Here is a 57,129-nt window from a genome sequence, read left to right as displayed (position 1 = left end):
TGTTCGGGTGATGCAGCGCCATCTGATAGGCCCGCGCCCAGGGCAGGAGTTGTACCCCCTTGCTGTCGAGCGAAAGCTTGCTCCTGTCGACCATCCGTTGCAGGAGATCCACCGACAGACCCGTTACCAGACCGTCTCTGTCCCGATAGTTGTAAGGAGGAAGCTCCTCTGTTACCGCCTGAATGTTGACCCCCGCGGCGCTGCCCAGCCAGCACCACAACAATAACCAGCGAAAATGCCACATGATTGACCTCTCTGCCTGTTTCCCTTGCTTCAGTATGGCGGCAGTGGGCAACCCTGCGTATACAGGCTGGCCAGCAAGATCACAGGATTTGTCACAGTTCCGGTCAACGCCGGGGCAGAAACAGAAAAACCGGCAGAAGGTTGCCGGTTTTTCAATGGCTGACAGGGCTTAGATTACAACGGCGGTACCGCTGATGCTGACCATCAGCATACTGCCGTTCTGCCCCACCACCTCGTAGTCGATATCGATACCGACCACGGCGTTGGCGCCCAGCGCCTGCGCGCGCTCTTTCAGTTCATCGAAGGCAATCTCGCGGGCGCGGGCCAGCTCTTTTTCGTAGGCACCGGCGCGGCCACCAATGATATCGCGGATACCGGCAAACAGATCCTTGAAGATATTGGCGCCGAGAATGGCTTCACCCACGACGATGCCGCGGTATTCACGAATGGTTTTGCCTTCCAGCGTGGGGGTAGTTGAGAGGATCATCTTGCGCTCCTGAGGTGAAAATGGGTTTCAGACTACCCCAAACTTCTACCGGACAACATCCCCCGCCCCCTAATAGCCAGTTGCACGATGATGGTTGCCGTTGCAGGCGACCATGCCGCCATTTGGCTCGCGCTCATCGCCGGAACCTGGGCCCGAACGATAAAAAAAGGAGAGGCCAGGCCTCTCCTTTTCGTGTGCTGATGGCAGCTTAGTGCAGCTTCAGGGTCGGGCGCAGTACCCGGTTGATGCGGCCCACCAGCATGATGAGACCCGTCTTGATGTAGCCGTGCAGAGCGACCTGGTGCATCCGGTACAGCGAGATGTAAACCATGCGTGCTATGTAGCCTTCTACCATCATGGAGCCGCGCATCAGGTTGCCCATCAAGCTGCCCACTGTGGAGAAGCGGCTCAACGAGACCAGGGAACCGTGATCGTGATAGAGGTAAGGTTTCATCTCGCCGCCTTCCAGCTTGGCCAGGATATTCTTGCATGCCTGGGTCGCCATCTGGTGGGCGGACTGGGCGCGTGGCGGCACGAATTTGCCATCCGGCTGCGGGCAGGCGGCGCAGTCACCGATGACGAAGATGTTCTCGTCACGGCTGGTTTGCAGTGTCTCTTTCACTACCAGCTGGTTGATGCGGTTGGTTTCAAGGCCGGCGATATCCTTCATGAAATCCGGCGCCTTGATACCGGCAGCCCACACCATGAGATCAGCTTCGATGAGCTCCCCATCCTTGGTGTGCAGCCCATCGCTGGTGGCTTCGGTGATCATGGTGGCGGTACGCACATCCACCCCCAGTTTGACCAGTTCCTGATGAGCCGCGCCACTGATGCGCTCCGGCAGCGCGGGCAGTATGCGGGGGCCCGCTTCCACCAGAGTCACCTTCAGGCTCTCTGTGGTGAGGTTCTTGAAACCGTAGGCATAGAGCTGCTCCACAGCGTTATAGAGCTCGGCAGAGAGCTCGACGCCAGTGGCACCACCGCCGACGATGGCGATCTTCACCTTGTCACCTGGCTGGTATTCAGTGGCGAACTGCAGGAAGCGGTTCATCATGCTGTTGTGGAAACGGTGTGCCTGGGAAGGGCTGTCCAGGAAGATGCAGTGATCCTTGATGCCCTTGGTGTTGAAGTCGTTGGAAACGGAACCGATCGCCATCACCAGGATGTCGTACGGCACCTCCCGCTCATGCACCACTATGTCGCCATTCTCATCGACGATCTTCCCCAGCACGATGCGTTTTTCGTCGCGCTTGATGTCAGTCAGGCTGCCCAGCTGGAAATCGAAACCGTGGTTTTTGGCATGGGACTGGTAGCTCAGGGCATCGATACCCGCATCCATGGAGCCGGTGGCCACTTCGTGCAGCAGGGGTTTCCACAGGTGGGTACGGTTACGGTCGACCAGGGTGATCTTGGCCTTGTTCTTCTTGCCCAGTTTGCGACCCAGGCTGGTAGCCAGCTCCAGACCGCCAGCTCCACCGCCGACGACAACAATATTGGTCATGGTTAATTACCTCGGTTCCATTAAAGCGAAGGGAGCCATCGGCTCCCTTGATAGTTGAATCCATGACGTGACAATCGATCAGGCTTCTTTGAAAGCCTTCATCTGTTGCAGGTGATGAGAGATATTTTTGAACTTGTGAGTCTCTCGCTCATCCCACACGATGTTGTAATAATTCTTCAATTCACGCTCAATGTCGCCATTATCGCGGATTTCATCCTGAACGGAAAGGATGCAGAGGCAATTTCCTGAATTTTTACTACGAAATTCAGACACACATTTGGTGCCTATATCCTCGTACTCTTCCGGTCTGTCTATCTTGCCCTGCATGGTGATCTCGGGGTGCAGATTGGGGTTGAAGATCACCTGTTTGATGCCGCACAGGAAGCCGATCCGCTCGCTCCAGTAACCTCCCAGCCCCACCCCGCAGATGAGAGGCTTGGGGTCTGTGCTCATGTCGAGCTGCTTTTTCACTTCCTTGAGCAGGTGGCTCATGTCATGACGGGGATGAACCGTGCTGTAGTGCACGAAACGCACATCATCATCGATAAACTGCAACTGCAGCACTTTTTCATGATTGCCGAGGCTGGTGGCATCAAAGCCATGCAGATAGATGATCATGGACAAGACCTCAAAAACTGTGTCGGTTCTATCGAAACTACCCCAGCGGCGGGGCCTTGCGCCACCAAAACATCCCACTTTCTTGCTTTGGATCACGCCTCCAGTTGCGGATGAAACCAGATTAAGTCAATCAGATACCTCACCTGCTCCGTTCGGCAATGAAAGTGGGCACCCGCTGTGGCGAAGGGATCACCTGGCTAGCGAGGCAAGTGGCTGTGTCATGGGACAGCAAACGATTGCCTACCAAGGTTGTTCAGTACCACAAGGCCGCCCTCTTTATCAGCCATGATCAGCCTCACGCCCTGCACAGCATCATCTGTGGGAAACCATGAAAAAGCCGCCGGGCAGACACACTGCCCGGCGGCTTTTTACGCGGCAAAGACCCCTAGCAGCAGGTCTGCTCGAAGCGATCCACCGCCGCCGCCACCAGCACCATGCTGCCCTGCCAGAAGGCAGCTTCGCGGATATCCTGACCCAGGTGTTTTGCCACCAGATCTTCGGCGCTCATGCGGCCGGTATCCCGCAACAGGGCGCGATAAGCCTCGGCCACATTCGTTTCCCCTGCGGCCTGACGGCTCATCAACTGCTGATAGACTCCCAGGCTGAACAGATAGCCAAACAGGTAGGGGTAGTTGTAAAAACCAAGTCCGGCGATGGAAAAATGCGCCTTGGCCGCCCAGAACAGAGGGTGATAGCGCACCAGACTCCCCTCATACCAGCGGCCCCAGGCTTCGTCCGTCATCGTCTTGAGCCGCTGTGCCGACACATAGCCCTGCCCGCGGGCGGTCACCAGCGCATGCTCGAAGTCGAAGCGGGCCGGAATGTTGACCAGGAAGGTGGCGGCGCCGTCCGCCTCGGCCCAGGCGATGGCCTGCTGCTGCTCCGGGGTCTGCGCCTGTTCGAACAGGGCGCTGCGCACCAGGGTTTCGGCAAAGATGGAGGCGGTCTCCGCCAGCGTCATGGGGTAGCTGCGCTGGCTCATGGGCAGATCGCGAATGAGCCAGTTGTGCCAAGCGTGACCCAGCTCGTGAGCGAGCGTGATGACATTGTCCATGGTGCCGGCATAGGTGATAAAGACTCTCGGCTCCACCGGATCGGCAAACTTGGTGCAGTAGGCACCGGTACGCCGGTTCGGGGTGGGCGCCGCATCAATCCAGCCCTTCTCGGCCATCATGCGGGCAAACTCCCCCATCTCGGGATCGAAACGGGCAAAGGCCGCGGCTATGATCTCGATCGCCTCTTCAAACGGGATCTCGCGACTGCTGGCCGCCGGGGGCGGTGCAAACAAGTCCTCCGGCCCCAGATCGTCTATGCCGAGCCGGGCGGCCATCAGCCCCAGCGCCCGCTGGCCCAGACCCCGGGCGTTATACGTCTCGGCCATGAGGGTATCCAGGGTGGCCCGCTCTATATGGCTCTGGTGGCAGGAGAGATCCAGCGCATCGAGGGCTCGCACCTTGCCACGCTGGCGCGCCAGCTCCAGCCGCCAGCCGTTGAGGGCATTGAGGATGGCGGCCACCGTCTCCTGCTCCCCTTCCCAGCCGGCACTGATGGCATCAAAGGCCTCGCGGCGCAGTGCCCGTACAGGGCTGGAGAGCAGATTGCTTGCCTCGGCCAGCCCCATCTCGCGACCGTCGATAACGAGGCGGATCTTGCCCACCAGATCGTTATAGAGGTTGCCCCAGGCGTGCAGGCCATCGGTACCAAGGCCGATCACCAGCTGCTCCGCCTCCACCGGCAGGCGCTGATCCTGCAGCCGGCGCTCATGGCGCAGCCGGTACGCCTCTTCTCCGAGCAAGGGATCCTGCATCAGCCGCTCAAACTCGGGCTCGGGCAGTCCCAGCATCAGGTCTTCGACCGGCGCCAGTGCCTTGAACAGGTCGGCATTGAGGGCCCTCGCGCGGGAGGCCAGCTGCTTGGCGAGCGGATCGCAGGCATCCTGACTGCCCTTTGATGCCGCCAGCACGGCGACGTTCCAGCCGATATTGCGGATCCGCTGGGCCCGCAGGCGCACTTCCCGCAAAAAATCGGGCAAGGCGTCGGTATTGCCCAATACCTGCTCAAGACCGTCGATAAAACCGGCAAGCCCGGCGAGGTTGGCACGGGCCAGGCTCATGTCCGCTTCCAGCTCGGGGCAGTCGAGGGCGGGATAGATATGCTGGTTGTGCCACTGCTGTGGGTAGACTCTTTGTTGCATCAAACGCTCGTCATCAATATCAAGGGGCAGAGGCTGCCCTGGGTGAAATGCGCATGGCCGGGCCGCTGCGGGCCCGCCACGAAAGAAACAGGGGCCGCCGGGGCACCCCCGAACAGCCGGTCTGATCAGCCAATGCGATAGACGGGCCAGCCCGTCACACCAGTCGCTCGAGGCGGTCGACCGCCTCCTCCACATAGCGCAGGCTCTCCTGCCAGAAGGCGGGTTCGCGAATGTCGACCCCCAGGTGTTTCTCCACCAGATCCTCGGCGCTCATGCGGCCCGTGTCGGTGAGCAGCGCGCGATAGGCGTGGACAAAATCGCCCCCGGCCCGCTCCTTCTGGGCATAGAGCCCCAGGCTGAACAGATAGCCGAACAGGTAGGGATAGTTGTAAAACCCGAGCTCGGTGATGGAGAAGTGGCCCTTGCTGGCCCAGAACAGCTCGTCGTACTGGCTGAGGGTGTCACCATAGCACTGCTGCTGCGCGGATTTCATCATCTGCCGCAGCTGGCTTGCCCCCACATAGCCTTGCTCCCGCGCCGCCACCAGGGCCCGCTCGAAGGTGAAGCGGGCCGGAACGTCGAGCAGCAGGCTGGCGGCGCGCTCCCCGTCCAGCCAGGCGATGGCCCTGCGCTGCTCCATGTTGTCGGTGGCGGCCAACAGGGCATCACGCACCAAGGCCTCGGCAAACAGGGAGGCGGTCTCGGCCAGCGTCTTGGGGTAGTCGCGCTGCTCCAGCGGCAAGTCCCGCAACAGCCAGCTGTGCCAGGCGTGCCCGAGCTCGTGGGCCAGGGTGATGAGGTTGTCCATGGTGCCCTCGAAAGTGAGAAACACCCGAGGCTCGGGAGGATGGGCATATTCGGTACTGTAGGCACCGCTGCGCCGGTTTGCGCTGGGGGCTGCATCAATCCAGCCCTTCTCGGCCATCATGCGGGCAAAGGCCCCCATTTCAGGGTCAAACCCGGCGAAGGCATCGGCCACCAGGGTCAGTGCCTGCTCGAAGCTGAGCAGGGCCGAGGGCGCGGCGGGCGCAGGGGCATAGAGATCCCAGGGGGCAAAATCGGTGATCTGCCGGGCGCTGGCCATGGCGCGCAGGGCTCGCCGTCCCAGCGCTTTGTGGGCGTCAGCCTCGGCCATCAGGTTATCCAGGGTGGCGCGCTCGATATGGCTCTGATGGCAGGAGACATCCAGCGCATCGAGCCGACGCGTCTTACCACGCTGGGCGGTGAGTTCGTTGCGCCAGCCGTTGATGGCGTTGAGGATGGCGGCTACCGTCTCCTGCTCTGCCTGCCAGGCGGCCTGGATGCCGTGCCAGGCGCTGGCACGGCGCGCCCGATCCGGGTGAGCCAGCAAGTTATCCGCCTGGGCCAGTCCCATGGGCTCTCCGTCCACCACGGGCCTGAGTCGGCCCACCAGACTGTCGTAGAGATCCCCCCAGCCTTGCAGTCCATCCACCGAGAGCCCCTCGATCAGCTGCTCGCTCTCGAGCGACAGCCGTTGATCCTGCAGGCGGCGATCATGACGGATGAGGTAGGCAAGCTCGAACAGCTCGGCATCCTGCAGCAAGGCTCGAACCTGCCCCTCGGGGGCGCTTGCCCAGAACAGGGTCACCGGCTTGCTGAGCTGGGCCAGGGTAGCCTGCAACTGCTGACCACGGGAGAGCAGCACCTTGGCCGCTTCGTCGCAACCATTGCGACTGAGCCGGTTGTAGGCATAGGTCTGGCTGTTCCACACCAACCGGTTCACGTCGGTCCAGCAGGCTCTGATGGCCCGCAGCAGGTGGCGCAAGCCATTGACGTCAGTGGTTTGAGGAAGCTCGTCCAGCAATTGACTCAAGGTCGTCAGCGTATGGCGGGCCTGATGAAAATCGGCGTCGACCGCCGGGCAGTCGGGGGCGGCATAGATGTGATCATCCAGCCATTCGGGTGGGTTCATAATGGTCCTTGTTTGTTTGCATCCATGTCATGTGACCCTGCCTCTATGGGCGGGTGCCAGTTCGGATAGTACGAAGGGGGCCGGCACTTGCCTAGCCCCCATCCGAGTCAACAAACAGGACAAACAATCATCTGTGCGACGGCCTCTGTCGGCCGGGCACCGAGAGTGGACAAACCGCCGTTATCTGGCGGGTTTGAGTTTGCTCACCAGTGTCATCGCCAGCACCAGCAGCAGGCCTGCCACCACACCGGCCACGGCGTTGAGCAGGGTTGGCGTGATGGCGGCCAGCACTGTACCCACTGTTGGCAAGGTGGCAAGTGCCCCGGCCGCCCCTTCTATCAGGTGATGGGCGAAGGGCCAACCGTGCACCAGTATGCCGCCCCCTACCATGAACATGGCGATGGTCCCCACCAGCGCCAGCAGATGCATCAAACGGGGCGCCGTCACCAGCAGCCCCTGCCCGACTGCGCGGCGCAAGGCGCTGCCGTCGGACTTTTGCAGCAGGTGCAGACCTATGTCGTCGAGTTTGACGATAAGTCCCACCAGACCATAGACCCCCACCGTCATCAAAAGCGCTATGCCTGCCACCACGGAGATCTGCAAACCCAGGCTGCTGCCTTGCACAGTGCCGAGCGCGATCACGATGATCTCGGCGGAGAGGATAAAGTCGGTGCGAATGGCCCCCTTCACCTTCTGCTGTTCAAAGGCCACCAGATCGTCGGGAACAACCTGGCTGCTCGGCTCACCTTCTGCTGCATCGTGTGGCAACAACTTGTGGGCCAGCTTCTCCGCCCCCTCAAAGCAGAGATAGGCGCCCCCCAGCATCAGCAAGGGGGTAATGAGCCAGGGCACCAGGGCACTGATGGCGATGGCGGCAGGCACCAGGATCAGCTTGTTGCGAAACGATCCCTTGGCCACCGCCCACACCACAGGCAGCTCCCGCTCTGCCCGCACACCGGAAACCTGCTCGGCATTGAGGGCAAGGTCGTCCCCCAGCACGCCGGCCGTCTTCTTGGCCGCAACCTTGGTCATCAGCGCCACGTCATCGAGCACGCTGGCAATATCATCGAGCAGGGCCAACAAACTGGTTCCGGCCATATCAGGCATTCCTCATATCAGTGGAAAAATCCCCTCGGGCACGCAGGCCATCTCGCCGGGCAGGCGCCACAGGCGAATGCCGACCAGAGGGGGTTCCTCATTTCGGGTAAAAGATGGCACAGTGTAACGAGAAGCCGCCATTTCGGCAGCTACCACATCAGGGTCAATTGGCCTTGTTTTCCTCCCAGACCCTCTGATCCAAGGAGTTCCCATGCAACCCTGGCAGCCTCTGCTCGATTTCTGGTTTGGCGATGATGCCGACGATGCAACCCGTGCCGCGCGGCAAGCCTCACTCTGGTGGGGAAAAAGCCGCGAAACCGATGCGCTGATAGCCAGCCGCTTTGGCGAACTGGCCGAGGCAGCGGCCGCTGGCAGCCTGGCCCAATGGGCCGAGGTACCCGTCGGTCGGTTGGCACTGATCCTGCTGCTGGACCAGCTGCCGCGCAATGTACATCGCGGCACACCCGGCGCCTTTGCCCGGGATCCCCATGCTCGCGACCTCTGCCTGAAAGGATTGTCTATTGGAGCAGACAGGGCGCTCTCCCCGCTGGCACGGGTCTTTTTCTACCTGCCGCTGGAGCACGCCGAGTCTCGCGAGCAGCAAGCCAGGAGCGTAACCCTGTTCGAGGCACTGGCGGCCGAACAGTCCGCAACCCCGGCCCAAGCTACCTTCGAAGGGTTTGCCGACTTTGCCCGCCGCCATCAGGTGATCATCGAACGCTTCGGCCGCTTCCCCCATCGCAATGCCATACTGGGTCGCGCAGATACGCCACAAGAGGCCGATTTTTTGCAGCAACCCGGCTCGGGTTTTTAGTCCATGAAAACCACGTCATAGAGAAATGGCTCACCAAGCCGGGATGCCATGCGCCAAGATCCATTGCTCCCTGCGCCCGATGCACAAAATCCGAAACCAGCCCGGTTGGTTCCGGATTTTTTATCTGCATCGAACCAACGCTCGTCTCCTCCACTGATAGCAGGGATGCCCACACTGGGCATGCCTGCACCACGCCTCTGCCAATAAAAAAACCGGCCAAGTGGCCGGTTTTTGATGCGCTGCAGCGTGGGTGACGGGGTTTAACCCAGTCGTACACGGGCGTTGCGGAACATCCTCATCCAGGCGCCATCCTCGCCCCAGTTGTCCGGGTGCCAGGAGTTGGCCACGGTGCGGAACACCCTCTCCGGGTGCGGCATCATGATGGTGGCCCGGCCATCCGTGGTGGTCACGGCGGTAATGCCATCCGGCGAACCGTTCGGGTTGGCCGGGTATTGCTCGGTCACCTGACCACGGTTGTCGACAAAACGCAGACCCACCAGACCACTGGCTTGCAACGCGCTCAAGTGAGCGGCATCGCGCACCTCCACCCGCCCTTCCCCGTGGGAGACGGCAATGGGCATCACTGAGCCCGCCATGCCAGCGAAGAAGGCGGATGGAGAGTCCTGCACCTCCACCAGGCTGAAGCGCGCCTCGAAGCGCTCGGAGCGGTTGCGCACAAAGCGCGGCCACAGATCGGCCCCCGGGATCAGGGTGCGCAGATTGGACATCATCTGGCAGCCGTTGCACACGCCCAGCGAGAGGGTATCGCCACGCTCGAAGAAGCGCTGGAACTGCTCACGGGCATTGTCGTTGAACAGGATGGACTTGGCCCAGCCCTCACCCGCCCCCAGTACGTCGCCGTAGGAGAAGCCGCCACAAGCCACCAGGGTCTGGAACTCTTCCAGCTTGATCCGGCCAGAGAGAATGTCGCTCATATGGACGTCGACAGCGGCAAAGCCGGCACGATCAAACGCAGCCGCCATCTCCACATGGGAGTTGACCCCCTGCTCGCGCAGCACCGCCAGACGGGGGGAGACCCCCTTGGCGATATAGGGTGCGGCCACATCCTCGGATGGGTTGTAGGTCAGCTTGGCCTGCAGACCCGGGTCGGTGGCATCCTGACGAGCAGCATGTTCCTGATCCGCGCACTCGGGGTTGTCGCGCAGACGCTGCATCTGCCAGCTGGTCTCACCCCAGAGGGTGCGCAGGGCGGTGCGGCTGGCACGATACACTTCTGTACCCGCGCGCTGCAGTGTGATGAGGTCCCCCTCGCGCACTGTGCCCAGCACATGGGAGCAGGCTGCCAGGCCGTGACCGGCCAGCAGTGTCATCACGGCTTCCTTGTCGTCACGACGTACCTGAATGACGGCGCCCAGCTCCTCGTTGAACAGCGCAGGCAACAGCTCGCCACCGATGCGGTCCAGCTGGATGTCGAGGCCGCAGTGACCGGCGAAGGCCATCTCGGTCAGGGTGACAAACAGGCCGCCGTCGGAGCGGTCGTGGTAGGCGATCAGCTTGCGATCGGCCACCAGCGCCTGAATGGCGTTGAAGAAGCCTTTCAGTTGCACCGGATTGTCGAGATCCGGCGCCTTGTCACCCAGCTGACGGTAGACCTGAGCCAGGGCCGAGGCGCCGAGGCGCTGCTTGCCGTTGCCAAGGTCAATCAGGATAAGGTCGGTCTCACCCAGATCGGTACGCAGCTGCGGCGTCACAGTATTGCGAACATCTTCCACCCGGGCAAAGGCGGTGATGAGCAGGGAGAGCGGCGAGGTGACGCTTTGCTCCTTGCCATCCTGCTGCCAGCGGGTCTTCATGGACATGGAGTCCTTGCCCACCGGTATGGTGATGCCAAGGGCCGGGCAGAGCTCTTCACCCACCGCTTTCACCGCCTCATAGAGACCGGCATCTTCCCCCGGATGACCGGCAGCGGCCATCCAGTTGGCGGAGAGCTTGACCCGCTTGAGCGATCCAATGTGAGTCGGCGCCAGGTTGGTCAGGGCTTCCGCTACCGCCATGCGGGCGGATGCGGCGTGGGAGAGCAGCGCCACCGGGGTGCGCTCGCCCATGGACATGGCTTCGCCGTGGTAGCTGTCGTAGGTCGCCGCAGTAACGGCACAATCGGCTACCGGGATCTGCCAGGGGCCGACCATCTGATCGCGGTTGACCAGACCGGTCACGCTGCGATCGCCTATGGTGATGAGGAAGGACTTCTCCGCCACTGTGGGCAGACGCAGTACCCGCTCGGCCGCATCGTTCAGCGTGATGCCGTCCAGTTGCAGCGGCTTGCCCTGAGCTGGCAGGGTAGTGACATCGCGGTGCATCTTGGGCGCCTTGCCGAGCAGCACGTCCAGCGGCAAATCGATAGGCTGGTTGTCAAAGTGGCTGTCAGAGAGGGTGAGATGCTTCTCTTCGGTGGCGGTACCGATCACGGCATAAGACGCACGCTCACGCTCGCACAGTGCCTTGAACAGGGGCAGCTTGTCCTGCGCCACCGCCAGCACGTAACGCTCCTGGGATTCGTTGCACCAGATCTCCAGCGGGCTCATGCCCGGCTCGTCGCTCTGGATGGCGCGCAAATCGAAACGGCCACCGCGCTCACCGTCATTGACCAGCTCCGGCATGGCGTTGGAGAGACCACCCGCCCCCACGTCGTGGATGAAGACGATGGGGTTGGCATCGCCCAGCTGCCAGCAGCGGTCGATTACTTCCTGACAACGACGCTCCATCTCGGGGTTGTCGCGCTGCACCGAGGCAAAGTCGAGATCTTCGGCTGACTGACCGGAAGCCATGGAGGAGGCTGCGCCGCCACCCAGACCGATGTTCATGGCCGGACCACCCAGCACTATCAGGGCCGCCCCGACCGGGATCTCCCCTTTCTGGACATGATCGGTGCGGATGTTGCCGATGCCGCCTGCCAGCATGATGGGCTTGTGGTAGCCACGCACCTCGACGCCGTTGTGGCTCGGCACCTCCTCTTCGAAGGTACGGAAGTAACCGAGAATAGCCGGGCGACCGAATTCATTGTTGAAGGCGGCGCCGCCGAGCGGCCCCTCCTGCATGATGTCAAAGGCACTGACGATGCGGCTCGGCTTGCCGAAATCCTGCTCCCAGGGCTGTTCGAAACCGGGAATGCGCAGGTTGGAGACGGTAAAGCCCACCAGACCCGCCTTGGGCTTGGCACCACGACCGGTTGCACCCTCGTCGCGGATCTCGCCGCCGGAGCCGGTAGCCGCCCCCGGGAAGGGGGAAATGGCGGTCGGGTGGTTGTGAGTTTCCACCTTCATCAGTATGTCGACCTGCTCCTGATGATACTGGTACTCACCACTGGCAGGGCTCGGGAAGAAGCGGCCCCCCTGGCTCCCTTCCATCACGGCGGCGTTGTCTTTATAGGCAGACAGGACATGATCCGGCGTCTGCTCGAAGGTGTTCTTGATCATCTTGAACAGCGACTTGGGCTGCTGCTCGCCGTCTATGGTCCAGTCGGCGTTGAAAATCTTGTGACGACAGTGCTCCGAGTTCGCCTGGGCGAACATATAGAGCTCGATGTCGTTGGGGTTGCGACCCAGCTTGGTGAAATTCTCCACCAGGTAGTCAATTTCGTCATCGGCCAAGGCCAGACCCAGCGCCACGTTGGCCTCGGCCAGCGCCTGGCGACCACCACCCAGTACATCCACCTGGGTGAAGGGACGCGGCGCCTGGTGGGCAAACAGGGCGCTCGCCTCTTCCATGTCGCCGAACACCACTTCCATCATGCGATCGTGCAGCAGGGCTGCGACCTCATTGCGCTGGGCTGCGCTCAATTCACCCTTGGTCTGCACGTAATAGGCAATGCCGCGCTCCAGCCGCTTGACCTGGGTCAGGCCGCAGTTATGGGCGATGTCGCTTGCTTTGGAAGACCAGGGGGAGATAGTGCCGGGACGGGGGGTAACGAGAAACAGCTGACCGCTGGGGGTGTGTTCAGGAATGGTCGGGCCATAGCACAGGAGCTGGCCCAAGGTCGCTCGCTCGGGCGGCGACAGGGGGGCCGACAACTCGGCAAAATGCACGTATTCCGCGTAAACGCTCTCTATCTCTACTCCGCTCTCTACTCCACTCGCCTTTGCCATCTGTGCAAAGCGTTGCAACAGTTTTTGGATACGAAACTCAGACAGTGCAGGCGCACCTCGCAAGATTTCCATATGACCTTTCTCACCAAGTTTTAAAGTGTGGGGGGATTTGAGACGCGCGTATTATAGGGATCTGGCTCACGCCGGACAAACGTTTTTCTTGATTTACCGAGTGTGACTCGGTGCACACTCTCTGGTATAAAGGTCCCTCTTTTCTGACAAATGCCGATTTTTTCAACAAGGGTACTCACCTACTTGCGCTGCATTTTTCGACTGTTTATCGGGCTGATGTTGCTGCTGACCCTGGTCGGCTGCGACTTCTACACCCCCTCCAGCCAGCTGGAACAGATCCGCCAACGGGGCGAGATCCGGGTTGGCACCATCTATGGCTCCACCTCTTATTACCAGCGTGACGACCTCGCCCAGGGGTTCGATTACGAGCTGGCGAAGAGCTATGCCGACTGGTTGGGGGTCAAGCTCACCATAGTCCCCGTCTACTCCATCGCCGAACTGGTCGAGCTGCTTGAGAAAGGCAAGCTGGATCTCGCCGCCGCCGCCATCGTCGTTACCCCGGAGCGGCGTGCCCTGTTTCGCTTCGGCCCCGGTTTTTATCAGGTCTCCCCCAAGCTGGTGTATCGCTATGGCTCGCCCAAGCCAAAGGACATTGGTGATCTGAAAGGTTCCATAGTGGTACCGGCAGGCTCCACCGGTGAGGATCTGCTCAGGGAGTTGGCCAAGGAGTACCCCGGGCTGAAATGGAGTACCAACCGGGACGCTGACGTGGAAGAGCTGCTCAAGCAGGTGGCCGACGGCAAGATTGACTATACGGTAGTGCAGGACACAGTGCTGGCCCGCACCCAGCGCTACTACCCCGAGCTCACCGAGGGGCTGACGCTCTCCAAGAACCAGACGGTGGCCTGGGCCATGACCAAGCTGCCCGACGACAGCCTCTACGCCAGCATCATCGACTTCTTCGGCCAGCGCTTCATGGATGGCGCCATCGCCAAGCTTGACGAGAAGTACTTCGGCCATGTGCAGAACTTCGACTTCGTCGACACCCGCACCTTTTTGCAGCGGGCCAAGAGCCTGCTGCCCAAGTATCAGGATCTGTTCAAGACTCATGCCCGCATGGTGGACTGGCGTCTGCTGGCGGCCATCAGCTATCAGGAGTCCCACTGGGACCCGCAGGCCCGCTCCTACACAGGGGTGCGCGGCATGATGATGCTGACCGAGCCCACCGCCAAGGCGATGGGGGTCAAAGACAGAACTCATCCGGCGGAGAGCATCGAGGGTGGCGCCCGCTATCTGCAGCATATGATGGAGAAGGTACCCGCCTCCGTGCCCGCCGATGAGAAGGTGTGGTTTGCCCTCACCGCCTACAACATCGGCTATGGCCACATGATGGACGCCCGTCGTCTGACCAAGGAGCTGGGCAAGAATCCCGATGCCTGGAGCGATGTGAAAGAGGTGCTGCCTCTGCTGCAGCAGGCACGCTGGCACCGCAAGGTCCGCTACGGCTATGCCCGTGGCGGTGAGGCGCGCAACTACGTCAACAACGTGCGCCAGTACTACCAGAGCCTGCTCTGGCTCGACAACGAACAGCAAAAAGCACACAGACGTGAAGAGCTGGATGAGGACGACAGCAGCGAGCCACAAAGCACAGAGCGCCCCACCGTCATCGCCGAAGTGGTCAAGCAGATCACACTGCGTTGAGCCCTTGTTGACAAATTTGTTTTCCGGGTGAGTTCTCTGTTACCATCCAGACAGACCGGAGCCTGTCCGAAATTGTTTTTATCGCTTTATTTCATCAAGTTAACTACTGGTAGACAGCATTTTCGGATAGGCTCCATTCGTAGTACCAAATGGCCACCCAATGGGAGGAGACCAAGATGCGAGCTCGCAGAAGAACCACTCTGGTCAGAAAAGCCAAGAGCGCCTGGAGCCCCAGACGCAAACTCAAGCTCAATGACATCAAACGCAAGATTTGGCGCAGAAACCGCTCCTATACCTTGCTGATAGCAGAACACACAGCATAAACCCGGCATTTGCCGGGTTTTTTTATTCTCTTATGGTTGCGCGGCCGGGGTCGCCTCAAAGATCACCGACCGCTTCGATACCAGGCAGTTGCAGTGATTGCAGAAGTAATCCACAGCGCCGCACGCCTTGAGCCGCTCCAGCTCCTGCTGGCAGCCAGGACACAAAGCCCGGACTCGATAACGGGCCTGACACTGGCTACAACTCACCTCGCGGCTACAGCTGTCCAGCGCTGTGTTGCAGGCCGGGCAAATCAGGGAATTCATACTCAACTCCTCTCAAAGTGGATCTGCTGTGGGCCGACCCACAGCAGATCCCTCTCGCCTCTTCCCAAGAAAAAACGGCTGCCGGTGAGGGCAGCCGCTGGGCCTTATTTCTTGGTTTTGGCCTTGAGCAGGCGCTTGCGTTGACGCTCCTGGCTCAGGGTCATGGTGTTCTTCCGACCCTCGAACGGGTTGGCAGACTCCTGGAACTCGACCCGGATCGGGGAGCCCATGATCTTGAGCGACTTGCGGAAGTAGTTGATGAGATACCGCTTGTACGAATCCGGCAGGTCATTCAACTGGTTGCCGTGGATCACGATACGGGGCGGGTTGTAACCACCGGCGTGGGCATATTTGAGCTTGACGCGGCGACCGTTCACCATGGGCGGCTGGTGATCTTCCTGCGCCATCTGCATGATGCGGGTCAGCATGGCGGTGCTGGTACGGCGGGTGGCGGACTGGTACGCCTCCTGAATGGATTCGAACAAGTGGCCGACACCGCTGCCGTGCAGGGCTGAGATGAAGTGAACACGGGCGAAATCGATGAAGCCCAGGCGTCTGTCCAGCTCGTTCTTGACGTCCTCTTTCACCTTCTGATCCAGACCGTCCCACTTGTTCACCACCAGCACCACTGAGCGGCCTGAGTGGAGCACGAAGCCGAGGATGCTCAAGTCCTGATCCGTGATGGTCTCCTGGGCATCGATCACCAGCAGGCAGACGTTGGCATCTTCAATGGCTTTGAGGGTCTTGATGACGGAGAACTTCTCCACCGTCTCGTGCACCTTGCCACGACGACGCACACCGGCGGTGTCGATGATGACGTACTTCTGCTCGTCACGCTCCATCGGAACATAGACGGAGTCGCGGGTGGTGCCCGGCATGTCATAGACGATGACGCGGTCTTCACCCAGCATGCGGTTGGTCAGGGTCGATTTGCCGACGTTGGGGCGACCGACGATGGCGAACTTGATGGGCAAGTCAGCGAACGGGGTCTCCTTGGTATCTTCCCTGGTATCAAGATCACCGGCGGCTACCATGCGCAGCAGGGCTTCTTCGTCGAAGTCCTCCTCTTCTTCATCCTGCGCATCTTCTTCGGCAGCGGCGTCGACCAGGGTTTCCAGGTGGGGAGCCAGGGCCAGTTCCAACAGGCTCAGTACGCCACGACCGTGAGCGGCCGCGATCTGGTAGACATCGCCCAGCGCCAGGCTGTAGAACTCGGACACGGCGGAGTCACCGTCGATGCCGTCGGTCTTGTTGGCCACCAGAAACACCTTCTTGTGGGTCTTGCGCAGATGCGCTGCGATAGCCTGATCGGCTGCCGTCAATCCTGCGCGCGCATCCACCATAAACAGCACCACATCGGCTTCTTCGATGGCCAGCAGGGATTGCTCGGCCATCTTCAGCTCGATCCCCTCTTCGGTGCCATCGATACCACCGGTATCAACCACGATAAATTCCAGCTCGCCCAACTTCGCCTGACCGTATTTACGGTCCCGGGTCAAACCAGGGAAGTCGGCCACCAGGGCATCCCGGGTACGGGTCAAGCGGTTAAACAGGGTGGATTTCCCCACGTTGGGGCGGCCCACCAGGGCTACTACAGGAGTCATAAAAGCCTCATTCTCAAGACGACAAAGGCTCCGGGTCCGAAGACCAGGAGCCGGATATTCACATTGACGGACGATCAGGGACGCGGGATAGCGTACAACTTGCCGCCACGGCTCTGCACATACAGGGTGTCACCGTCAACCAGAGGGGCGGCATAGAGACCACTGCTGTCGAGCTGCTGCATGGCCTTGATGGTACCGTCGGTACGATCCAGCCAATACAGGTAACCTTCCACATCGCCGACCACCACATAGTCACCCAGGATGACAGGGGCCGTGACGGTGCGATTTTCCAGCTGGGTGTTGGACCACAGCTCAAGACCATTGCGACGGTCTACCGCAAACAGATGGCTGCGGCTGTCGGTCAGCACTATGGCATTGCCGGTCACCGCCATGTCGCGGTAGCCGGAATACTTGCGCTTCCACACCTCGTCACCGGTCATCAGCTTGCGTGCCATCAGCTGGCCATTATAGGCGATGGCATAGAGCTCATCACCGGCAATCAGCGGCGTTGCATCCACATCCACCATGCGATCCAGCTCGGTCGCACCGCGCGGATCCGCCACCTTGGACTGGCGCACCGGCTGACCGTTGCTCAGCAGGGCTATACCCACTTTGCCATCGGCGCGGCCATAGAGCACGGCGCCGTTGGTAATGACGGGAGCCCCGGCGCTGCGCAGGGTCAGCGGCGGCTGCTCTTCAGCCAGGGTCCACTGCAACTTGCCTTCATCGGTATCGAGGGCCACCAGACGACCGGATGTCGTCAGCACCACCACACGACCGTCTTCGACGGCGGGGCTGGCCACGACTTCACCCGGCACAGTGGTCTGCCACAGCACTTCCCCGTTCTCTTCGTTCAGGGCGTAAACCACCCCGTTCTCGGATCCGAGGAACAGCTTGCCATAACGGGCAACCAGGCCGCCGGAGAGACGGGCACTGCGCTTCTCGGCGTTGACCGGCAAATCGGCCAGATCCACGCTCCACAACTCTTTTCCGCTCGCACGATCAAAGGCCGTTACGTCGCCATCGCGCGCTGCGGCATAGATGCGATCCTCTTCCACCACCGGCTTGAGCTGGGAGTAGAAGTCACCGATGCCATCGCCGACAGACGAGGACCAGACGGTATCAGCGGTGAAGGCAGATTCAACCACGGGCAAAGGCGCCATGGGGTTGAGATCTTCTTCCGAGCTGAACAGGGAACACCCCTGCAGGGCGAAGGAGACTGCCGCCCCCAAGGCCACCATTTTGAACAAGTTACGCATCCGGAGCACCACCCGTGGTCACGGCTGGCAGCGCCAGATCGTCCATCTTCAGCTTGAGCTCGGCGCTGCCCTGCAGACCACCGGCATCAGCCGCTGCCTGATAAGCATCGCGGGCCTCTTCGGCCTTGCCCTGCTTGTAGAGTATGTCGCCACGCACTTCCGCCACCTGGGCTTTGAAGGCATCGTTGTTGATCTTGCCAAGCTGGGTCAGGGCCTCGTCAGCCTTGCCCTGATCGTTCAGCACACGGGCCAAACGCAAAGCAGCGATGGGACGAATGCTCTCATCGCCATTGCTCGCGACCTGAGTCAGCTGTTCGGCAGCCAGATCCAGCTTGTTCGCCTTGACGGCAGCCGCAGCCAGTTGCAGGGCAGCCAGCTCGGCATAAGCCTCACCCTTGTGATCAGTGATGAAGGCTTGCACCTGTTCGAAGGTGGCAGCATCACCCTTGGCCAGCTGGGCCGAGATCTCGTTGTAAGCCTGGGAGGCAGCTTCCTGATTGGTGAGCTGATAGTCGTTGTAATAGCGCCAGCCAAAGAGTCCGACCAGACCGATAACAGTTCCTGCGAGCACCGAGGTTCCGTTCTCTTTCCACCAGCTCTTGATGACCTCAACCTGTTGTTCTTCGGTGGTATAAACTTCCACTGCTTAGTCTCCTTTGGCTGCCAGCAGGGCAATGGCGGCGTCGACCGTGACGGTCTGTTGCTCAGCCTGGCCACGCAGATATTTGATGGTGATCTCCCCGTTTTGCACCTCGGTCTCGCCAAGGATCAGGGCAATGGCCGCGCCGCTCTTGTCGGCACGCTTGAGTTGTTTCTTGAAATTGCCGCCACCGCAGTGGCTCATCAGGCGCAAATCCGGCAGGGCATCGCGCAGACGCTCTGCCAGCTGGAAGCCTGCCTGCTCGGTGCCCTCACCCACCATGGCCAGATACACATCCACCGCAGGACGGATATCGGCATTGAGTTCCAGCGTTTCGAGCATCAGCACCAGACGTTCCATGCCCATGGCAAAGCCCACGCCCGGAGTCGCCTGACCACCGAGCTGCTCCACCAGACCGTCGTAACGGCCACCGGCACAGACAGTCCCCTGGGCACCCAGGCTGGTGGTGACCCACTCGAACACGGTCAGGTTGTAGTAGTCAAGACCCCGAACCAAGCGCTCGTTCACTTCATATTTGATGCCGGCAGACTCGAGCAGGCGTTTGAGCCCCTCGAAATGGGCCAGACTCTCTTCCCCCAGATGGTCGAACAGGCGCGGAGCCTTCACCAGAATGGCCTGTACCTTCTCATCCTTGGAGTCGAGCACCCGCAGCGGGTTGCTGTACATGCGGCGCTGGCTCTCTTCGTCCAGCTGATCCTTGTACTGCTCCAGATAGGCTACCAGCGCATCGCGGTAAGCGGCGCGCTCACTGCTCTGACCGAGCGTGTTGAGCTGCAGGGTAACATGATCGCTGATGCCGAACAGACGCCACAGACGGTGGGTCAGCATGATGAGCTCGGCGTCAATATCTGGCCCCTTGATGCCAAACAGCTCGACACCGAACTGATGGAACTGGCGGTAACGGCCCTTCTGGGGACGCTCATGACGGAACATGGGACCCATGTACCACATCCGGCGTTCCTGGTTGTAGAGCAGGCCGTGCTCGATGCCGGCACGCACGCAGCTGGCTGTCCCTTCCGGACGCAGGCTCAGGCTGTCGCCGTTGCGGTCCTCGAAGGTATACATCTCTTTTTCGACCACATCGGTCACTTCACCGATGGCACGCTTGAACAGATGAGTCTGCTCGACGATCGGCATGCGTACTTCGCTGTAGCCATAGCTGGCAACCACCTGGCGCAGTATCTGTTCTACTTTCTGCCATACCGGGCTCTGCTCCGGCAGGCAATCGTTCATACCGCGAATAGCTTGGATCTGTTTTGCCACGTTGATACTCGAGAAAAGACGTGAAATTTGGCCGCATTATAGGGATTTTCGACCCCGAGGTAAAATCAGGGTGTTCCAAAGCGGGATTTAAAATCAGCAACCTAAAGACGGGGCCACCCTAGGTGGCCCCACATTGGCTCAACCTTTATCCACCTGGATCTGGTTGGCTGGATCCAGCATGGCCGCCCGGGCGCGAATACGGCGCTCCAGGATCGGGATGAGATCCTTGTTGTCGAGCCGGTCGACCCGCTGGCCGCCCTCGTAGAAGGCGCTCTTGTTGGCCGCCCCCGCCAGCCCAAGGTCAGAGACCAGAGCCTCACCCGGGCCGTTCACCACACAGCCGATGATGGAAACATCCATCGGTGTGATGATGTCTTCCAGCCGCTCTTCCAGGGCATTGACGGTGGCGATCACATCGAACTCCTGACGGGAGCAGGAGGGACAGGCGATGAAGTTGATACCGCGGGAACGGATGCGCAGGGATTTGAGGATATCAAAACCCACCTTGATCTCTTCCACCGGGTCAGCCGCCAAGGAGATGCGGATGGTATCGCCGATGCCATCGGCCAGCAGCATGCCGAGCCCGACGGCGGATTTCACCGCGCCGGCGCGAAAACCGCCCGCTTCCGTGATGCCAAGGTGCAGCGGCTGCTCGATCTGCTTGGCCAGCAGGCGATAGGCACCGATGGCCAGGAAGACGTCAGACGCCTTGACGCTCACCTTGAAGTTATCGAAGTTGAGGCGATCCAGATAGTCCACATGGCGCATGGCTGACTCGAGCAAGGCCTCCGGGGTCGGCTCGCCGTACTTCTCCTGGATGTCTTTCTCCAGAGAACCGCCATTGACCCCGATGCGGATCGGAATATTGTAGTGGCGCGCGCAATCAACCACGGCACGCACCCGCTCTTCGTTGCCGATGTTGCCCGGGTTGATGCGCAGGCAGTCGGCGCCGTACTCGGCCACTTTCAGGGCGATGCGGTAGTCAAAGTGGATATCGGCGACGATGGGAATGCGGGTCTGCTGCTTGATGAGCCTGAAGGCTTCAGCCGCTTCCATGGTGGGCACCGAGACCCGGACTATGTCAGCGCCGACCCGCTCGATCCGCCGGATCTGCTCGACGGTGGCGGCCACATCCGTGGTCTTGGTGTTGGTCATGGTCTGCACAGTGATGGGGGCATCGCCCCCAACCGGCACGTTACCGACCATGATCTGCTTGGATTTACGACGAATAATGGGAGATTCGTGAGCGGACATGGCGGACAGATTACTCCTGCGGCAGTGAGAGGCGAGCAGTCCGGCCGTTGTTGTAACGGCTCATGTCGATGGACTTGCCCTGATACTCGATATTGACCGCCATGGGCGCGCCAATGATGAGCTTGAGCGGCTCGGATCCTTCCAATACCAGTTGATCATTTGCTTTTTTCAGACCGCTGAACAGCGTCTTGCCATTGGCATCCTTGACGTCAAGCCAGCAGTCTGCGGTGAAGTTCATCTTGAGTTGGGAGGCAGTGGCTGCATCACTCCCTGTCTCGCCTTCCCCAGCCGATGTTGCCACCTCAGCGGACACATCCGTTGCAGCTGCACTGCTTGGGGTCGCTGGCGCAGCGGTTGCAGCAGCACTGCTCACGGTCTGCTCAACGGCAGTTGCCGCCGCATCAGAAACCGCCGGCATGACGGCAGGATCCGCCATCTCCATCGCAGGGGCCAGGGTGGCGCCCGGCATATTGCCAGTCACACCCATGTCAGTCGTACTGCTCATTTCTGTTGCCGCCAGAGCCTCGTCACCGGCGGAGCGACGCGCCGTACTCTGCCACCACCAGGCGACGGAGAGCGCGATCAGCACCAGGATCACCAGCCAGGTCACCACCTTGAGCCGGCTGTCGTTGGCTTGCTGGCGGGAACGGCGGGAGAAGCTCTGCATGTCGATGTTGTCAGGTGGCGTCAACCCCAGCTTGTCGTAGGCAGCCAGAATGGTTTCATCCGGGATGCCGACCAGCTTGGCGTAGGTGCGCAGATAACCCCGAATGAAAGTATGGGAAGTCTGTTTGTCATACGTATCTGATTCGATCGCAGCAATCAGGGTCAGACGAAGGTGAATGCGGGACGCAACCTGTTCTCGTGTCCAGCCAAGCTGTTCACGGGCGTTGCGCAGCAGCTGGCCTGGGCCTGCTGCCTGAGAGTCGTCTTGAATATCGTGTGGCTGTTCAGTAGTCATTGGCTAAGTAACGCTTGGCTTGTTGCGAAGTGGGATATTGCCTTACCAGCTCAGTCCCGAATTGGTGAAGGAGTGCCGGTTTGTCCATGGCCTGAGCCAGCCGCAATCTCAACCAGAGACTGCTTTCATTCTCGTCTGACACATCGGCAAAACGGACGAGATAGGCCTGCACATCAGGCAGCTTGCCATCTTTCATGGAAAGCTCAGCCATGTCCAGCAATAACCTTGGATTGCGGGGATTATACCCCAAGGCCAAGCGATAGTACTCGCTTGCTTTATCATTTCTGCGATTTTGAGCGGCGCAAAGTGCCGCATTTTCATAGGTATCGGCAAGCCGGATATAGTCGGGTTGACTCACGGCCTGCAGGAATGCCTTCTCCGCCTCGTCGAAGCGGCCACGGTTGCACAGGAAGGCACCATAGTTGTTCATTGCGTCAGCATTGGACGGATCCATGGCGAGGGCTTTCTTGTAGCTCTCTTCGGCCGCCTTGTAGTCCTCTACCTGCTGGTAGAAGTAGGCGAAGCCGATCTGGACCTTGGGGTTGTCGGGGTCGTATTGAAGGGCACGATCAAGATTGAACTTGGCCTGTTCGGCATTACCCTGCCGAAGATATTGAATACCTAAATCCAGACGGGTCTGAGCAGCCGCCTTGAGGTCGGGACCCACTTCACGCTGGGTAGAGTTCTGGCCAGCGTAAGTGGTCTCGGTAACACAGCCGGGCAGCGCGCTGAGCGCTGCTACTACGATCAATGTACGTGTATCCATTCCCTGACTATACAATGGCTTAGCAAGTTAAACCATTTTGACGGAAATCCCATCCTGTTGCATCCGATTTTTCATGGTGCGCTTGGTGCGATCGATGACCTCCCCCACCAGCTGACCACAGGCGGCATCGATGTCGTCACCACGGGTCTTGCGGACGATGACGGTGAAGCCATATTCCATCAACACCTTGGAGAAACGGTCGATGCGGCTGTTGCTCGGCTTGCCATAGGGATTGCCCGGGAAGGGGTTGAACGGGATCAGGTTGATCTTGCTCGGGGTGTCTTTGAGCACCTTGGCCAGCTCGTGGGCATGCTGCATGTCATCATTGATGTGATCGAGCAGCACATACTCCACGGTCACGCGACCGCCGTTGGCATTGGACTTGGCCAGATAACGGCGCACACCGGCGAGAAAGTCCTCGATGTTGTACTTGTCGTTGATCGGCATGATCTCGGAGCGCAGCTTGTCGTTCGGCGCATGCAGGGAGATGGCCAGGGCCACGTCAATTTGATCACCGAGAATGTCCAGCGCAGGCACCACACCTGAGGTGGAGATGGTGACACGACGCTTGGAGATGCCGTAACCGAAGTCATCCATCATCAGGCGCATGGCCGGTATCACATTGGCGAGGTTGAGCAGCGGCTCACCCATGCCCATCATTACAACGTTGGTGATGGGGCGCTTGCCACCGACGATTTTGGCGGCGCGCCACACTTGGCCGATGATCTCGGACACTTTCAAGTTGCGGTTAAAACCCTGTTGAGCGGTAGAGCAAAATTTGCACGCCAGCGCACAACCCACCTGGGAGGAGACGCACAGGGTCGCCCTGTCCTCTTCCGGTATGTAGACGGTTTCCACTTCCTGACCGCCCACCTGCAGCGCCCACTTGATGGTGCCGTCAGAGGAGCGCTGTTCACGGCTCACTTCCGGCGCCCGGATCTCGGCGATCGTCTTCAGGCGCTCGCGCAGTACCTTGTTGACGTTGTTCATCTGATCGAAATCATCACAACCGAAGTGATAAATCCACTTCATGATCTGATCTGCCCGGAATGGCTTCTCGCCCAGTTCGACGAAGAAGGCACGCATGGCATCCCGATCAAGATCCAGCAGGTTGGTTTTTATTTCGCTCATCAAAGGCCTCAGTCCACAAACTACATAAATTATTGGCTGACGATGTCAGGGGGCGGCATTGTACAAATAATGGGTCTGGCTTTCTACCCGGAGAATAAGGGGATATTGACCAAAAGGCCAAAAAACAAAAGGGAGCCGAGGCTCCCTTGATCATCTTCAAACGCCAGACTCAGCCGCGCGGGCAGATCTCGTCGTCGGAGAAGAAGTAGGCAATTTCACGGGCGGCAGAGGCCGGCGCGTCGGAACCGTGCACGGCGTTGCGGTCGATGCTCTCGGCGTAGCAGGCACGCAGGGTGCCGGCCAGGGCTTCTTTCGGGTTGGTCGCCCCCATGATTTCACGATGACGGCGGATGGCATCTTCTCCTTCCAGCACCTGTACCATGACAGGACCAGACGTCATGAAGCTGACCAATCCGTCATAGAAAGGCTTGCCCTGGTGTTCGGCATAGAAACCAGCGGCTTGCTCGCTGCTCATGTGCAGCATCTTGGCGGCGATGACTTTCAGACCCGCGCTCTCGAAGCGGTTATAGATGGCACCGATCAAGTTTTTGCTGACTGCATCCGGCTTGACGATAGAAAAGGTACGTTCGATGGCCATTGAGATCTTTCCTTAACTACAGAGTTTTATTGTTAGAATCCATGTTCGGCGGCGATTATACGTAAACAAAAACCGAAATAACACACAAAAAAGCAACTTTTTATTAAACAAACAAGTCCTTAAAACAACATCACCACTCATCTTGGCCCAGTGCGGCAGGAAAAAATGTGCGCTTGTGCACGATAGCCGTGTTAAGCCCCTGAAACCCTGCCTATTGCTCACTAATGCAGCACTGCTGAAAAGGGCACCCTCAGGTGCCTTTCCTTGACGATTGTCATCCTGCTCAGCGCGCTTCCGCCAGCAGGGTATGCGCTATGGTGCGCATCCCCAGGGTGTTGGCGCCCGGCGCCCACAGGCTGTCACCGTTCTCGCTGAAACAGGCGGCCAGATCGACGTGCAACCAACCCCGTCCTTCATTGCCAACGAAGCGGGAGAGGAAGCCTGCCGCGTTGGAGGCGCCGCCAGGGCCACCGCCCGGCACTGGGCGGCTGTTGGCCGTGTCGGCATAGTGAGACGGGCACTGCTGGCGGTGCCAGGGCTCCAGCGGCAGCGGCCAGGCGGGCTCCTGCTCGGCATCGGCGTAGGCCATGGCACGACTCACCAGTCCCTTGTCCAGTCCAAACAGAGCGTTGTAACGCCCCCCCAGCGCCATGACGGCGGCGCCCGTCAGGGTGGCTGCATCTATGATGAGCGGCGCCCCACAGTCGCTTGCCAGTTGCAGGCCATCGGCCAGCACCAGGCGCCCCTCGGCATCGGTATTGACGATCTCGACCGTGGTGCCGTTTTTGTAGGTGAGGATGTCACCCAGCTTGTAGGCGTGGCCGGAGACCAGATTCTCGGCGCAGCAGAGGATAAGCTTCACCCGCTTGTCGAGGCCGCGCAGTATGGCCAGCGCCAGAGCACCGGTCACTATGGCCGCCCCCCCCATGTCATGTTTCATGGTGAGCATGCCCTGGGAGGTTTTCATGGAGTAGCCACCGGAGTCGAAGGTGATACCCTTGCCCACCAGGGCCGCCGCCACCGGGGCGTTGCGATCCCCGGTCGGGTTGTAGTCCAGCTCCAGCAGCACGGGCTCGCGATCGCTGCCACGGCCAACCTGATAGAGACCGACCCAGCCCGCCTGTTGCAACGCCTCTCCTTTCAGGATGCGATGACTGATCCTGTCCGGCGCCAGCTCGGTAATGAAGGCCGCCGCCTCCACCGCCAGCTCCAGCGGCCCCAGTTGCTCCGGGGTGGCATTGGTCATCTCGCGGACCCAGCGTCCGCACAGCCAGCGCGCCTCCAGCTCCTCCCTGTCCTCTTCGGACGAGGTGGCCCACTGCAGCTCAACTTCGGCCTTGGGGGTCTGCAGTCCCTGGGCGAAGGCCCACTGCTGCTCGCGCTCCCAATGACCGGCCAGGGCCACTTTCTGGATCCCCTGGCTGCACAGGCGACGTGCCGCCTGCTGGATATCGATCAGCGGCGTAGCGGTCACCAGATGGATCACCATGCCATCGGCACGGTGAGAGAGCAGCGCCCCCTCCCCCCACTCTGCGGGAGCAAACTCACGGCTTAACCAGACGTTCATCCAAGTACCTCCTGCAACCGGCAATGTAAGCTGACCTTCATGCACTCACCTCCTGCAGCCAGCGTGCGATAGTGCGCAGACCGTGGCCTTTGGCCCCGGTTGCCCAGAGATCATTGCCTGATTTTTGATAAGAAGCCGCCAGATCCAGGTGTACCCAGCCCTTGCCCTCGTCACGCACGAAACGGGACAAGAAAGCGGCCGCCGTGGTGGCGCCGGCCGTGCCTTCGGCAGAGGCCACGTTGCCCAGCTCGGCAAAGGCAGAGGTGAGCTGGCCCACGTGCCAGGGTTCGAGTGGCAAGGCCCAGGCCTTCTCGTGTTCGGTTTTAGCGGCTGCCAGTGCCCGTTGCTGCTCGACTTCATCGAGGGCAAACACGGCGTTGTAGTCACGACCCAGCGCCGTCTTGGCGGCGCCGGTCAGGGTAGCGGCATCCAGGATGTAGGTCGCGCCACTGTCGGAGGCGGCCATCAGACCATCGGCCAGCACCAGACGCCCTTCGGCATCGGTATTCTGGATCTCGACCGAGATGCCGTTCTTGTAGGTGAGGATGTCGCCGAGCTTGAAGGCATGGCCGGAGACCAGATTCTCGGCGCAACAGAGAATGAGCTTCACCCGCTTGTTCAGGCCACGGCTGATGGCCAGCGCCAGAGCGCCTGTCACCATGGCTGCGCCCCCCATATCAGATTTCATCGGCAGCATGTTGTCAGAGGACTTCATGGAATAGCCACCGGAATCGAAGGTGATGCCCTTGCCCACCAGGGCGGCCACCACGGGGGCATTGCGATCCCCGGTCGGGTTATAGTCGAGCTCCAGCAGCACGGGCTCTCGCTCGCTGCCACGACCTACCGACCAGATGCCGATATGGCCGGCCTCACGCAACGCCTCGCCGGCTGTGATACGGGCAGTGACCTGATCCCCACCCAGACCACGGATCAGCAGCAAGGCTGATTCCGCCAGGCTCATGGGATAAATGGCTTCCGGGCAACCGTTGGTCACCTCGCGTACCCAGCGGGTCGCCTTGATCAGTGCATCTAGCTCGCGGGCATCAGAAACACTCTGCTCACCGAGGTCCAGTTCACGCACGCCCTTGGCGGCGTAGAAGCCCTGGGCGAAGGCGTAACGGCGTTCCAGATCCCAATCATCACCGACCAGCTTCACCCGCTTGATGCCGCTGGACTCGAGTCGACGGCCAGCGCGCTGGATGGCACGTAGTGCATCCGGCTCCTTGCGAGCAAGGTCCAGATGGATCAGCACCTGATCATCGTTGAAACTGAGCAGGGCGCCTTCGCCCCACTGGGCGGCCGCGGCCTGGGTGGACAACACTACCTTCATCATGTCAGCCATCTTCGCTTGCTTCCTTTTTATTGGCACTTTCATTAATGAATAGGGAAATAACGAGCACAAAAAAGGCCGTTCCCCTCGAGGGTCACGGCCTTCACCATATCATTACTGCACCATGAGATGCTGCACGCTCAATTCACTCATGTGTAATTAAGGTGCCATCAATGGCGTTCTGAGGCGAGGTTGATGGTGTACTTGGGCAGTTCCACCACCAGATCCTCGTCTGCCAGTCTGGCCTGGCAACTGAGGCGGGATTCCGGCTCCAGTCCCCATGCCTTGTCCAGCATGTCATCTTCCAGCTCATCGCTCGGCTCGAGGGAGTCAAACCCTTCTCGCACCACGCAATGACAGGTGGTGCAGGCGCAGGACTTCTCGCAGGCGTGCTCGATCTCGATGCCATTGCGCAGCGCCACATCCAGGATGGTCTCGCCACTCTTGCCTTCGAGCGCGGCACCGTCCGGACAGAGCTCGGGATGGGGCAGAATAATCAGTTTTGGCATATTACACCTTGTTGACGTTTTGTCCGGTCAGCACCTTGCGGATGGAGGCGTCCATCCGGCGGGCTGCAAATTCACCACTGACAGCGTCCGCCGCCTCGATGGCATCTTTGATTTGATTGGTTGTCCCTGCGGCGCGCACGGACAGCAGATGGGTGATCGCACTGTCGATGGCAGCACGCTCGGCGGTGCTCAGCAGCGCATCGCCATCGGCGGCCAGGGCAGCATTGAGACTTTCGACCACACGGTCGGCCTCCACCTGCTGCTCTGCCAGCATGCGGGCATCCATGTCTTGCTGGGCGTTGGCGATGGAGGCACTCAGCATGGTGAGAATGTCCTCCTCCCCCAGCCCGTAGGAAGGTTTGACCTGGATCTCGGCCTGCACGCCGGAGGATTTCTCCATGGCACTGACCGACAACAGACCATCCGCATCCACCTGGAAGGTGACACGAATGTGGGCGGCACCCGCCGCCATGGGGGGGATCCCGGTCAGGGTGAAACGGGCCAGGGAACGGCAATCGGCCACCAGTTCACGCTCCCCTTGCACCACGTGGATTGCCATCGCGGTCTGGCCATCCTTGAAAGTGGTGAACTCCTGGGCACGGGCCACCGGAATCGTGGTATTGCGCGGGATCACCTTCTCGGCGAGGCCACCCATGGTCTCAAGACCAAGGGAGAGCGGGATCACGTCCAGCAGCAGCATCTCGGCATCAGGCTTGTTGCCCACCAGGATATCGGCCTGGATGGCGGCGCCAATGGCGACTACCTTGTCCGGGTCGATACTGGTCAGCGGCGTACGCTGGAAGAATTCCCCCACTCGCTCGCGTACCAGCGGCACCCGGGTAGAGCCACCGACCATCACCACCTCCAGCACTTCTACCTGCTCCAGCCCCGCATCACGCAGGGCGCGGCGACAGGCCAGCAAGGTACGCTTGACCAGCGGAGTGATGAGTTCCTCAAACAGGTGACGACTCACCTCCCCCTGCCAACCGGCAAAGGCACAGGGCACCAGAGCGGCATCGGTCAGGCCGTGTTTGACGGCGGCGGCCACATCCAGCAATTCGCGCTGGGTGCTGGCATCGAGCTGACCTTCAAGGCCGGCTTGTGCCTTGATCCAGTCCGCCAGCAGGTGATCGAAATCATCGCCCCCCAGCGCCGAGTCTCCACCGGTAGCCATCACTTCAAACACACCGCGGTGCAGACGAAGGATGGAGATATCAAAGGTCCCGCCGCCGAGATCATACACTGCTATCACCCCTTCCTGACCGGAGTCGAGGCCGTAGGCAATCGCAGCCGCAGTGGGTTCGTTGAGCAGGCGCAGCACGTGCAGACCGGCCAGACGGGCCGCGTCCTTGGTACCCTGACGCTGGGCATCATCAAAATAGGCTGGCACTGTAATGACAACGCCATCCAGCTCGCCACCCAGTGCGGCGGCGCCACGCTCTGCCAGTTTCTTCAGAATTTCGGCTGAAACCTGTACCGGGTTGACCAGCCCCTGACGGGTCTGCAGCTGGGGCATGCCGTTATCGGCGGCCACAAACTGGTAAGGCTGCTGGCGAGTATCAATGTCGGCCAGGGCCTTGCCCATCATCCGCTTGGCGGAGACGATGGTGTTGTGAGGATCGAGTGAGGCTTCTCGCTTGGCGTCAAAGCCGACACGAATAGCATCAACCTGATAGTGCACCACTGAGGGCAGCAGATCCCGCCCCTGCTCATCGCAGAGAGTATCGGCGTGGCCGCTGCGCACTGCCGCGACCAGAGAATTGGTGGTGCCAAGATCGATGCCAACGGCACGTTTATGCTGATGAGGTGCGGCGCTCTGGCCGGGCTCGGCGATTTGCAGTAATGCCATGGGTAATCAAAATTCCAGCGTTAAAGGATCAAGACTCGAACAGTGAGTCTTCGAATCGTTCCAGCTCTTCGAGGAGCTTGTCGACAAACTTGAGTTTGCGGACGCAATCAGCCGCGATCAGATCATCGCCAGCGGCAAGCGTCAGTGTCAGCTGTTGCATCAACAGCTGGTGATCATGCCCTATTTCCTGGCGAAAATCCTTGATGGCCCCCTCAGAGTCGGCTTCCCCTTTCAAGTCGGCCAGGCGCTCACGCCACTCAAGTTGTTGCATCAGGAAGCTGGTGTCTTGCAGGGTTTGCTGCTCGCCACGAATATCGGTGCCTCGCAGGGAGAGCAGATACTCGGCTCGGCGCAGGGGCGTCTTGAGGGTGGTGTAGGCATCGTTGATCTGGGCGGCTCGTTGCACCGCAACCAGTTGTTCCCGCTCGGGCGCCGTGGCAAAACGATCGGGGTGGAACTGGGTTTGCAACTGACGGTAGGTGTCCGCCAGCTGACGGGTATCGAGCTCGAAGCTTTCAACCAGCCCAAAAAGCTCGAAATGATTCATGCAAACCTCTTAGACACAGACGTTTTCACCGCCACCAAACTCGCTGAGCCGGGTGTTGTTGAACTGGTCGTTTTCGACCAGTTCAACCGGCAGGACATCATGTATGTCAAACCTGTCAGACACTGAAACTTTCGCCGCAACCACACTCGCCCTTGGCGTTGGGGTTATTGAACTGGAAGCCCTCGTTGAGGCCTTCCTTGACGAAGTCCAGTTCGGTGCCATCCAGATGGATCAGGCTCTTGGCATCGACGATGATTCTGACACCGTTCTGCTCAAACACCTGATCTTCATCCGCCAGCTCATCGACAAACTCGAGCACATAGGCAAGACCCGAACAGCCGGTGGTCTTGACGCCGAGGCGAAGGCCTATGCCCTTGCCCCGGTTGGTCAGAAAAGAGGAAACCCGTGCCGCTGCGGCATCTGTCATGGTAATGGCCATACTGCTCTCCTGACCTTAGAGACCTTTCTTCTGCTTGTAATCGGCGATGGCGGCCTTGATGGCATCCTCAGCCAGAATGGAGCAGTGGATCTTCACCGGTGGCAGAGCCAGCTCTTCGGCGATGTCAGTGTTCTTGATGCCGGCGGCTTCGTCCAGGGTCTTGCCCTTGACCCACTCGGTCACCAGGGAGCTGGAGGCAATGGCGGAACCACAACCGTAGGTCTTGAACTTAGCGTCTTCGATGATGCCGTCGTCGCTGATCTTCAGTTGCAGCTTCATCACGTCGCCACACGCCGGAGCACCGACCATACCGGTCGCTATGTTGGGATCGTTCTTGTCGAAGCCACCTACGTTGCGGGGATTCTCGTAGTGGTCGATTACTTTTTCACTGTAAGCCATATCTAACTCCTGCTAATTCCGTTGATCACTGATCCGATGGATCAGTGATGAGCCCATTCGACCGTGTTCAGATCGACGCCGTCTTTGTACATCTCCCACAGGGGAGACATCTCGCGCAGACGACCGATGGAGTCACGGATAAGCTTGATTGCGTAATCAATCTCTTCTTCTGTGGTAAAGCGACCCAGGCTGAAACGGATGGAGCTGTGCGCCAGCTCGTCGTTCAGGCCCAGCGCGCGAAGCACATAGGAGGGCTCCAGGCTGGCCGAGGTACAGGCAGAACCGGAAGAGACCGCCAGATCTTTCAGCGCCATGATCAGGGATTCCCCTTCCACATAAGCGAAGCTGACGTTCAGGTTGCCCGGCACACGCTGTTCCAGGTCACCGTTGATGTAGACGGCTTCAATATCCTTGATGCCATCCCACAGACGCTGACGCAGGGCCATGATGTGCTGGCCTTCGCTCGCCATCTCTTCTTTGGCGATACGGAAAGCTTCACCCATGCCAACGATCTGGTGAGTCGGCAGTGTGCCTGAACGCATGCCACGTTCGTGGCCACCACCGTGCATCTGGGCTTCCAGACGAACGCGGGGCTTGCGACGCACAAACAGGGCACCGATCCCTTTCGGGCCGTATACCTTGTGCGCAGAAACAGAGAGCAGGTCAACTTTCAGCGCTTCCACATCCACCGGGATCTTGCCCACGCTCTGGACTGCGTCCACGTGCAGCAGGATCTTGCGGGAGCGGCACAGCTCGCCGATGGCGGCAATGTTTTGCACCACGCCAATTTCGTTGTTGACGTGCATGATGCTCACCAAAATGGTGTCATCGCGCAGAGCGCCTTCGATCTGCTCCAGGGTGAACAGGCCGTTCGGCATCGGCTCGAGGTAAGTCACCTCATAGCCTTCACGCTCCAGCTGGCGGCAAGTATCAAGTACTGCCTTGTGCTCTGTCTTGGAGGTGATGATGTGCTTGCCCTTGCCAACATAAAAATGGGCAACGCCCTTGATGGCCAGGTTGTTGGATTCGGTCGCGCCGGAGGTAAAGACGATCTCGCGCGGGTCTGCACCGATCAGCTCTGCCACTTGATTACGGGCCAGGTCTACCGCCTCTTCGGCTTGCCAGCCAAAGCGGTGGGAACGGGAAGCTGGATTGCCGAACAGGCCATCCATGGTGAGACACTGCATCATTTTTTCTGCGACACGCGGGTCCACCGGACAGGTTGCCGAATAATCAAGGTAAATAGGCAGTTTCATGTTTTTCTCCGTTACAGCCAGGGTCACACATCGACCGGCCGTGGAAAGCACGTTTGTTTATAGTTGGACTTTCAAGCTCACATCGCCGTGTTCTACCCGATCAACCAGGGACAACACGGTTTTCATTTGTTCATCTTGCTTGCCGGCAATCCGGCGCACGTCCGCCTGACCCACCAGCTCAGCCAGGGTGATATCCCCCAGGAAACTGGAAATACGCTCGCTGAGATCACGCCACAGGGAGTGAGTGAGACACTGGGTGCCGCCGTGGCAGCCGCCTTTGCCGAGACATTTGGTGGCATCAACCGACTCGTCGACTGCAGTGATCACCTGACCAACAGAGATAGCATCAGGGGCCAGACCGAGGCGATAACCACCGCCCGGACCACGCACACTGCTCACCAGACCATGCTTGCGCAGGCGGGCAAACAGTTGCTCGAGATAGGACAAGGAGATGCCCTGGCGCTCCGAAATATCAGCCAGGGGCACAGGCCCCTGCTCTGCATGCAACGCCACGTCGAGCATGGCAGTCACAGCGTAACGTCCTTTTGAGGTCAGTCTCATATGCCTTACCGTCTTGCGAACCAATCAATATGGGCACATGGTCACATACCCGACTAAAACAGTCAAGTATATGGTTGAGTAATACAGTCGGGTTTAATCCTGCGGCTTTGGCTTCTGGATCGAGGTCAGAATGCCGCGCAAAATATTGAGTTCTATCGCTTCCGGGCGGGCCCGATTGAACAGGCGGCGCAGCTTGCTCATCACCTGACCCGGGTGGTCGTCGGCAATGAAGCCTGTTTTGAGCAGAGTCTGCTCCAGATGCTGATAAAAGCCTTCCAGCTGATGGGCGCTGGGATAATCCGCCTCGCTCTCCACCTCGGGAGCCTGATCCTGCAGCCAGCACATCCGCACTTCATAGCAGATAGTCTGTACCGCCATGGCCAGATTGAGGGAGCTGTATTCCGGATTGGCAGGAATGGCCACATGGTAGTGGCATTTCTGCAGCTCGTCGTTGGTGAGGCCAGTGCGTTCACGGCCAAACACCAGGGCAACCGGGTGCTGCATCCCCTCCCCCACGGCTTTTTCCCCTGCTTCACGGGGATCCAGCATGGGCCAGCTCAGGGTGCGGGAACGGGCACTGGTGCCGATGACCAGACCGCAGTCAGCAATGGCCTCATCCAGGGTCGATACGACACGGGCATTGGCGAGCACATCACTGGCACCTGCAGCCAGCGCATGAGCGCCGTCATCAGGCAAGGCTTGCGGATCAACCAACACCAACCGGGTCAGCCCCATGGTCTTCATGGCTCGCGCCGCGGATCCCATGTTGCCTGTGTGAGAGGTGTTTACCAAAACGATACGAATCTGATCCAACATGCCCAGTCAATCTTCAGTCAAAAATGGCGCGCAATTGTAACATAGCCAATCGCTATTTTGGCACCGTAAATGGCGTTCCATTTCACAACAAAACCGTCATTTTGTAGAACAAAGCATCATTAGCCAACCGGGGAGGCTGGCTAAACTTGGAGGATGGAGAAGGAAACGAGTGGAGGAGACATGTGCCCACATTGGCTTTATGAGAGGTTGCCTGCCTGCTATTTGTTGACGGCAGTCGGCATGATCATGCTCACCGACTCCCCTTTGCTCTGGCTGGCAGGTGCCCTGCTGTTTGTGGCCGGTGCGGCGAGCTGGATGATGCGCTCCAGCTATCGGCGTACCGACCTGGTCATCTTTCCGACCAAGCGCTGGTTCCAGCCGGAATGGCTCTACGAGGCCCAGCCCTTTATCTGGCTGGCGCTGGGGTTGCTGCTCTCTCACCTCCCCGATGCCATGGCCCTGATGGCCTTGCTTCCTTGTGCCTGGGCATGCCGCTGCCTGTGGGTTCGCAGTCACTACCGCCACCATGCAGCTGGCCTGGCTTCACACTTGAGACGGGATCCCGCCCGTCGGCGCAGGGTGCGACTCCTGCGCTGACAGGGCACGCGCCCCTTCAATAAAGGTAGCGAGATCCATCAGGGGATAGCGCATCAGGCTCGGCAAACCGTCCAGATCCAGGCTGTCCATCAGGTTCTTCACCTCCAGTCCCAGCTCGGTATCTCCCTCAATCTTCAGCTTGCGCTGAAAGAAAAGGGAATCAGGATCCTCTTTGCGACCAGCGATCAGGATGAGGTCGTTGGTGGTTCCGCTGAAACAGACATCCGCATGATCGCAATGGCGTGCCACCACCAGCTTTCCATCCTGTTCGCTGATAAACCAGCAAAGCTCAAGATCCGATACCTCGACTTTCAGCCACTTGCCAGCCAGAAACTCGAAATCACCATCTTCGATGGCCTCCTTGAACACCCGCGCCAGCAGGCGCTCCATCAGGTTCTGCTGCAGGGTAAAAGGCACCAGTTTGAGGGGGTGACGCAAAAAGCGGGGGGCCTGTTCGACCAGACGACGTTGCAGTTGTTGAAACACGATGAACTCCCAAGTTTTTACGCATTCAAGCACAGGGTTGCACTCTGGATCCTGTGGGAAATCAAACTTGTGCCGACTTACCTCAAGAAGGGTAAAGCCACACAAAGCTGCCTCAGGTCAAAAAGTGGGAAGGCATCGATGAATACAATCGGGCCACTTTTGCATTTTTCCCCTCTCGGAGCGTACCCGATGGAATTACTCTGTCCGGCAGGCAGCTTGCCGGCACTGAAAACAGCCGTGGATAACGGGGCCGATGCGGTTTATATCGGCTTCAAGGATGACACCAATGCCCGCCACTTTGCCGGTCTCAACTTCACCGACAGCAAGCTGGAAAAGGCGGTGGACTACGTGCATCAACATGGCCGCAAGCTGCACATCGCCATCAATACCTTCGCCCACCCGGGATCCGATACCAGATGGAAACAGGCAGTAGACAGGGGGGTTGCCCTGGGTGCAGATGCGCTGATCATCGCCGATCTCGCCGTGCTCGATTACGCCAGCCGCCATTATCCGGACATGGAGCTGCACGTTTCTGTGCAAGCCAGTGCCACCAATGCCGCCGCCATCCGCTTCTATCAGCAGCATTTCAATGTCGGCCGGGTGGTCTTGCCACGGGTGCTCTCCATGCACCAGGTCCGGCAGCTGGCCCGCGAGACCGACGTCGGCCTGGAAGTGTTCGCCTTCGGCAGCCTCTGCATCATGGCGGAGGGCCGCTGCTACCTATCCTCCTACATGACAGGGGAGAGCCCCAACACGGTCGGTGCCTGCTCACCGGCCAGGTTCGTGCGCTGGGAAGAGACCCCAAGCGGCCTTGAGTCACGGCTCAACGAGGTGCTGATCGACCGCTACGGCCCGGGTGAAAATGCTGGCTATCCGACCCTGTGCAAGGGGCGTTTCGAGGTGGATGGCCAGACCTACCACGCACTGGAAGAGCCGACCAGTCTCAACACCCTTGGCCTCTTGCCCGAGCTGTTCCAGACCGGCATCCAGTCAGTCAAGATTGAAGGGCGCCAGCGCAGCCCCGCCTATGTGGAGCAGGTCACCCGGGTCTGGCGTGCGGCCATCGATGCCTATCAGGCCAATCCCCAGGCCTATCAGGTCAAAGCCGAGTGGGATGCCCAGCTCGCCCGCGTCTCCGAAGGGAGCCAGACTACCCTAGGTGCCTATCACCGTCAGTGGCAATAAGGAGGCCCGATGCCATTTCTTCCCGAAACAACCGATGCTGCCTTCAGCCCCTTCAGTCGCCACAAGGAGCACAACTAATGCAATTTTCTCTCGGGCCCCTGCTCTTCTATTGGCCCAAGGCCGACACCCAGGCCTTCTACCAAGCCGCTGCCGACAGTCAGGCAGATATCATCTATCTGGGAGAAACCGTCTGCAGCAAACGCCGCGAGCTGAAAGCAGATGACTGGATTGCCCTCGCCCGCCAGGTAGCCAGCACCGGCAAGCAGGTGGTGCTCTCGACCCTGGCCCTCATCTCTGCCCCCTCCGAACTCAAGGAGGTGAAGCGGCTGGTCGACAACGGCGACCTGCTGGTCGAAGCCAACGATCTGGGCACTGTTCAACTCGCCAGCGAGGCCGGGCTCCCGTTTGTCTGTGGCCCCGCCATCAACGCCTACAATGCCGATGTGCTGCGCATGCTGCTCAAACAGGGGATGACACGCTGGGTGATGCCGGTGGAGCTCTCCCGCGACTGGCTGGTTCAGCTCAGTCAGGATCTGGGCGCTGCCCGTCAGCAGTTTGAAGTGGAGGTGTTTGCCTACGGCCATCTGCCGCTCGCCTATTCGGCGCGCTGCTTCACTGCCCGCTCCCTCGACAAGCCCAAAGACAACTGCGAGCTCGCCTGCATCCATTACCCCACTGGCCGGCTGGCCAGCAGCCGCGAGGGGCAGAAGGTGTTCAATCTCAACGGCATCCAGACCCAGTCCGGTTACTGTTACAACCTCGGCAACGAGCTTGGCGGTATGGCGGATCTGGTGGATGTGGTACGCCTCTCCCCGGAGGGACTGGACACCCTTGAGATGCTGGCTCGCTTCAAGGCCAACCAGCAGGGGCAGGCCCCTCTGCCCCTGCAACAGGAGCGGGACTGCAACGGTTACTGGCGCCAGATCCCTGGCATGAGTCTGGTGGAATGACACAGCACCAATACCGGACCTGAGCGCGGCGGCCACGGCTGCTGGAGTCAAATATCCCCGGCATAAGTCCTGATGGAATGACACAGCACCAATGCCGGACCTGAGCGCGGCGGCCACGGCTGCTGGAGTCAAATATCCCCGGCATAAGTCCTGGTGGAATGACACAGCACCAATACCGGACCTGAGCGCGGCGGCCACGGCTGCTGGAGTCAAATATCCCCGGCATAAGTCCTGATGGAATGACACCGTACCAATACCGGATCTGGGCACGGCGGCCACGGCTGCTGGTGTCAAATATCCCCGGCATAAGCTCTGATGGAATAACACCGTACCAATACCAGCACACAGACAGCAAAAAGGCCTCATCAAGAGGCCTTTTTTACATCGCAGACACAGGCAAATCAGGATGCCTGTTTGCTGCTCTTGCCCTGTGAACTCTGGGCGCCCGGCGGCAAGGGTTTGCGCGCCATCAGCTCCAGCTCCAGCAGGGCGTATCTGTGCTCGATGAAGTCATACACGTTGTTGGCAAGCGCCAGCTTGAAGTAGCTGATGGCTTCCTTGCGGTTGCCCTTGGCCAGTTCAAACTTGCCCAGATAGAAGTAAGTTTCACACAGGCGCTCGGCGAGCTCCCGGTTATCCTTCACTCCTTTCACCACATTGCCCATCAACTGGGTGGCATTGAGCTCACCGGTATAGAGGCGAACCAGATCCCAGTTCCAGGCGTCGTCGTCATATTTGTTGAGACGCTCTCGCATCCTGCTCATGGCAGCTGGCGCATTGAGCTTCTGCTCAGCCAGATAGAGCCACATCACCCGATATGGGTCTTCCGGCTGCGCTTCATAGAAGCGTTTCATGTCGGCGGCGGCCAGTTCGGGGCGATTACCGTAATAGAGTGCGATCCCGCGGTTGAGATAGGCATAGTCATAGTCGGGAGCCAGTTCGAGAGCGGAATCAAATGCCTCGTAGGCTTCGTCATAATTCTGCTGCTGCACCAGATAGACGCCGATGAAATTATAGGCCTCGGCAAAATCCGGTTTCTCCCGCAAGGCACGGTTGAAATCCAGCCTCGCCAGGGAGCGCAAGCCGACCCGATCAAACACCACGGCACGCTCATAAAACAGTTCGGCACGTTGCTCAGTGGTCAATTCCATCTCACCGAGCATCTGACCGAGTCGCGCCAACGCCAACTCGCTCTGGTAAGAGACCTGCAGGGGGGTCGCCAATACCAGTGAAGCGGGTTGCGGCTTGGGAACTTGAGGCGCTTTAACCTGACTGCTACTGCTGCAACCCCACATGGGGAGCAACAACAGGACACCAAGGAGGTATCCAATCCCTTTCCTGACGTTCAATGAACACTCCGACGCTTACGCTTGACCCCGCATATGGTAAAGGTCAACCGCCACTTTGTCATGTGGCGGTTCCCCTCTCCCTCAAATAAATCAGGATTCGACAGGGTATCCGGCCTCACACCAGCCCCGAAAACCGCCATCGACACTGACAACCCGGCTATAACCCATTTTTTGCAGATTTTCCGCCACCAGGATGGAGCGGAAACCCCCACCACAATAGAGATAGAGTTCAGTCTGCGGATCCGGATAGCGAGTCTCGATATCGCGTTCAATCACGCCGCGACCAAGGTAGGCCGCCCCTGGCAGGTGACCTCTGGCCCACTCGCTCTCCTCCCGCACGTCGATCAGGTGAAAAGCACGCCCCTCATCCTGCCAACGTTTGATCTGGTGCACGTCAGTCTCTTGCACCTGAGGGCGAATGGCCTCGACCAGGGCCAGAAAACGGGGATTGTGTTGCATGGCTTGCTCCTTGCCTTAGGTAATGGAAGATGGGTCATCGGGGAGCATAATGACTCACCCGCCCCATAAGAGAAAGGGCGCCTCACGGCGCCCTTGTCGATTACGGCAGGATCTCTTGCTGATCCGCGCCCTCTTTTTCCACCAGGGTCGGCAGCATGTGCTCCCGCTTGACCCCGAGGAACATGGCGAAGGCACTCGCCACATAGATGGAGGAGTAGGTACCGAAAGCAACACCTATCACCATGGCCACCGCGAATCCGTGGATCAGGGCACCGCCCTTGAGCAGCAGTGCCAACACCACCACGAAGGTCAGACCCGAGGTAATGATGGTCCGACTCAGGGTCTCGGTCATGGAGAGATCCAAGATGTACTCCGTATCCCCCTTGCGCACCTTGCGAAAATTCTCCCGCAGCCGGTCGAACACCACTATGGTGTCATTCAAGGAGTAGCCCACCAGGGTCATCAGCGCCGCCAGCACGGTCAAGTCGAACTCGTACTGGAAGTAGGCAAACACGCCCAGGGTGATGACAACGTCGTGCACCAGGGAAACAATCCCCCCCAACGCCAGACGCCACTCGAAGCGCACCGCCACATAGGCCATGATGCAGAGGATGGAAGCCAGCATGGCCAAGGCGCCATCGGTGGCCAGTTCATCACCCACTGAGGGGCCGACGAACTCGACACGCTTGAGCACGGCATCAGGATCGATCTGCCTGGCTGCCGCCAGCACTTCGTTGCCCTGCTGTTCCACCTTGACCCCCTCTTCTGGGGTCATGCGCACCAGCACATCGCGGCTGGAGCCGAAGTGTTGCAGGGTCGCCCCTTCAATCTTCTGCTCATCCAGCACCTCGTGGATCTTGTCCAGGCTCACCGACTGCTGGAATCCCACCTCTATGGTGGTACCGCCGGTAAAGTCCAGACCCCAGTTCAGGCCCCGATCGAACAGGAAGAACAGGGAGATCACCATCAGCAGGGTAGAGAAGACCACACCCGGCTTGGCATAGCGCATAAACGGGATAGGTTTTTCAAAATGTAGAATCTGAAACATGTCTCTTCCTTAGATCGGCAGCTTGTCGATACGCCGTCCACCCCAGCCCAGATTGATAATGGCGCGGGAAACCGTGATGGCAGTAAACATGGAAGCCGTCAGACCAATACCCAGGGTCAAGGCAAAGCCCTTGATGGCACCGGTACCGATACCGAACAGGATCACACAGGTGATGAGCGAGGTAACGTTGGAGTCAGCGATGGTCGAAAATGCGCGGTCAAAACCCATATGAATGGCCTGCTGCACACCGCGACCATTGCGGATCTCTTCCCGGATGCGCTCGAAGATCAGCACGTTGGCATCCACCGCCATACCGAGCGTCAAGACGATACCGGCAATACCCGGCAGTGTCATGGTGGCCCCCGGGATCATCGACATGATGCCGACAATCAATACCAGGTTGAACACCAGCGCCAGGTTGGCCACCCAGCCGAAGGTGCGGTAGTAGATCCCCATGAACAGCACTATCACCAGCATGGCCCAGCCGATGGCTTCCATACCGTTATCGATGTTTTGCTGACCCAGGCTTGGGCCTATGGTGCGCTCTTCAACGATCTGGATGGGTGCGATCAGGGCACCGGCACGCAACAGCAGCGCCAGGTTATGAGCTTCGTTGGCGTTGTCGATACCCGTGATGCGGAACTGGCTGCCAAGGCGCGACTGGATAGTGGCGACGTTGATCACCTCTTCCTGCTTGCGGAACTTGCGCTTGCCATCCGGACCGGGTTGGCCCACAGGCTTGTATTCGATGAAGACGGTAGCCATGCCTTTACCAACGTTGTCCTTGGTAAAATTCGCCATCTTGTTGCCACCCTGGCCATCAAGCTTGATGTTGACCTGGGGACGGCTGTATTCATCGAAACCGGACTGGGCACCCACTATGTGGTCACCGGTCAGGATCACCCGTTTTTGCAACACGACGGGGCGACCATTGCGGTCGTTGTATACCTTGGAACTCGGCGGTACACGGCCATCGGCAGCAGCCTGGATATCGGCCGTTTCATCGACCATGTGGAATTCCAGGGTCGCGGTCGCGCCCAGGATCTCCTTGGCACGGGCCGTATCCTGAATACCGGGCAGCTGTACCACTATGCGTTCGGCACCCTGCTGCTGAACCAGCGGCTCAGCCACCCCCAGCTCGTTCACCCGGTTGCGGATGATGGTGATGTTCTGCTCGAGAGCATACTTTCTCACCTCTTTGATCTTGGCATCACTGAGGGCAGCGTTGAGAACGAACTCATCCCCTTTCTGCTCTGTGGTGAAGGTCAAATCCGGGTTCTGACGACGCAGATAAGAGACGGCACGTTCCTGATCCGCTTCATCACGGAACAGAACCTGTACCTGATCACCGACTCGACGTACGCCGGAGTAACGGATCTTCTGGGTACGCAGCTCGGTGCGAAAATCCTGCACCATCTGCTCTTGCTGCTTGGTCAGCGCCTCGGCCATGTCCACTTCCATCAGGAAGTGCACACCGCCGCGCAAGTCAAGACCCAGCTTCAACGGCGCTGCACCGATGGCTTCGAGCCAGGCAGGAGTAGACGGCGCCAGGTTCAAGGCGGTAATGAAATTGTCACCGAGCTTGTTGGCAACCAGATCACGCGCCTTGAGCTGATCTTCGGTATTCTGGAAACGAACGAGGATGAGACCATGCTCAAATGCAGCATGCTTGACCGGAATGCTGGCGGCCTCAAGGGTCTCTTTGACCAAGTCAAGGGTGTCCAGCTTGACTTCGGCACCACGGCTGGCAGACACCTGCAAGGCCGGGTCTTCACCGTAAAGATTGGGGGCTGCATATAGAAAACCGATGGCGATCACGAAGACCACCATCAGGTATTTCCACAGCGGATAGCGATTTAACACGCTGTGCTCCTCAGGAGATTAAAGGGACTGGATAGAACCCTTGGGCAGTACGGCAGAGACGAAATCACGCTTGATGGTGACCTGGGTCTGATCGTTCAGGGACAGCACAATGTATTCGCTATCGGCGGACACTTTGGCGATCTTGCCAACCAGGCCACCTGAGGTGAGCACTTCGTCACCCTTGGCCAGGGAGCTCATCAGGTTGCGATGATCCTTGGCACGCTTGGCCTGGGGACGGTAGATCATGAAGTAGAAGATAAGGCCAAACACGGCCAGCATGATGATCATTTCCATGCCACCACCCTGTGCACCCGGAACTGCGCCTTCTGCATACGCCTTGGAGATAATGCTCATTTAACAACCTCTCATTTGATGTAGATTTGATAACTAACTTATATATCGTTGTTATTTCACGTCATTTTCAGCTAACGGAGGCACGGGCTTCCCTTGCCGACGGTAAAACTCAGTTACAAAGTCGTCTAATTTACCCTGCTCGATCGCGTCCCGCAAACCCTGCATCACTCGCTGGTAATAACGCAGGTTGTGAATGGTGTTCAGACGGGCGCCAAGGATCTCGTTGCACTTGTCCAGATGGTACAAATAGCTGCGGGTGTAGTTCTTGCAGGTGTAGCAATCGCAGTCCGCATCCAGGGTACTGGTGTCGCTGCGATACTTGGCGTTGCGGATCTTGACCACCCCATCCGTGGTGAACAGATGGCCGTTGCGGGCATTGCGGGTCGGCATCACGCAGTCGAACATGTCGACCCCGCGACGTACGCCTTCCACCAGATCTTCCGGTTTGCCCACGCCCATCAGGTAGCGCGGCTTGTCAGCCGGAATTTTCGGGCAGACGTGCTCGAGGATGCGGTGCATGTCTTCCTTGGGCTCACCCACCGCCAGACCGCCAACCGCATAACCGTCGAAGCCGATCTCCAGCAGGCCGTTGAGGGACACATCCCGCAACTCTTCATACACGGAACCCTGAATGATACCGAACAGGGCGTTCTTGTTGCCCAGCTCATCAAACTTGTCGCGGGAACGCTTGCCCCAGCGCAGGGACATCTCCATCGACTTGCGCGCTTCTTCGTAAGTGGCCGGATACGGGGTGCACTCGTCGAAGATCATCACGATGTCTGAGCCCAGATCGTACTGGATCTCCATGGATTTCTCGGGGTCCAGGAAGATCTTCTCACCGTTGATGGGGTGACGGAAGTGCACGCCCGCCTCGGTGATCTTGCGAATGTGCCCCAGGCTGAACACCTGGAAACCACCCGAGTCGGTCAGGATCGGGCCCTGCCAGTTCATGAAGTCGTGCAGATCGCCGTGGGCGCGCATCACTTCCTGCCCCGGCCGCAGCCAGAGGTGGAAGGTGTTGCCAAGCAGGATCTCGGCGCCGGTCTCGCGTACTTCTTCCGGGGTCATCCCCTTGACGGTGCCATAGGTACCGACCGGCATGAAGGCGGGAGTCTGCACAGTGCCACGTTCGAAGACCAGTTGACCGCGACGGGCACGGCCGTCAGTGGTTTTCAGTTCAAATTTCATTGCTACCTCGTTGCGTCAGAGAAACAGTCTGACAATAGAGAGCCCGAAGGCCCGGTATAAAGGGCGAGGCTTATGCCACTGCCCGGCGACGGGTGACGAACATGGCGTCCCCGTAGCTGAAGAAACGGTACTGCTCGGCCACAGCCGCCTGATAGGCCGCCATCACGTGATCGTACCCGGCGAAGGCGCTGACCAGCATGATCAGGGTCGACTCCGGCAGATGGAAGTTGGTGACCATGGCATCGACTACCTGAAACTGGTAGCCGGGGAAGATGAAGATGTCGGTGTCGCTGAAAAAGGGCGCCAGCGGCTTGCCCTGGGCCAGACTTGCCTTGGCTGCGCTCTCCAGGGAGCGTACCGAGGTGGTCCCCACCGCAATCACCCGGCCACCACGGGCGCGGGTTGCGTTGATCGCATCCACCACCTCCTGCGGCACTTCGGCGTATTCGGAGTGCATGTGGTGATCTTCAATCTTGTCCACCCGCACCGGCTGGAAGGTCCCCGCCCCTACATGCAGGGTGACGAAGGCCGTTTCAACCCCTTTGGCGCGGATCTTTGCCAGCAGCGGCTCATCGAAGTGCAGGCCGGCGGTCGGCGCCGCCACGGCGCCCGGTTTCTGATTGTAAACGGTCTGGTAGCGCTCCTTGTCGGCGTCCTCATCGGGACGGTCGATATAGGGGGGCAACGGCATATGGCCTATGGCTTCCAGAATCTCCAGCACGGGGCGCGGGTCGAGGAAATGGATCTCGAACAGGGCATCGTGGCGGGCACGCATCTCGGCATCGACCTTTTCACCATCGGGGCCGCCATCCAGGATGAGGCGGGTGCCCGGCTTGGGCGCCTTGGAGGCCCGCACATGTGCCAGCACGCTGTGCTCGTCCAAGATGCGCTCCACCAGCACCTCCAGCTTGCCACCGCTGGCCTTCTGGCCAAACATGCGCGCCGGAATGACACGGGTGTTGTTGAATACCAGCAGATCGCCGGGGTTGAGCTGGTCCAGCACATCCACAAATTGACCATGGCGCAGGGCGCCGCTTTGACCATCGAGCTGCAACAGGCGGCTGGCGGTACGCTCTGCCATCGGATAGCGGGCAATCAGCTCGTCTGGCAGATCAAAATGAAAATCGGATACTTGCATCTTTCACCTCGGGGGAATCGGCGGCTAGTCTAGTTATCCCCCTCTTCCAAGGCAACCCAAAAGACCAAAAACCCAAGAGAGACAAGGGATAGCGAGCAATATTGCGACATCCATCCTGTTAATGATTCTTTAATGATCTGTATTGACCCTGATCATGTTTTGCCTGCGGGGGCTGGGCTAGGGTGAAAGCAGATACACAAGGAGGCCCACCATGATGACCTTATCCGAGATCATGACAGAACATCCCTTCACTCTGGGTCCGGAAAACAGCGTCAAGCAGGCGATGGATCTGATGCAGCAGGAGCGGATCCGCCATATTCCCATCGTCGACGAACACCATCATCTGCTGGGTCTGGTCACTCTCACCGACATCCTGGCCACCCGCGAGTCCAAACTGCTGCTCATCAACCCGGAGCGGGAGGCGGAATTCACCGACAGCGTCCAGCTCGACGAGATCATGACCCGCCAGGTGGCGAGCGTGGATCCCCACGCCGGCATCAAAGAGGCGGCCCTCTACCTGCAGCGCCACAAATATGGCTGCCTGCCGGTGCTCAAGGGGCGCAAGCTGATCGGCATAGTGACAGAGTCGGATTTCATTGCGGTCGCCATCAACTTGCTCGAACTGATGGAGGAACAGGAGCCACCCAGCGACTTCTGATCTAAAAATAATGTAACAAAATTACAATAAAAGCGTTTTCGGCATATTAAATCGGCATTAGAACTGAAATACTTTCATTTTGATTGAAAATTTACACCATAACCTTGCTTTGTGATCTGCATCACACTATTATCTCCCCCATGCAATAGTTGCCGAGGGGGAGACGAGGGATTGTGCACCCGGCCTCTTCCTCTCATATGTCTGCAAGTTTGCACACCCCGTAGTTAGTCTTTGCTGTAAAGCTTTTGTTTATATAGCCATTCCTTGTTTGATGACCCGGCCTTGTCATAGCGACAACGCCGGGATTTTTTTATCTGCACTATCCTGCCCGGCCTTGCCCTTCCTGCTCCCATTGCGTAGCACGCCACTGCACCGTCCTGCCGCCTCACAATACAAATAGCCATTCGGACCTTGAAAAGCCGATGTGCCGCACAGATGTTGAATCTCGACAAGGGGTTACCTCTGTACGCCAGAGATATTCATGTTAGGTACAGTAACGATGGGTTATCTAATAGATAGATTGAAGTGATTCAATTTTGCGGCTTTAATCGATTAAGAAAAGCCCCTATGATGAATCCATCGAACGTTAAACGCCTGGTCCGGACAGACTCTTCAATACCAGACAGGCATATGTACATCACCAAGGAGCTAATACATGTCTACCTATATCAACACTGAAATCAAGCCGTTCAACGCCACCGCCTACCACAATGGCAAGTTCGTTCAGGTGTCTGACGCAGACCTGAAAGGCAAGTGGTCCGTGGTGTTCTTCTACCCGGCTGACTTCACCTTCGTTTGCCCGACCGAGCTGGGTGACCTGGCTGACAACTACGCCGAATTCCAGAAGCTGGGCGTCGAGATCTACTCTGTCTCCACCGACACCCACTTCACTCACAAGGCGTGGCACGACACTTCCGACACCATCCAGAAGATCCAGTATCCGATGATTGGTGACCCGACCGGCGCCATCACCCGCAACTTCGGCGTCATGATCGAAGAAGCTGGCCTGGCTGACCGTGGCACCTTCGTTATCGACCCGCAAGGCATCATCCAGATCGTTGAAATCAACGCTGGTGGCATCGGTCGTGACGCGCTGGAACTGCTGCGCAAGGTCAAAGCCGCTCAGTACGTAGCTTCCCACCCGGGTGAAGTGTGCCCGGCCAAGTGGAAAGAAGGCGACGCCACCCTGGCCCCGTCCCTGGATCTGGTAGGCAAAATCTAAGCCTCCCGCTTCCAAGACCGGCCCATTCAAGGGCCGGTCTGCTTTCTGGCCTCCTCTTGGAGCATCAGGCCAGTCATCGCCGACCCGCAATCATTAAGAAGGAATTCGAAGATGTTGGATACCAACCTCAAACAACAGCTGAACACCTATCTGCAGTACATCGTCAATCCCATCGAGATCAGCGTGTCCGGCAACGACAGTGACAAATCCGCAGAGCTGCTGGCATTGGCCCGCGAGATCAGCGAGATGTCCCCCAAAATTGCCATGACTGATGGCAGCAATGCCCGCAAGCCTTCCATGAGCGTTGCACCACAGGGCCAAGCCCCGCGCGTTCATTTTGCCGGCATCCCCATGGGTCATGAATTTACCTCTCTGGTGCTCGCCTTGCTGCAAAGCGGCGGCCACCCTTCCAAGACAGATCCGGCCGTACTGGAGCAGATCAAGCAGCTGAAGGGCGAGTTTCACTTCGAGACTTATATCTCCCTCTCCTGCCACAACTGCCCGGACGTGGTACAGGCGCTGAACCTGATGGCGACCCTGAATCCCGGTATCACCCACACCATGATCGACGGTGCCCTGTTTCAGGACGAAGTGAACGAGCGCCAGATCATGGCGGTACCGAACGTCTACATGAACGGTCAGCCGTTCAGCCAGGGCCGTATCTCGCTGGAAGAGATCATTGCCAAGCTCGATACCGGCGCTGCAGAACGCAAGGCTGAAGAGCTCAATGAAAAAGCGCCCTACGACGTGCTGGTGGTGGGTGGTGGCCCGGCTGGTGCCGCAGCAGCCATCTATGCCGCCCGTAAAGGCATTCGTACCGCCATCGTCGCAGAGCGGTTTGGTGGTCAGGTGATGGACACGGTCGGGATCGAGAACTTCATCTCTGTGCCCTACACCGAAGGTCCCAAGCTGGCCGCCAGCCTGGAGCAGCACGTCAAGCAGTACGGTGTGGAAGTGATCACCGAGCAACGTGCCGCCGCCATCAGCAAGGACGGCTATGTGAATGTGGAGCTTGCCTCTGGCGCTACTCTGAAGAGCCGCGCCGTGATCCTGGCGACCGGTGCCCGCTGGCGTGACCTGAACGTGCCGGGCGAGCTCGAGTACCGCACCAAGGGCGTGGCCTACTGCCCCCACTGCGACGGTCCCTTCTTCAAGGGCAAGCGGGTGGCAGTGATAGGTGGTGGTAACTCCGGTATCGAAGCAGCCATCGATCTCGCCGGCATCGTCGAGCACGTCACAGTGGTGGAATTTGCCGATACCCTGCGCGCCGACGAAGTGCTGCAGAAAAAAGCCCGCTCCATGGGCAACATCGACATCATCATGAGCGCCCGCACCACCGAAGTGATCGGTGATGGCAGCAAGGTGGTGGGGATGGATTATGAAGATCGCACCACGGGTGAAATCAAGCACCTGGCGGTGGCTGGCATCTTCGTCCAGATCGGACTGGTGCCGAACACCGAGTTCCTCAAGGGGAGCGAGGTGGCACTGACCCGCTTCGGCGAGATCGAGATCGACACCAAGGGCGCCACTTCCCTGCCCGGTGTCTATGCTGCCGGTGACGCCACTACAGTGCCGTTCAAGCAGATCATCATCTCCATGGGAGCCGGTGCAACCGCAGCGCTGGGGGCATTTGATTACCTCATCCGCAATGCGGCGCCGGAAGCGACCGAAGTCTCCACCAAGGCCGATGCCGTGACCGCCTGATAACGCCCTCGAGCCAGTAAAAAGCCGACTCCCTGGAGTCGGCTTTTTTATCCGTGTTATTCACCAAGTGCTAGTTGGCCTTCACATCCTCCGCCTCGGGCGTGGCAAAGGTCGCAGTCACAGCTTCCCCTTCCAGATCCGTTCTCGGCTCCAGCTCCGCTGTCATGGGGGTATTGGGTGGTACCGGCATGAACACCTGATGCTCGGCCAGTGGAATGGGTGCCCGCTGCCGCTTGCGCCAGCCCAGATACGCCGTCAGCAGGGCGCCGCACAGGGCAAAGTAGACAAACAGCCCCTGTGGCCCGAACTGCATTATGACAAAAGGCGCCAGCAATGGTCCTATCATGGCACCCAAACTGTAGGCGAGCAGCAACCCCTGATTGGCCCCCAACACCTGATCCGGGCGCAGCTCATCGCAGGCATGGCTCAGACTCAGGGGGTAAATGGAGAACGCCATCCCCCCCAGCAAGAACACCAGGACGCCGGCGATTGGCTCGCGCCAATCCTCGGGCAACAACACCATCAGCAAAGCAAGCAGGGTCAGCACGGCACTGAGCAGCAGGATCACCAGCCGCCGGTCATAGCGATCAGAGATGCGGCCAATGGGATACTGCAGGCACATGCCCCCCAGGATCACCAGCGCCATCATGTCCGCCACCCGCGAAAGCGAAGCCCCGCTATCGGTAAAATAAAGCGGCAACAGACCGTAGATGGCACCGAGGATGAGGCCTGAGGTGAAACTGCTGCCCATGCCCGCCGGGGTGAGCCGCACCAGCTCGATCACCCCGACCGGTTGGGGCGCTACCATGGCCGGTGTGGCCACCCGGGAGAGCGCAAGCGGCACCACCGACAGGGTGGCCGCCATGGCACACAGGGCAAACGGTGTCAGCACCATGGGATCCACCCACTTGAGCAGCAACTGGCCCATGGCCAGGGATCCGTAGAGCAGGATCATGTAGAGCGACATCAGCCGCCCCCGGTTGGCCGGGGAGCTAGAGACCAGCATCCAGGACTCCAGCACCACGAACAGACCGCCGGTGGCAAAGCCCCCCACCAGCCGCAGCGCCGCCCAGCTGACGGGTTCCACCACCATGCCGTGCAGCAGAAACAGAAAACAGAGCAGAGAGGCGTAGGCCGCATAGGCCCGGATATGACCCACCCGGATAATGAGGCGCGCATTGACGAAAGCGCCCAGCACCAGACCGCCAAAATAGGCGGCCGACACCAGGCCTATGGCTTGCACCGACACCTGCTCGGCCGAGAGGCGCACCGTCAGCAGGGTATTGAACATGCCGTGGCCCAGGATAAAAATCACCAGACTGGCCAAGGGTGACAGCAACCTTGTGAGTGACATTGGGTCTCCCTGTGTGGCTCATTAATGAGCTAAACAGTCATGGTACCGCTTGCTTCCTGCCCACATCAACCCAACCGGCCCTGCAAGGGGCGCGCTATCCTTGATGAGCACCCTCCTTGAGGTAACAAACATGAAAACCAAACTGTTGATGATCGGCCTGCTCTTTGCCGGCAACGCCCTCGCCTTTCACTGCCCTGCAGACATGAAGAGCATCGATGACGCCCTCGCCAAAGGCCCGGCCCTCAGTGCAGAGCAACTGGCCGAGGTGAAAAAGCTGCGCGCCGAAGGGGAAACCCTGCACAAGGCAGGCAAGCATCAGGCATCCGTTGATACCCTGGCCAAAGCCCTGGCCCTGCTTGCACCGGCCAAGTCCTGACGTAGCCCGAGGCTGGGAAGACTCCGGCGTGATGTCATGTCAGACATTCGCCATAAACAACAAGGCCACCCGCTGGGGTGGCCTTGGTTTTATCGGGCTGCTAGATGTGATCTCTCTGTAGGTTGTTCACTCGGGGCATTTCCGGAAAATTGGAGGCGCCAACCAGACCAATCATCCGAGGTACCCGAGTGAACAACTTGGTGGGTTTACACAACTAGCAGTCCGTCAGGTCAACTTGGCTCTCACCACTCAGTTGCCGCGATAGGTTGAGAAGCCGTAAGGGCTGAGCAGCAACGGAATATGGTAATGCGGTACGCTACCATCAGCTTCGAAAATCACCGGCACTTCTGGAAAGAAGGTGGCCGTTGTGTGCTGCTTAAACCAGTCACCGGTCTTAAACGTCACGCGATAAGTGCCTTTCTCCAGCGCTTTACCTGCTGGATACAGTTCAGTAATGCGCCCCTGCTCATTGGTAGAAGCTGTGTTTAGCGTGTTCCAATTCTCACCGCTCTTCTTTTCCAAGGTGACGCTCACCCCGGGTGACGGCAAGCCATCTTGCAGGTTAAGCACATGGACACTCAGCGGATTGGCTGCTGCCAGCGCAACTGTCGAGATGCTGCACAAAGCAGCGCCGGCGATCAGGGTTTTCAGCATGTTCATCATATTCTCCAAGTTATTTAAGGGTAGGTAACACGTGTGAGATTGCTTGCAGCGCACAACCTTCATCGAACTGAGCGCCACCAGCGCCAGCGGCACCGATAGCGCCAATGACCTGATCGCCCACTTTTAGCGGAACACCACCGCCTAGCAGCAATAACTCAGCCACTGTATTGAGGTTTGCCGCGTCAGGATTACTGCGTGCCCGTTCAGCTAACAGGCCGGTGGCCGTTTTCGTTGATAACGCAGTGAACGCTTTACGCTGGGCAGCCAACGTATTGTGCGGTCCGACGTTGTCATCCCGCTGCAGTGCCACCAGATGACCACCACGATCGACCACTGCTGCGACGCCGGTGCGCCCCTCTGCGTGGCAGGCAGCCAACGTCGCTTGCAGCAACTGATTGGCCATCGACAAGGTCACATCTGAGCGTTGTGCAACTAGCGGGGTTTCCGCCCACACCACACTGGAGCTCAGTGCCAACGCCATGGCTGATAAGGCGTACTTTTTTCGGATAAGCATCAATCCTCCCATTGGACGCTCCCTTGAGCGGTTCTTCGCCATAGTGCATAAACATGGCGCTCAGACTGATTGCCTTGAGATGACAAATTTGTAATGGGACGTTCGACGATATAGCTCTAAAGTAGAGGGCTGTGATGGGAGGGGATGATGCGGATATTGATTGTGGAAGATGAGGTGAAAACAGCAGATTACCTGTGCAAAGGGCTGAGCGAATCAGGCTTCTTGGTTGAGGTGGCGTTGAATGGCCTCGATGGCCAACATCTGGTTCAGGAAAGTGAATTTGACCTGATCATCCTTGACGTCATGCTGCCCAAGCTGGACGGTTGGCAGCTATTACAGATCATTCGGCGCAAATGGCAGACGCCGGTACTGTTTTTAACCGCTCGTGATGCTATCGAAGACAGGGTCAAGGGGTTGGAGCTCGGAGCCGATGATTATCTGGTAAAACCCTTCTCTTACGCCGAGTTACTTGCTCGAGTACGGACACTGCTACGGCGCGGCCCACCGCGTGAAGCCGAACGTTATCAGATCGCCGATTTGCATCTGGACCTGCTCACACGCAAGGTCACTCGTAATGGTGAACGCTTAACCCTGACCAACAAGGAGTTTGCGTTACTGCATCTCTTGCTCAGTCGTGAAGGTGAAGTGTTGTCACGAACCTTGATCGCCTCACATGTCTGGCAGATGAATTTTGATAGCGACACCAATGTGGTTGATGTGGCAATTCGTCGCTTGCGGGCCAAGGTTGATGATCCTTACTCAAGCAAGTTGATTCACACCATCCGTGGCATTGGCTACAGGCTGGATGTACAACCATGAGTTGGTGGCCACGCACATTGAGCCTTCGCCTGGCGATGATGTTCGCCTTGGTTAGCGTGTTGCTGCTCGGGGCTGTGGGGTTTTATTTATATCAATCACTGCAACGTGAGCTTGTCTGGCGCGATGATCAAGCATTGCTAGGCCGCCTGGAGCGGATTCAGGCACTGATCCATGACAGTGCCAGTATCGATACCCTACGCACTCGCCCCCAGCTTTACGACAGCATGTTGGGCAATCGGGACAGCCTGCTCTGGATTGTCGATGACCATGACCAATTACAGATCGATATTAATCCGCTTGCCCTGCCACGTCCCACCTTGCCTGCAGCACCAGAACCTAGGCTGTCAGATAGTTCGCAGACCCCATTATTGCGTCTGGCCTGGTTGGATGTGGTCACGGCGCAGCACCGCCTGACCTTGATTACGGGCAAATACCTCGGTGAACGCGAACAGATGCTCAGCGCCTATCGGCTAAAAGTGCTAGCAGCGTTGACCATAGACGCCTTGCTAGCCTTTTTACTCGGCTGGTTGGTCAGCCTGCGCGGCTTGAAACCAGTTCGTCAACTGGCGATGCACGCCGCCGCCATTGATGTACAGCACCTGCATCTGCGCTTGTCTGAGTTTGAAGAGTTGAATGAACTGAGTGCACTCAGTCGCGCCCTGAATCAAATGCTTGCACGCCTGGAACAGGGCTTCACTCAGCTATCACGTTTTTCCGAAGATCTGGCCCACGAGATGCGCACCCCGCTCAGTAATTTGACCGGGCAAACCCAGCAAGCGCTCAGCCGTGACCGCTCAATAGCGGAGTATCAGAATCTGCTGGTATCGAACCAAGAAGAGTACGAACGCTTGGCCCGGATGGTCGACAGCATGTTGTTCTTGGCTCGCACCGAGCAGCCCAACAAAACGCTACGACATGAGACGATGGCACTCCACAGTCTGGTGGAGCAACTGTGTGAATATTTCGAGGGAATGGGGCAAGAGCGAGGGATTACGCTAGCCAACCTAACCCATGGCCAATTAGTGGCCAACCCCGATTTAGCCCGGCGGGCACTGGCCAATCTGATTGCCAATGCCCTGCGTTACGCGGCACCAGACACGCAGATCACTATCAGTTGCGCTCACACTGCAACCTGTCTGACGCTCCGAGTACATAACTTGGGAGAGCCAATAGCTGCAGCGCATCTGCCGTATCTCTTTGAACGCTTCTACCGTTGCGACCCATCACGTAACCAACCAGATGATTCTGGGGGACTTGGCTTGGCAATCGTGAAATCCATTATGCAGTCTCATAAGGGTCATGTTGAGGTCAGCAGCAATGAAGGGGGCACCCTATTTGAGCTCTTCTTTCCATTATCCGGCCATACGACGCAGTAGCCTGATATGAGGGTTGACCTGATGAGATGAGCAATGTGTCCGTGTCAACACGGTCATATAGCGCGTGACAACAAATTGGCTCGTAAAACCATCTGCTTCTCTCGCTTTGTTGAGCTTAACGAAAAAGCCACCGGCTATCTCTAACAGCATCACCTCGACTGATTGGAAAAATCATCCTCATAAACATGTAAGCAAAAAATGCCCTGCTATTGCAGTAATACCGATTAGTTAAGGAACCATTAACCGATCCTCCTGATATGCAAAAATCCGAAACCAGTTGATTTGGTTTCGAATTTTTTACGCGTATCGAACAAGCTCTCGACTTCCTTCACGCCAGCAATGCTGCTCAGCTTGACCCACTCTCGGACCTCATTCCTCCCGAGCTGATTACTGCGCGGCTCCACGAAGAAGGGGGCGTGACTCTGCACCGTCGCCGCACGCCCATGGAGCGGCTGGTCTGGGCCATCATCGGCATGACCATGTTCCCCTGACTCAGCTCGTCAATCAGATCGATATACTGCTGCCGGGCGAGCGTCCCTTCGTCGTCCCCAGTGCCTTTCTGCAAGCCCGCCAGAAGCTCGGGGATAAAAGCATCAAGCGCCTGTTCCACGAGACCGCTGCCTATTGGTATCAACCGTCTTACCACCCGGATTGGGCCGGCCTACAACTGCTGACCGTCGATGGGGTGATGTGGCGTACCCCCGGACACAGCCAAGAACAAGGCGGCCTTCGCCCAACCCAAGACCTGGCAGGGCGAGACGGCTTATCCGCAGGTACACATGCTTTGCCAAATGGCGTTGAGCAGCCACCGGAAGTCAATTCTGCTCTATTGACATATAGAAATATCGGCCCCGCTAACAGGCGAGGCTTATCTGGCAAGACACGGCGGGATTGCGGATCCCCTGCAACAGGCGGCATTCGACTATGCAGCCGATGTTGGGTGGGATCCGGTGATAACTGGATCTGTACAGGCTTAGGAGAATGAGAAGCTGTCGTTTATAAAATAAAACATTTTATCAGACCACTCTTTATATATTGTTTTTTTAGGGTTCCCTGACAATTCCTTTTTGAATTCTGTAGAGTACCTAATCGTGGCAAAGTATGTAATGGAGCGATCGGATGGTGAGTTAACACCACCAATGGTATAAGGTATCCCATCGGGGTGATACTTTAAATCCCACACATGATTTATATCAACAACAAACTCAATTTTTATCAAAAAATGAGTGCTTTCAAATGCAACCCCTTTGTCTAATTTTTTTATCTTTGTTCCTTTTGGCAATTTAATCCACTCAGATATATTGCAATCGCCCAACATCTCATCGCTGATATTTGCCCCTGAATACTGAATTATTTTTTTATGTGATATATATTCATGTTTATTATCAACATTGTTGGAAATGAAAAAACCAGCCGTTCCTCAGATGTTACCCTTAGGCTCACCCTCCCAGTCATGGAAGTCATTTGCCAGAGAACCAATGAAACAAGACCTCATGTATTCAACTAATTTCTTATTAAGGTCCACTCGCGCATCAATATCATCATACTGTACCACCTCTTCAGAAAGAGGGATTTTAGATAAGCTAACAATTAGATTCTTATTTTTTGCAACAAAGAGTGGTACATACTTATCATCGTCATGTTTATAAAAACAGATAAGATTACCCTTGTGATATATATGTGAGTGTATATGTTTGACCTCACTCTCACTACGGAATGGAAAATATACATTCAATAAGAATAGACACATCGCTGCAAACAATGCCGTATAAGAAAAAACCATGTCTTTGTGGTTGATATTCCTTGCTACAAGGTAATAGCCACACCAAACAACTACAACTATCAATGCGGCAAGCGTGAGCCAGAAACCTACATGTACATCTTTCATGTCACCTCATACATCTATTTTATATGGGAAGATACAATTTAATTAAGGCTGTATTCTTGTAGTTATAACAGAATGAACTCCAGGAGTGTTAGTTATAAACATCATATGAAAATAAACTTTTCCCTTAAGCCCACCGAAGCTGGCAAGTAATCCCCTCTGACTGATTTGTTTCACACCATTATTGGCATCTATCAGAATAAAAAGGCCTTGCTGGATGCAAGGCCTGTGTATCTCCTGTTGAGCTGTTCTGTTCCATCTGGCTGAGCACTGCACCCTACTTAATGACCCAGATTACTTACCTCACTCCCCTACGTAATCCTCGGTGGGGATGCAGGCGCAGAAGAGGTTGCGATCGCCGTAGACGTCGTCGATGCGGTTGACTGACGGCCACAGTTTGGCGGCGCGCACGGCCTCGGACGGGAAGACCGCCTCGGCGCGGCTGTAGCCACGGGACCACTCTGCATCCATCACGTCATCCTGAGTGTGCGGCGCATGGACCAGCGGGTTGTCGGTCAGGCTCCACTGCCCCTCCTGCACCTTGGCAATCTCGGCACGAATCGCAGTCATCGCCTCGACGAAGCGATCCAGCTCGCGCTTGGATTCGGATTCGGTCGGCTCGACCATCAGGGTACCCGCCACCGGGAAGCTCATGGTCGGCGCGTGGAAGCCGTAGTCCATCAACCGTTTAGCCACGTCCATCTCGCTGATACCGGACGCCTCTTTCAGCGGGCGGATATCCAGGATGCACTCGTGAGCCACCCGACCGTTGCGACCGGAATAGAGCACGGGGAAGGATTCACCCAGCTTCTTGGCCAGATAGTTGGCGTTGAGGATGGCCACCTGAGTGGATTTCTTCAGCCCCTCATCACCCAGCATGGCGATATACATCCAGCTGATGGGCAGGATGCTGGCCGAACCGAACGGTGCCGCCGACACGGCGCCGTTGTTGCGGCTCTCCTTGTCGGTCTTGACCACGGCGTGGCCGGCCACGAAGGGCGCCAGGTGTTTCTTCACGCCTATGGGGCCCATGCCCGGACCGCCACCGCCGTGAGGGATGGCGAAGGTCTTGTGCAGGTTGAGGTGTGACACGTCCGCCCCGATAAAGCCCGGGGCAGTGAGGCCCACCTGGGCGTTCATGTTGGCACCGTCGAGGTAGACCTGACCACCGTGCTGGTGAACGATGTCGCACACCTCCTTGATGGTCTCCTCGTACACCCCGTGGGTGGAGGGATAGGTCACCATCAGACAGCTAAGCTTCTCCCCCGCCTCGGCGGCCTTGGCGCGCAGGTCGTCGAGATCCACGTTGCCGGACTTGTCACAGGCGGTGACGATGACCCGCAGACCCGCCATCTGGGCAGAAGCAGGGTTGGTGCCGTGAGCGGAAGCCGGAATGAGGCAGATATCGCGATGACCGTCACCACGGGACTCGTGGTACTTCTTGATGGCGAGCAAGCCTGCGTATTCGCCCTGGGCGCCAGAGTTCGGCTGCATGCAGACCGCATCGTAACCGGTCACCTTCACCAGCCAGTCTTCCAGGTCTGCCAGCAGCAGCTGGTAGCCCTTGGCCTGGGCAAGCGGGGCGAAGGGGTGCAGCTTGCCGAACTCGGGCCAGGTCACCGGGATCATCTCGGCGGTGGCGTTGAGCTTCATAGTGCAAGAACCCAGGGAAATCATGGCGTAGTTGAGCGCCAGATCCTTGGCTTCGAGACGGTGGATGTAACGCAGCATCTCGGTTTCTGAGTGGTACTTGTTGAACACCTCGTGGGTCAGCACGGCGTCGGTGCGCAGCAGATCCTGCGGAATGCCCTGATGGGTCTGGGCCGCCTTGTCGAGCGCTTCCACGTCCAGGCCGTGTCCCTTGCCGAGGAAGAGAT

53 protein-coding genes and 1 pseudogene (2 of these 54 running past the window's edge) are annotated in these 57,129 nt (G+C 58.5%); 12 read left to right on the top strand and 42 right to left on the bottom strand.

The genetic code is table 11. The features are described from left to right. The 7 genes from AACX78_RS10160 to AACX78_RS10130 form a co-directional block, all read right to left on the bottom strand. Positions 1 to 244, bottom strand: the 5' end (the start) of a protein-coding gene (locus AACX78_RS10160) for a substrate-binding periplasmic protein (RefSeq protein ID WP_159166108.1). Its footprint begins 515 nt before the window's first position; 244 of the gene's 759 nt are visible here — the first part of the coding sequence; it begins with the start codon at positions 242 to 244; the stop codon falls past the left edge of the window. A 168-nt stretch (positions 245 to 412) separates the two neighbouring features. Then, on the bottom strand, positions 413 to 730 hold the full coding sequence (locus tag AACX78_RS10155) for a heavy metal-binding domain-containing protein (protein ID WP_059112275.1): 318 nt from the start codon (positions 728 to 730) through the stop codon (positions 413 to 415). A gap of 208 nt (positions 731 to 938) precedes the next feature. Continuing rightward, positions 939 to 2,231, bottom strand: a complete 1,293-nt coding sequence (locus AACX78_RS10150; protein ID WP_005310451.1) for an NAD(P)/FAD-dependent oxidoreductase — start codon at positions 2,229 to 2,231, stop codon at positions 939 to 941. Positions 2,232 to 2,309: 78 nt separating this feature from the next. Continuing rightward, positions 2,310 to 2,849 carry an alpha/beta hydrolase YcfP gene (ycfP, locus tag AACX78_RS10145; RefSeq protein ID WP_005310449.1) on the bottom strand — a complete coding sequence of 180 codons (540 nt, stop codon included), beginning with the start codon at positions 2,847 to 2,849 and terminating at the stop codon, positions 2,310 to 2,312. A gap of 385 nt (positions 2,850 to 3,234) precedes the next feature. Beyond that, complete coding sequence (locus tag AACX78_RS10140; protein ID WP_159166107.1) at positions 3,235 to 5,043, bottom strand: M3 family oligoendopeptidase; 1,809 nt, start codon at positions 5,041 to 5,043, stop codon at positions 3,235 to 3,237. 154 nt (positions 5,044 to 5,197) lie between these two features. Next, positions 5,198 to 6,976, bottom strand: coding sequence for a M3 family oligoendopeptidase (locus tag AACX78_RS10135; protein ID WP_159166106.1), 1,779 nt, complete (start codon positions 6,974 to 6,976; stop codon positions 5,198 to 5,200). A 180-nt stretch (positions 6,977 to 7,156) separates the two neighbouring features. Continuing rightward, complete coding sequence (locus AACX78_RS10130; RefSeq protein WP_005310445.1) at positions 7,157 to 8,074, bottom strand: DUF808 domain-containing protein; 918 nt, start codon at positions 8,072 to 8,074, stop codon at positions 7,157 to 7,159. A 211-nt stretch (positions 8,075 to 8,285) separates the two neighbouring features. Between AACX78_RS10130 and AACX78_RS10125 the strand changes: the two genes are divergently transcribed. Further along, a complete protein-coding gene (locus AACX78_RS10125; RefSeq protein WP_159166105.1) occupies positions 8,286 to 8,888 on the top strand; it encodes a DUF924 family protein in 603 nt (200 codons plus the stop codon). A 260-nt stretch (positions 8,889 to 9,148) separates the two neighbouring features. On the opposite strand, the gene purL is transcribed toward AACX78_RS10125, so the two are convergent. Next, positions 9,149 to 13,066, bottom strand: coding sequence for a phosphoribosylformylglycinamidine synthase (gene purL / locus AACX78_RS10120; protein ID WP_159166104.1), 3,918 nt, complete (start codon positions 13,064 to 13,066; stop codon positions 9,149 to 9,151). Positions 13,067 to 13,216: 150 nt separating this feature from the next. Here purL and mltF point away from each other — a divergent pair, with 150 nt between their 5' ends. Continuing rightward, the gene (gene mltF / locus AACX78_RS10115; protein ID WP_034524249.1) at positions 13,217 to 14,707 is read left to right on the top strand and encodes a membrane-bound lytic murein transglycosylase MltF; all 1,491 of its coding nucleotides are present in this window, start codon (positions 13,217 to 13,219) and stop codon (positions 14,705 to 14,707) included. Positions 14,708 to 15,060: 353 nt separating this feature from the next. Here the strand turns inward: mltF and AACX78_RS10110 are convergent, their stop codons facing one another. The 20 genes from AACX78_RS10110 to trmJ form a co-directional block, all read right to left on the bottom strand. Further along, on the bottom strand, positions 15,061 to 15,294 hold the full coding sequence (locus AACX78_RS10110) for a zinc ribbon domain-containing protein (RefSeq protein ID WP_159166103.1): 234 nt from the start codon (positions 15,292 to 15,294) through the stop codon (positions 15,061 to 15,063). A gap of 104 nt (positions 15,295 to 15,398) precedes the next feature. Next, the gene (gene der, locus AACX78_RS10105) at positions 15,399 to 16,898 is read right to left on the bottom strand and encodes a ribosome biogenesis GTPase Der (protein WP_017411381.1); all 1,500 of its coding nucleotides are present in this window, start codon (positions 16,896 to 16,898) and stop codon (positions 15,399 to 15,401) included. 74 nt (positions 16,899 to 16,972) lie between these two features. Then, entirely contained in the window at positions 16,973 to 18,157 is a 1,185-nt protein-coding gene (gene bamB, locus AACX78_RS10100) for an outer membrane protein assembly factor BamB (RefSeq protein ID WP_159166102.1), read from the bottom strand. Next, entirely contained in the window at positions 18,150 to 18,800 is a 651-nt protein-coding gene (locus AACX78_RS10095) for a YfgM family protein (RefSeq protein WP_005310432.1), read from the bottom strand. Before AACX78_RS10095 ends, bamB begins: the two co-directional genes overlap by 8 nt. A 3-nt stretch (positions 18,801 to 18,803) precedes the next feature. Next, positions 18,804 to 20,081, bottom strand: a complete 1,278-nt coding sequence (gene hisS / locus AACX78_RS10090) for a histidine--tRNA ligase (protein WP_087755911.1) — start codon at positions 20,079 to 20,081, stop codon at positions 18,804 to 18,806. Between the two features lie 138 nt (positions 20,082 to 20,219). Continuing rightward, complete coding sequence (ispG, locus tag AACX78_RS10085) at positions 20,220 to 21,335, bottom strand: flavodoxin-dependent (E)-4-hydroxy-3-methylbut-2-enyl-diphosphate synthase (RefSeq protein WP_058394700.1); 1,116 nt, start codon at positions 21,333 to 21,335, stop codon at positions 20,220 to 20,222. Between the two features lie 10 nt (positions 21,336 to 21,345). Then, positions 21,346 to 22,296, bottom strand: a complete 951-nt coding sequence (gene rodZ, locus AACX78_RS10080; protein ID WP_059112284.1) for a cytoskeleton protein RodZ — start codon at positions 22,294 to 22,296, stop codon at positions 21,346 to 21,348. Further along, a complete protein-coding gene (gene tapF / locus AACX78_RS10075) occupies positions 22,286 to 23,077 on the bottom strand; it encodes a PilW family type IVa pilus biogenesis/stability lipoprotein TapF (RefSeq protein WP_159166101.1) in 792 nt (263 codons plus the stop codon). Before tapF ends, rodZ begins: the two co-directional genes overlap by 11 nt. Before the next feature lie 12 nt (positions 23,078 to 23,089). Beyond that, a complete protein-coding gene (locus AACX78_RS10070) occupies positions 23,090 to 24,193 on the bottom strand; it encodes a bifunctional tRNA (adenosine(37)-C2)-methyltransferase TrmG/ribosomal RNA large subunit methyltransferase RlmN (RefSeq protein WP_087755914.1) in 1,104 nt (367 codons plus the stop codon). Positions 24,194 to 24,362: 169 nt separating this feature from the next. After that, the gene (gene ndk, locus AACX78_RS10065; protein WP_005310418.1) at positions 24,363 to 24,791 is read right to left on the bottom strand and encodes a nucleoside-diphosphate kinase; all 429 of its coding nucleotides are present in this window, start codon (positions 24,789 to 24,791) and stop codon (positions 24,363 to 24,365) included. A gap of 283 nt (positions 24,792 to 25,074) precedes the next feature. Continuing rightward, positions 25,075 to 26,358 (bottom strand): aminopeptidase PepB, encoded by a 1,284-nt coding sequence (gene pepB / locus AACX78_RS10060; RefSeq protein ID WP_058394702.1) that lies wholly within the window; start codon positions 26,356 to 26,358, stop codon positions 25,075 to 25,077. Positions 26,359 to 26,395: 37 nt separating this feature from the next. Further along, positions 26,396 to 27,700 (bottom strand): aminopeptidase PepB, encoded by a 1,305-nt coding sequence (gene pepB, locus AACX78_RS10055; protein ID WP_159166100.1) that lies wholly within the window; start codon positions 27,698 to 27,700, stop codon positions 26,396 to 26,398. Positions 27,701 to 27,858: 158 nt separating this feature from the next. Continuing rightward, positions 27,859 to 28,197 carry an ISC system 2Fe-2S type ferredoxin gene (fdx, locus tag AACX78_RS10050; RefSeq protein ID WP_005310414.1) on the bottom strand — a complete coding sequence of 113 codons (339 nt, stop codon included), beginning with the start codon at positions 28,195 to 28,197 and terminating at the stop codon, positions 27,859 to 27,861. A gap of 1 nt (position 28,198) precedes the next feature. After that, positions 28,199 to 30,046, bottom strand: coding sequence for a Fe-S protein assembly chaperone HscA (hscA, locus tag AACX78_RS10045; protein ID WP_159166099.1), 1,848 nt, complete (start codon positions 30,044 to 30,046; stop codon positions 28,199 to 28,201). Between the two features lie 28 nt (positions 30,047 to 30,074). Then, positions 30,075 to 30,593: a co-chaperone HscB gene (hscB, locus tag AACX78_RS10040; protein ID WP_159166098.1), complete on the bottom strand. Its 519-nt coding sequence runs from the start codon at positions 30,591 to 30,593 to the stop codon at positions 30,075 to 30,077. A gap of 115 nt (positions 30,594 to 30,708) precedes the next feature. After that, on the bottom strand, positions 30,709 to 31,032 hold the full coding sequence (gene iscA / locus AACX78_RS10035) for an iron-sulfur cluster assembly protein IscA (RefSeq protein WP_005310407.1): 324 nt from the start codon (positions 31,030 to 31,032) through the stop codon (positions 30,709 to 30,711). Positions 31,033 to 31,047: 15 nt separating this feature from the next. Further along, positions 31,048 to 31,431 carry a Fe-S cluster assembly scaffold IscU gene (gene iscU, locus AACX78_RS10030; protein WP_005310405.1) on the bottom strand — a complete coding sequence of 128 codons (384 nt, stop codon included), beginning with the start codon at positions 31,429 to 31,431 and terminating at the stop codon, positions 31,048 to 31,050. 41 nt (positions 31,432 to 31,472) lie between these two features. Next, positions 31,473 to 32,687 (bottom strand): IscS subfamily cysteine desulfurase, encoded by a 1,215-nt coding sequence (locus AACX78_RS10025; protein ID WP_159166097.1) that lies wholly within the window; start codon positions 32,685 to 32,687, stop codon positions 31,473 to 31,475. Positions 32,688 to 32,744: 57 nt separating this feature from the next. Continuing rightward, positions 32,745 to 33,248 carry a Fe-S cluster assembly transcriptional regulator IscR gene (iscR, locus tag AACX78_RS10020; protein ID WP_017411386.1) on the bottom strand — a complete coding sequence of 168 codons (504 nt, stop codon included), beginning with the start codon at positions 33,246 to 33,248 and terminating at the stop codon, positions 32,745 to 32,747. 93 nt (positions 33,249 to 33,341) lie between these two features. Then, a complete protein-coding gene (gene trmJ, locus AACX78_RS10015; protein ID WP_159166096.1) occupies positions 33,342 to 34,064 on the bottom strand; it encodes a tRNA (cytosine(32)/uridine(32)-2'-O)-methyltransferase TrmJ in 723 nt (240 codons plus the stop codon). Between the two features lie 180 nt (positions 34,065 to 34,244). On the opposite strand from trmJ, the gene AACX78_RS10010 reads away from it, so the two are divergent. Then, a complete protein-coding gene (locus AACX78_RS10010) occupies positions 34,245 to 34,661 on the top strand; it encodes a hypothetical protein (protein ID WP_059112290.1) in 417 nt (138 codons plus the stop codon). On the opposite strand, the gene ubiT is transcribed toward AACX78_RS10010, so the two are convergent. After that, positions 34,608 to 35,147, bottom strand: coding sequence for a ubiquinone anaerobic biosynthesis accessory factor UbiT (gene ubiT / locus AACX78_RS10005; RefSeq protein ID WP_159166095.1), 540 nt, complete (start codon positions 35,145 to 35,147; stop codon positions 34,608 to 34,610). The two genes, AACX78_RS10010 and ubiT, sit on opposite strands and share 54 nt — an antisense overlap. Positions 35,148 to 35,336: 189 nt before the next feature. On the opposite strand from ubiT, the gene ubiU reads away from it, so the two are divergent. Further along, the gene (ubiU, locus tag AACX78_RS10000; protein ID WP_159166094.1) at positions 35,337 to 36,332 is read left to right on the top strand and encodes a ubiquinone anaerobic biosynthesis protein UbiU; all 996 of its coding nucleotides are present in this window, start codon (positions 35,337 to 35,339) and stop codon (positions 36,330 to 36,332) included. Positions 36,333 to 36,409: 77 nt separating this feature from the next. Then, positions 36,410 to 37,282, top strand: a complete 873-nt coding sequence (locus AACX78_RS09995) for a U32 family peptidase (RefSeq protein WP_159166093.1) — start codon at positions 36,410 to 36,412, stop codon at positions 37,280 to 37,282. A 401-nt stretch (positions 37,283 to 37,683) separates the two neighbouring features. Here the strand turns inward: AACX78_RS09995 and nlpI are convergent, their stop codons facing one another. The 7 genes from nlpI to queA form a co-directional block, all read right to left on the bottom strand. Beyond that, positions 37,684 to 38,631, bottom strand: a complete 948-nt coding sequence (nlpI, locus tag AACX78_RS09990) for a lipoprotein NlpI (protein ID WP_282790523.1) — start codon at positions 38,629 to 38,631, stop codon at positions 37,684 to 37,686. A gap of 90 nt (positions 38,632 to 38,721) precedes the next feature. After that, positions 38,722 to 39,090 carry a rhodanese-like domain-containing protein gene (locus AACX78_RS09985; RefSeq protein WP_021139835.1) on the bottom strand — a complete coding sequence of 123 codons (369 nt, stop codon included), beginning with the start codon at positions 39,088 to 39,090 and terminating at the stop codon, positions 38,722 to 38,724. 100 nt (positions 39,091 to 39,190) lie between these two features. Then, complete coding sequence (secF, locus tag AACX78_RS09980; protein WP_111589383.1) at positions 39,191 to 40,138, bottom strand: protein translocase subunit SecF; 948 nt, start codon at positions 40,136 to 40,138, stop codon at positions 39,191 to 39,193. Positions 40,139 to 40,147: 9 nt separating this feature from the next. Further along, on the bottom strand, positions 40,148 to 42,001 hold the full coding sequence (secD, locus tag AACX78_RS09975) for a protein translocase subunit SecD (RefSeq protein WP_111589382.1): 1,854 nt from the start codon (positions 41,999 to 42,001) through the stop codon (positions 40,148 to 40,150). An 18-nt stretch (positions 42,002 to 42,019) separates the two neighbouring features. Continuing rightward, a complete protein-coding gene (gene yajC, locus AACX78_RS09970) occupies positions 42,020 to 42,355 on the bottom strand; it encodes a preprotein translocase subunit YajC (protein ID WP_021139832.1) in 336 nt (111 codons plus the stop codon). Between the two features lie 51 nt (positions 42,356 to 42,406). Beyond that, on the bottom strand, positions 42,407 to 43,543 hold the full coding sequence (gene tgt, locus AACX78_RS09965) for a tRNA guanosine(34) transglycosylase Tgt (RefSeq protein WP_159166092.1): 1,137 nt from the start codon (positions 43,541 to 43,543) through the stop codon (positions 42,407 to 42,409). Between the two features lie 70 nt (positions 43,544 to 43,613). Further along, positions 43,614 to 44,681, bottom strand: coding sequence for a tRNA preQ1(34) S-adenosylmethionine ribosyltransferase-isomerase QueA (gene queA, locus AACX78_RS09960; protein ID WP_159166091.1), 1,068 nt, complete (start codon positions 44,679 to 44,681; stop codon positions 43,614 to 43,616). Positions 44,682 to 44,892: 211 nt separating this feature from the next. On the opposite strand from queA, the gene AACX78_RS09955 reads away from it, so the two are divergent. The 3 genes from AACX78_RS09955 (at position 44,893) to ahpF (ending at position 48,265) form a co-directional block, all read left to right on the top strand. Further along, a complete protein-coding gene (locus AACX78_RS09955; RefSeq protein ID WP_017411391.1) occupies positions 44,893 to 45,339 on the top strand; it encodes a CBS domain-containing protein in 447 nt (148 codons plus the stop codon). Positions 45,340 to 45,994: 655 nt separating this feature from the next. Then, positions 45,995 to 46,561 (top strand): alkyl hydroperoxide reductase subunit C, encoded by a 567-nt coding sequence (gene ahpC / locus AACX78_RS09950; protein ID WP_005900002.1) that lies wholly within the window; start codon positions 45,995 to 45,997, stop codon positions 46,559 to 46,561. A 111-nt stretch (positions 46,562 to 46,672) separates the two neighbouring features. After that, complete coding sequence (gene ahpF, locus AACX78_RS09945) at positions 46,673 to 48,265, top strand: alkyl hydroperoxide reductase subunit F (RefSeq protein WP_159166090.1); 1,593 nt, start codon at positions 46,673 to 46,675, stop codon at positions 48,263 to 48,265. Between the two features lie 70 nt (positions 48,266 to 48,335). On the opposite strand, the gene AACX78_RS09940 is transcribed toward ahpF, so the two are convergent. Then, positions 48,336 to 49,619 (bottom strand): MFS transporter, encoded by a 1,284-nt coding sequence (locus tag AACX78_RS09940; protein WP_159166089.1) that lies wholly within the window; start codon positions 49,617 to 49,619, stop codon positions 48,336 to 48,338. A 130-nt stretch (positions 49,620 to 49,749) separates the two neighbouring features. Here AACX78_RS09940 and AACX78_RS09935 point away from each other — a divergent pair, with 130 nt between their 5' ends. After that, positions 49,750 to 49,995, top strand: a complete 246-nt coding sequence (locus AACX78_RS09935) for a hypothetical protein (RefSeq protein ID WP_155603342.1) — start codon at positions 49,750 to 49,752, stop codon at positions 49,993 to 49,995. 249 nt (positions 49,996 to 50,244) lie between these two features. Here AACX78_RS09935 and uraH read toward each other — a convergent pair whose 3' ends face one another. Both uraH and AACX78_RS09925 read right to left on the bottom strand, forming a co-directional pair. Continuing rightward, complete coding sequence (uraH, locus tag AACX78_RS09930) at positions 50,245 to 50,658, bottom strand: hydroxyisourate hydrolase (protein ID WP_339389515.1); 414 nt, start codon at positions 50,656 to 50,658, stop codon at positions 50,245 to 50,247. A gap of 10 nt (positions 50,659 to 50,668) precedes the next feature. Then, positions 50,669 to 51,184: a GlcG/HbpS family heme-binding protein gene (locus AACX78_RS09925; RefSeq protein ID WP_236556315.1), complete on the bottom strand. Its 516-nt coding sequence runs from the start codon at positions 51,182 to 51,184 to the stop codon at positions 50,669 to 50,671. A 135-nt stretch (positions 51,185 to 51,319) separates the two neighbouring features. Here AACX78_RS09925 and AACX78_RS09920 point away from each other — a divergent pair, with 135 nt between their 5' ends. From AACX78_RS09920 to AACX78_RS09910, 3 genes and pseudogenes are all read left to right on the top strand, one after another. Further along, the gene (locus tag AACX78_RS09920) at positions 51,320 to 51,991 is read left to right on the top strand and encodes a heavy metal response regulator transcription factor (RefSeq protein WP_021139824.1); all 672 of its coding nucleotides are present in this window, start codon (positions 51,320 to 51,322) and stop codon (positions 51,989 to 51,991) included. Beyond that, positions 51,988 to 53,367 carry a heavy metal sensor histidine kinase gene (locus AACX78_RS09915; protein WP_159166088.1) on the top strand — a complete coding sequence of 460 codons (1,380 nt, stop codon included), beginning with the start codon at positions 51,988 to 51,990 and terminating at the stop codon, positions 53,365 to 53,367. Before AACX78_RS09920 ends, AACX78_RS09915 begins: the two co-directional genes overlap by 4 nt. 305 nt (positions 53,368 to 53,672) lie before the next feature. Then, positions 53,673 to 54,176 (top strand): annotated as a pseudogene (locus AACX78_RS09910) (transposase domain-containing protein); the annotation flags it as partial. Positions 54,177 to 54,340: 164 nt separating this feature from the next. Here AACX78_RS09910 and AACX78_RS09905 read toward each other — a convergent pair. The 3 genes from AACX78_RS09905 to gcvP form a co-directional block, all read right to left on the bottom strand. Beyond that, on the bottom strand, positions 54,341 to 54,685 hold the full coding sequence (locus AACX78_RS09905) for a hypothetical protein (RefSeq protein WP_159166087.1): 345 nt from the start codon (positions 54,683 to 54,685) through the stop codon (positions 54,341 to 54,343). Between the two features lie 102 nt (positions 54,686 to 54,787). After that, positions 54,788 to 55,255 carry a hypothetical protein gene (locus AACX78_RS09900; protein ID WP_159166086.1) on the bottom strand — a complete coding sequence of 156 codons (468 nt, stop codon included), beginning with the start codon at positions 55,253 to 55,255 and terminating at the stop codon, positions 54,788 to 54,790. Positions 55,256 to 55,555: 300 nt separating this feature from the next. Further along, on the bottom strand, positions 55,556 to 57,129 hold the 3' portion of the coding sequence (gcvP, locus tag AACX78_RS09895) for an aminomethyl-transferring glycine dehydrogenase (RefSeq protein WP_159166085.1). Its footprint extends 1,306 nt past the window's final position; the window shows 1,574 of its 2,880 coding nt (coding positions 1,307-2,880); its start codon lies off the right edge, out of view; it ends in the stop codon at positions 55,556 to 55,558.

The sequence above is a fragment of the Aeromonas sp. 9A genome, from assembly GCF_963900955.1.
Lineage (GTDB): Bacteria > Pseudomonadota > Gammaproteobacteria > Enterobacterales > Aeromonadaceae > Aeromonas > Aeromonas salmonicida.
Note: the sequence above shows the minus strand (reverse complement) of the source record. Positions and strands in the feature narration are given on the sequence as shown.

What these genes read in the sequence shown, in the direction of transcription:
- AACX78_RS10155 (WP_059112275.1), bottom strand. Translation starts at nt 730, where the DNA reads ATGATCCTCTCAACTACCCCCACGCTGGAAGGCAAAACCATTCGTGAA.
- AACX78_RS10150 (WP_005310451.1), bottom strand. Translation starts at nt 2,231, where the DNA reads ATGACCAATATTGTTGTCGTCGGCGGTGGAGCTGGCGGTCTGGAGCTG.
- ycfP (WP_005310449.1), bottom strand. Translation starts at nt 2,849, where the DNA reads ATGATCATCTATCTGCATGGCTTTGATGCCACCAGCCTCGGCAATCAT.
- AACX78_RS10140 (WP_159166107.1), bottom strand. Translation starts at nt 5,043, where the DNA reads ATGCAACAAAGAGTCTACCCACAGCAGTGGCACAACCAGCATATCTAT.
- AACX78_RS10135 (WP_159166106.1), bottom strand. Translation starts at nt 6,976, where the DNA reads ATGAACCCACCCGAATGGCTGGATGATCACATCTATGCCGCCCCCGAC.
- AACX78_RS10130 (WP_005310445.1), bottom strand. Translation starts at nt 8,074, where the DNA reads ATGGCCGGAACCAGTTTGTTGGCCCTGCTCGATGATATTGCCAGCGTG.
- AACX78_RS10125 (WP_159166105.1), top strand. Translation starts at nt 8,286, where the DNA reads ATGCAACCCTGGCAGCCTCTGCTCGATTTCTGGTTTGGCGATGATGCC.
- purL (WP_159166104.1), bottom strand. Translation starts at nt 13,066, where the DNA reads ATGGAAATCTTGCGAGGTGCGCCTGCACTGTCTGAGTTTCGTATCCAA.
- mltF (WP_034524249.1), top strand. Translation starts at nt 13,217, where the DNA reads ATGCCGATTTTTTCAACAAGGGTACTCACCTACTTGCGCTGCATTTTT.
- AACX78_RS10110 (WP_159166103.1), bottom strand. Translation starts at nt 15,294, where the DNA reads ATGAATTCCCTGATTTGCCCGGCCTGCAACACAGCGCTGGACAGCTGT.
- der (WP_017411381.1), bottom strand. Translation starts at nt 16,898, where the DNA reads ATGACTCCTGTAGTAGCCCTGGTGGGCCGCCCCAACGTGGGGAAATCC.
- bamB (WP_159166102.1), bottom strand. Translation starts at nt 18,157, where the DNA reads ATGCGTAACTTGTTCAAAATGGTGGCCTTGGGGGCGGCAGTCTCCTTC.
- ispG (WP_058394700.1), bottom strand. Translation starts at nt 21,335, where the DNA reads ATGTCCGCTCACGAATCTCCCATTATTCGTCGTAAATCCAAGCAGATC.
- rodZ (WP_059112284.1), bottom strand. Translation starts at nt 22,296, where the DNA reads ATGACTACTGAACAGCCACACGATATTCAAGACGACTCTCAGGCAGCA.
- AACX78_RS10070 (WP_087755914.1), bottom strand. Translation starts at nt 24,193, where the DNA reads ATGAGCGAAATAAAAACCAACCTGCTGGATCTTGATCGGGATGCCATG.
- ndk (WP_005310418.1), bottom strand. Translation starts at nt 24,791, where the DNA reads ATGGCCATCGAACGTACCTTTTCTATCGTCAAGCCGGATGCAGTCAGC.
- pepB (WP_058394702.1), bottom strand. Translation starts at nt 26,358, where the DNA reads ATGAACGTCTGGTTAAGCCGTGAGTTTGCTCCCGCAGAGTGGGGGGAG.
- pepB (WP_159166100.1), bottom strand. Translation starts at nt 27,700, where the DNA reads ATGGCTGACATGATGAAGGTAGTGTTGTCCACCCAGGCCGCGGCCGCC.
- fdx (WP_005310414.1), bottom strand. Translation starts at nt 28,197, where the DNA reads ATGCCAAAACTGATTATTCTGCCCCATCCCGAGCTCTGTCCGGACGGT.
- hscA (WP_159166099.1), bottom strand. Translation starts at nt 30,046, where the DNA reads ATGGCATTACTGCAAATCGCCGAGCCCGGCCAGAGCGCCGCACCTCAT.
- hscB (WP_159166098.1), bottom strand. Translation starts at nt 30,593, where the DNA reads ATGAATCATTTCGAGCTTTTTGGGCTGGTTGAAAGCTTCGAGCTCGAT.
- iscA (WP_005310407.1), bottom strand. Translation starts at nt 31,032, where the DNA reads ATGGCCATTACCATGACAGATGCCGCAGCGGCACGGGTTTCCTCTTTT.
- iscU (WP_005310405.1), bottom strand. Translation starts at nt 31,431, where the DNA reads ATGGCTTACAGTGAAAAAGTAATCGACCACTACGAGAATCCCCGCAAC.
- AACX78_RS10025 (WP_159166097.1), bottom strand. Translation starts at nt 32,687, where the DNA reads ATGAAACTGCCTATTTACCTTGATTATTCGGCAACCTGTCCGGTGGAC.
- iscR (WP_017411386.1), bottom strand. Translation starts at nt 33,248, where the DNA reads ATGAGACTGACCTCAAAAGGACGTTACGCTGTGACTGCCATGCTCGAC.
- trmJ (WP_159166096.1), bottom strand. Translation starts at nt 34,064, where the DNA reads ATGTTGGATCAGATTCGTATCGTTTTGGTAAACACCTCTCACACAGGC.
- AACX78_RS10010 (WP_059112290.1), top strand. Translation starts at nt 34,245, where the DNA reads ATGTGCCCACATTGGCTTTATGAGAGGTTGCCTGCCTGCTATTTGTTG.
- ubiU (WP_159166094.1), top strand. Translation starts at nt 35,337, where the DNA reads ATGGAATTACTCTGTCCGGCAGGCAGCTTGCCGGCACTGAAAACAGCC.
- AACX78_RS09995 (WP_159166093.1), top strand. Translation starts at nt 36,410, where the DNA reads ATGCAATTTTCTCTCGGGCCCCTGCTCTTCTATTGGCCCAAGGCCGAC.
- AACX78_RS09985 (WP_021139835.1), bottom strand. Translation starts at nt 39,090, where the DNA reads ATGCAACACAATCCCCGTTTTCTGGCCCTGGTCGAGGCCATTCGCCCT.
- secF (WP_111589383.1), bottom strand. Translation starts at nt 40,138, where the DNA reads ATGTTTCAGATTCTACATTTTGAAAAACCTATCCCGTTTATGCGCTAT.
- yajC (WP_021139832.1), bottom strand. Translation starts at nt 42,355, where the DNA reads ATGAGCATTATCTCCAAGGCGTATGCAGAAGGCGCAGTTCCGGGTGCA.
- tgt (WP_159166092.1), bottom strand. Translation starts at nt 43,543, where the DNA reads ATGAAATTTGAACTGAAAACCACTGACGGCCGTGCCCGTCGCGGTCAA.
- queA (WP_159166091.1), bottom strand. Translation starts at nt 44,681, where the DNA reads ATGCAAGTATCCGATTTTCATTTTGATCTGCCAGACGAGCTGATTGCC.
- AACX78_RS09955 (WP_017411391.1), top strand. Translation starts at nt 44,893, where the DNA reads ATGATGACCTTATCCGAGATCATGACAGAACATCCCTTCACTCTGGGT.
- ahpC (WP_005900002.1), top strand. Translation starts at nt 45,995, where the DNA reads ATGTCTACCTATATCAACACTGAAATCAAGCCGTTCAACGCCACCGCC.
- ahpF (WP_159166090.1), top strand. Translation starts at nt 46,673, where the DNA reads ATGTTGGATACCAACCTCAAACAACAGCTGAACACCTATCTGCAGTAC.
- AACX78_RS09940 (WP_159166089.1), bottom strand. Translation starts at nt 49,619, where the DNA reads ATGTCACTCACAAGGTTGCTGTCACCCTTGGCCAGTCTGGTGATTTTT.
- AACX78_RS09935 (WP_155603342.1), top strand. Translation starts at nt 49,750, where the DNA reads ATGAAAACCAAACTGTTGATGATCGGCCTGCTCTTTGCCGGCAACGCC.
- uraH (WP_339389515.1), bottom strand. Translation starts at nt 50,658, where the DNA reads ATGATGAACATGCTGAAAACCCTGATCGCCGGCGCTGCTTTGTGCAGC.
- AACX78_RS09925 (WP_236556315.1), bottom strand. Translation starts at nt 51,184, where the DNA reads ATGGGAGGATTGATGCTTATCCGAAAAAAGTACGCCTTATCAGCCATG.
- AACX78_RS09920 (WP_021139824.1), top strand. Translation starts at nt 51,320, where the DNA reads ATGCGGATATTGATTGTGGAAGATGAGGTGAAAACAGCAGATTACCTG.
- AACX78_RS09915 (WP_159166088.1), top strand. Translation starts at nt 51,988, where the DNA reads ATGAGTTGGTGGCCACGCACATTGAGCCTTCGCCTGGCGATGATGTTC.
- AACX78_RS09905 (WP_159166087.1), bottom strand. Translation starts at nt 54,685, where the DNA reads ATGTTGGGCGATTGCAATATATCTGAGTGGATTAAATTGCCAAAAGGA.
- AACX78_RS09900 (WP_159166086.1), bottom strand. Translation starts at nt 55,255, where the DNA reads ATGAAAGATGTACATGTAGGTTTCTGGCTCACGCTTGCCGCATTGATA.